Origin of the sequence: Streptomyces angustmyceticus, from assembly GCF_040701845.1 — a bacterium.
Taxonomy (GTDB): domain Bacteria; phylum Actinomycetota; class Actinomycetes; order Streptomycetales; family Streptomycetaceae; genus Streptomyces; species Streptomyces angustmyceticus_A.
In genome coordinates, this window is the sequence record NZ_JBFBHQ010000012.1 from 115,344 (window position 1) to 171,329 (window position 55,986).

Here is a 55,986-nt window from a genome sequence, read left to right on the forward strand (position 1 = left end):
TTGTTTTGCCGCAGGTAGCGCCGTACGGTCCGTGGCTGATGCGTGCCCCGACGGCGATGGAGAGGAGCAGTCGTGCCCGAGAGCAGCCCCGAGACGCATGTCATCGACTTCCGCGCCGCGGAGCAGCTGTTGGCGGCCCGTGACCCACGCGGCGCGATCCGGCTGCTGGACTCGGTCATCAGTGCGCACCCCGAGAACACCGCGGCCCGACTGCTGCGGGCGCGTGCCTTCTTCCTCTCCGCTCAACTGCGGCCCGCGGAACTCGAGTTTCAGATCGTGCTGGAACGTGAGCCGGACAATGCCTTCGCGCACTTCGCCCTCGGCCGCACTCTCGAACGCGCCGACCGTGCGGAGGAGGCGATGCGCCACTTCCGACTGGCAGCGGCGCTCGAACCGCGCCCGGAGTTCATCGAAGCCGCCCGTTTCGCACCCGGCACGGGCAACGGCCACCAGGACCGCGATCGTCCGGACGGCGAGCGGGAGTAGCCGCGCCGCGCCTTCTGCGTCACCTGCGCCTTCCGCAGCGCCCGTACCTTCGGCTTCGGCGACGCCCGTGCGTCGCCGGTGCCCTCGGCCTCGGCCTCCGCCTCGGCCTCGGGTGCGGTCTCAGCGGCACCCGTAGCCTCTGCTTCGACGACACCCTGCGCGTCGCCCAGGTCCTGCACACCGGCCGCGCTCTCTGTGCTCTCCGCTGTGCCTGTGCCTTCCGAGTCGATCGCGGAGAGGTGTCACCCTCTCGTGGCCACGGTGGCGCCTCGATCTGTTGCCTGTCGCGATGCGCAGGACCTTCGTGCCGCTGCCGCAGGGCTTACGGTCTGGTGTTCCGTCTCCGGCCGGGGCCGCTGCGTATGCCGAACGTCTCGTTGTGGCCCCGGTCGGGGGCGTAGGGCGGTATGTCTTTTCCCGGCTGGTAGTGCGGTCCCTGGCGGATGTGGCGGATCACCATGGCCAGGTCGGTGAGGGCCACCATGGCCAGTGCGGCACATGCCGCCGCCCATTCCGGCCGCCCGGCATTGATGAAGGCCACGGCTCCGGCGATCGCCCACAGCAACCCCCACAGCGCCAGTCCGCAGCGGATTTTCAGCGGGCTGCGTGCCTGAAGGGGCTCATTTCCCGTACGCATCGGCACCCATCTCCCACCTCCAGGATCCTCCCGTTCGGTGCGCCGGTCACCTGTCCTCGGCACTTCTTTCCCTAGCTTTTCCTGATGCCTGCTGGTCTGTGTGTCGGCTCTTCCGGGGGTGTCCTTTCGGTGGGGTCGATGGGGCGGGGGTCGGAGAGCGGTGGGTCGCCGGAGGGGTGGCTGTTGATCCAGGACAGCCCACCGATGTCGAGGAGGGAGCGGGCACGGGTCACGGCGACATAGGCCAGGCGCGCTTCGTCGAGGTCGATCGGGCCGGGCATCGGGGTCCCGTCCTCGCCGGGCTCGTCGAGGTCGTCGGGGCCCGTGAAATCGTCCGCGATGCGCACGCTTGCCCACTCCCTGCCCTTGGCCCGGTGCGCCGTGGACACCGTCACTTCGGCGGAGTCCTCGTGCGAGAGCCGATCCAGGGCGTGCAGCAGTGCCTCCGTGCCGTGCTCGTCGACGAGCTCCACCAGGGGCAACAGGTCTCGTCCGGCCGGATCGAATTCCGCGTACTCGCGCAGCTCGGCCCAGGTCTCGAAGAGCATCAGTTCCGGGTGCACGGTGCGGCGGCCGGCTTCGAGGTCGTATGCGGCGCGTGCCAGGGCGCCGAGAGCCTCGCCGCCACCCGCGAGGGCGACCCGGTGCCCCATCTCCAGCTGCCGTATCACCTCCACCATCGCTCCCACATTCGTCCGGCACAGGATCGCCTCCGGCGTGCGGACCGTGCGTAACTCCGTGGCCAGGCAGGGTGATCCGGTGAGCCGGATCGGGGCGTCGACGATGGTGAGCCAGCGATTGGCCTCGGCCGCGAGCGCCGGTCCGAAGCGGAACGAGCGGGAGAGGCTGAGCTGTTTGCCGTCGAAACCGCTCATGACGTCGCGCGCACCGCGCCAGCCGTAGATGGCCTGGGCCGAGTCTCCGACCAGCACCAGTTGGGCATGGTCGCGCTGCGCGGTGAAGACCTGCTCGACCACGGGATTGGTGTCCTGCGCCTCGTCCAGCAGCAGGAAGTCCGCCCGGATGACGGGGGCACGCAGCGCCCACATTTTGAGGTAGTGGTCGTGCTCGAAGCGGACGACGCCGCGGTCCGGATGGTGCAGGTCGGCCCAGGCTTTGCGGGCGTAGGGCAGGACGAGGTCGGCGAGGTCCGCGTGCAGCGGCGCGGATTCGGCTCCACGCAGGGGCGGGACGTGATGCGGCGCGATCTCTTCGTCCGCCGACTGGCAGAAACGGGTGACGGTGCGCAGGACCGTGTGCGAGAGGGCCTTGTGGGTCATCTTGCGTGCGCCGATGCGCACGGTCATGGCCTCGTCGATGCCCAGGGCGGCGCCCGTGCGCCATCCTGCCTGCCGAGGGGCGTTCATTCGTGCCTGGTAGCGCCTGCCCACGGCGGTGTAGGCGAGGGCGTGGGCGGTCCCGCAGGACACTTCGGCGGGGAACGACCGCGCGGCATGGCGCGCGACGGCTCTGTTGAAGGCGATGTACCGGCCTGTCCGGCCCTGCCGGCGTGCGGTGCGGGCGAGCATCGCGAGAGTCGTCGTCTTGCCGGTCCCTGCGCCGGCCTGGATCACCAGATGCGAGCCGGTCGGAAAGGCCTCCGCTGCGGCGGACTGTTCGGGCGTGGGGGTGTGCATGACGTGCTCCTCACCGATTCCAGTCGATTACTGAGAGTGATGATGTCACTTACCGTAGCGGATTCGAGCGGAGGAAAGAGAAGATTTCTGCGGGCTGTGGATAACCCCGGCGGGGGCGCAGAAGGCCTGGTCGGGATGCGTTGGCGCTGCGTTGTCAGTGCTGTCTGCTTCCATCGATGGCGATGCCGAGGCCGAAGTCCATATCGATGCCGACCGACGCCGACGCCGATGCCGGCGCCGATGGCGGGGCGCGGTCCGAGCACGCGCGGCCGACAAGCGCGGATTCGGTCCGGGCAGGTGTCCGGTGCTTCATGGCCCGGCACCGGTGCACCGAGGGAGGTGGGAACGCTGGGGAGGGACGCGGGAGGCGTGGTGCGTACGACCGTAGACTCGCAGGTCGGGGCGCAGGGCCGGGCTGGGTGCGGCAGGTTCTGCGGGTGCCGCGGCCGGAGCGGTGCGGCGACGCGGTGGACGCTCGTGCAGCGGACGCCCGCGCCGCGAACGGCCGTGCAGTGGACGTCGACGCCGCGAGCCCCCACGCGGCGATGGCCTACGCGGCGGACGACAGTGCCGTGCCCGGCCGAGTAGCGAACGACCAGGCAAGAACGCCCACCCAGTGAACGACCTGAACGACCGAGCAGTCCTGAACGACCAAGCAGTAAGGAACGAGATGACGAGGCGGTGGGACGCGAAGACGGCAGCGGAGGCCCGGCCGGTGCCCGCGTCGCCCACGCCCCGCACCGGGGGCGTGGGGGAGAGCGGCGACCACAGCGCTGCGGCGCTGCGCTGCGCTGCCGTCTTCCTGCCCGCCCAGCCGCCGCGCGCCGGGAAGATCGCCCTGTGGCGGCCCGATGGCGGCCCGCTCCCGGACGCCGGATGTGCAGGGAGCGGCGAAGCAACGGCGGGCAGTGGTGGGGCCGTCGAGACGGGGGAGCTCGTGGTCGCCCGGCGCCATGGGAACGGCGCCCGTGGTCGTACGGTCCCTGCCGTGCTGCTGCCGCTGGTCGACGCCGTTCCGCTGCTGGTCCGCGCGCGGCACGACCCGGCCGCGCACCCGGCCGCCGCCTGCTGGGGTGCGGCCACCCTGCATGCGCTGCATCTCGCCGCCCGCGGCAGGCTGCTCCCCGGGCTGACCGCCGAGGACACCGACGCCTGGCGCGCCGGGCCGCTGGACCCCGAGGACATCGCGCATCTCCGGGCCGTCGCCGCCGCCATGCCCGCCGAGGCCCACGCCGTGCCGATCGCCGGCAGCCGCCCGCTCCAGGTGCACGACCCGGCGGCCCTGGTGCGGCTCTATGTGGATGCGGTCGCCGATGCGCTGCCGCGTACCCCGGCCGCCGGGCTGGTGGCCGGCGGCCCGTTCGCCGCGACCGAGCCCCAGCACCTTCCCGGCGCCCGGGAGTGGGCCGCCGAGGTCGCGGCCGGGGTCGACGCCGGGGTGCGGCTCTCGCTGCGCCTCGATCTGGCCCCGCACAAGGTCTTCGACAGGGGGGAGGACGGCGGGACGGGCGGTGCCGAGGAGCGCAGTGCGGCCGCCGCGGTCCTCCAGGTGCACAGCCTCACCGACCCCACCCTGGTCGCGGACGCCCGTGGCCTGTGGGAAGGCGAAGGGCCCGACCACTTCGGGCCGCGTTCCCGTGTCGACACCCTCCTCGCCCTGCGCCGCGCCGCCCGTATCTGGCCCCCGCTCACCCGCCTTCTGGAGCAGCCGGTCCCCGACGTACTGCCGCTCGCCGAGGACGAGTTGTACGACCTGTTGGGGGAGGCCGCGCCGCGTCTGGGCGCCGCGGGAGTGGGCGTCCACTGGCCCAGGGAACTGGCCCGTGGCCTGACCGCGACGGCGGTGCTGCGCCCGGCACCGGGCTCGGCCGCGGACGGCTTCGGCTTCTTCGACACCCGTGAACTGCTGCAGTTCCGCTGGCAGGTGGCCATGGACGGGGTGCCGCTGAGCGAGGTGGAAATGGACGCCCTCGCCGAGGCGCACCGCCCCGTTGTCCGGCTGCGCGACCAGTGGGTCCTGGTCGATCCGGGGCTCGTCCGCAAGGCCCGGAAACGCGAACTGGGCTACCTGGAGCCTGCCGAGGCTCTCGCCGCGACGCTCCACGGCACCGCGGAGGTGGACGGCGAGGAGGTCGAGGTGGTGCCCCAGGGCGCCCTCGCCGCGCTGCGCGCCCGCCTTGCCGCCGAAGCACGGCCGCTGCCCCAGCCGCCCGGACTGCGGGCCACCCTCCGCGACTACCAACTACGGGGCATGGCCTGGCTCGACACCATGACCTCCCTCGGCCTCGGCGGCTGCCTCGCCGACGACATGGGCCTGGGCAAGACCATCACCGTCATCGCGCTCCACCTGCACCGCGGGCCCACCGCACCCGTCCTCGTCGTCTGCCCGGCCTCCCTCCTCGGCAACTGGCAGCGCGAGATCGAACGCTTCGCCCCCGGCACCCCCGTACGCCGCTTCCACGGCGCGGGCCGCAGCCTCGACGGCCTGGACGGCGGCTTCGTCCTGACGACCTACGGGACGATGCGCAGCAGCGCCCCCGAGCTCGCCGGACGCCCGTGGGCCTGGATCGTCGCCGATGAGGCCCAGCACGTGAAGAATCCGCGCTCCTCGACGGCCCGGGCGCTGCGCAGCATCACGGCCCCGGCCCGGATCGCCCTCACCGGCACGCCCGTCGAGAACAACCTCTCCGAGCTGTGGGCCCTCCTCGACTGGACGACCCCCGGGCTGCTCGGGTCCCTCAAGACGTTCCGTGCGCTGCACGCCCGCGAGGTCGAGGGCGGTGAGGACCCGCGGGCGGCCGAGCGGCTGGCCCGGATGGTGCGCCCGTTCGTCCTGCGCCGCAAGAAGTCCGACCCCGGTATCGCCCCCGAACTGCCGCCCAAGACCGAAACGGACCACCCGGTGGCGCTGGGCCGCGAACAGGCCGCGCTCTACCAGGCCGTCGTCCGCGAGACCCTCGCCCGGATCGAGACCGCCGAGGGCATCGCGCGCCGCGGCCTGGTCATGAAGCTGCTCACCGCCCTGAAGCAGATCTGCAACCACCCCGCGCAGTACCTCAAGGAGGCCGCGCCCGGCCTCGCCGCGCGCTCCGGGAAGCTCGAACTCCTCGACGAACTCCTGGACACCATCCTCGCCGAGGGCGGTGCCACCCTGGTCTTCACCCAGTACGTCGGCATGGCGCAGCTGCTCGAACACCATCTGACCCACCGGGGCATCCCGGTGCAGCTCCTGCACGGTGGCACCCCGGTCGCCGAACGGGAGAAGATGGTCGACCGCTTCCAGTCGGGCCACGCCCCGGTCTTCCTGCTGTCCCTGAAGGCGGCGGGCACCGGCCTGAACCTCACGCGCGCCGGCCACGTGATCCACTACGACCGCTGGTGGAATCCGGCAGTGGAGGAGCAGGCCACCGACCGTGCGTACCGCATCGGGCAGACCCAGCCCGTCCAGGTCCACCGGCTGATCACCGAAGGCACGGTCGAGGACAACATCGCCCGGCTCCTCGGCGCCAAAAGGGCTCTCGCCGACGCGGTGCTCTCCGGCGGCGACAGCGCGCTCACCGAACTCTCCGATGCCGAACTCGCCGACCTCGTCTCCCTCAGGAGGCCCGGATGACCCCCCGCCCCGCCTCCGGGCGTGCCGCCGCCGCGGACCGCCTGGCCCGTGCGGACCGCTCGCGCACCTTCCCGCCGCTGCCGCTCCGGACCGGCGCCCGCGGGCTGTTCGCCGAATCCTGGTGGGGCAGTGCCTGGCTGGACGCCCTGGAGACCACGGCCCTCGACAGCGCCCGGCTCGCCCGCGGCCGGACCTACGCCCGGGACGGCCACGTCGACACCATCAACGTCACGCCGGGCCGCATCGTCGCCACCGTACGCGGCAGCAGACCCCGCCCCTACAGCGCCGAGATCCGCCTCAGGACCCTCACCGACCAGGAGTGGGACGGCCTCCTGGACGCCATCGCCGCGGAGCCCGGACAGCTCACGGCACTGCTGTCCAAGAAGCTGCCCCGGGCCCTGGCCGAGGGCGAGGTGCGCCTCCTCCCGGGACCCGGCGACCTCGTGCCCCGATGCTCGTGCCCCGACCAGGGCAGGCCCTGCAAACACGCCGCCGCGCTCTGCTTCCAGACCGCCCGCCTCCTGGACACGGACCCGTTCGTCCTGCTGCTGATGCGCGGCCGCGGCGAACGCGAACTCCTCGACGCGCTCGCCCGCCGCAACACCGCCCTCACCGCCCGCGAGGCCCGCGCCCGGACGCCCGCCACTCCCCAGGCGCCCCCGCACGGCCGCACCCCCGGTCCCGCCACACCACGCGCCGCCTCCGTGCCAGGCGCCCCGGCGGCCCCGGACGCGGGCCCCGGAGAGCCTGCGGACAAGGCCGCACCGCCGGCCCGCGGCGTCCTCGCCCGGGAGGCGCTCGCCGACCGGCCCCGTCCGCCGCTCCCCCCACCGCTGCCGGTCCCGCCCCGGCCCGGCCACCCCCCGGCCCTGCCGGACGCCGACCACCTCCCTTTCGACCCCGAGACCCTCGCCTTCCTCGCCGCCGACGCCGCGGCCCGCGCCCACGCCTGCGTGTCCGCCGCCGGCGCCCCGGTCTCCGGCGGCGGTCGGCCGCCCGTCCCCGGCCCCTTCCCGGCGCTGCCCGTATGGGAGGACGCCATCCGGCTGGCGGCCACCGCCCACCCCACCGCCGGCCTGACCTCCGCCACCCGGGCCCTCTACCGCGACCTCGCCGCGGCGACCGGCCGGACGACCACGGACGTGGCCCGCTCGGTCGCCGCCTGGCGGCAGGGCGGCCCCGAAGGCCTCGCCCTCCTCGAAGCCGCCTGGAACCCCCCGGCCGGCGACTTCGACCGGGCCCGCAGCGCCCTCCTCGCCGCCGACCTCCCGGCCCTGCGCCCGCGCCACAACCACCTCACCGACGCCGAGCGCGGCATCCAGCTCCGCTTCGGTCACGACAACCGCTGGTATCCCTACGAATCCGAGCCAGGCACCGACGACTGGTGGCCCACCGGCCCCGCGGACCCCGACCCCGTGGGCGCCCTCACCGCTCTGCTCGCGCGATGACTAACCTCGACGCCGTGGAAGGTCTCGACGCAGTCACCCGGTCCCTCGCCCGGCGCACCCCCGAGCAGCTCGCCGCGCTCCTCGCCCGCCATGCCGAACCGCTCGCCCGCCGGCCCGCGCCCACCGAACTGCGCGGCCTGGCCCAGGCGTTGTGGTCCTACGAAACCCTCCACCATCTGGTGCTGCATCTCGACCACCCCCGGCTCCAGGTGCTCGCCACTACCGCCCGCATCAGCCAGGAACGCGCCGCGCGCGCCGCCCCCGGGCCCGCCGCCCCCGCACCGGGTGCCGACTACCAGTCCCTGATGGCCCACCGGCTGTCCTTCGCGCACCTGGCCACCGAACCCGTCCCGCCCGAGGACGTGTACGCCGCCCTCGGCGCCGCCTCGCCCGGCCCCCCGCGCACCGCCGCCGAGACCGCACTGCAGCGGCTCTACGACGACGCACTCGCCGCGCCGGCCGGGGACGGCGCGATCGTCGTGCCGCCGCGCGTCCCACAACTCCTGGCCGCCCACGACCTCGGCCCGTTCCTCGCCGACGCCCCTCGGCCCGCATCGGATGACACAGCCGCCCCCGCCGCAACGGTTGCCCCGACCGCGCCGCACGACGAATCCCGGGCCGCCGCGGCGACCCTCGCCGCCACCGCCGACCGCCTGCTGGCCGCCCTGGCCACGCAGCCCGCCGCCCTGCGCAAGTCGGGCGGCCTGGCCGTACGCGAGATCAAACGGCTCGCCAAGGCGGCCGGCGCCACCGAACCGCACACCCGCCTCCTCCTCGACCTCGCGCTCGCCGCCGACCTGATCGCGCTGACCCGGAGCCCGTCCGGCATCACCGCCCTGCCCACCGGCGCCTACGACGACTGGCTCGGCCGCCCGCCCGGAGCACGCCTCGCGCCCCTCCTGGCCGCCTGGTCGGGACTGTGGGACATCCCCACCCACACCCCGTTCGGCGAGACCCCGACCGCGCTGGTCCGCGGCCACGACCGGCACGCCCCCGCCCTCCGGCACGCACTCCTCGCCGCCCTGGCCGCCGTCCCCCTCGGCGCGGGAACACCCCTCCCGCCGCTGCCGCTCCCCGATCCCCCGGAGCAGGCGGCGGGCACCCGCACCCCGTGGGACGACCTCCTGCGCGCCGCGGACTGGCACCGCCCCCTCGCCGTCGGGCACCAGCCGATGGCCCAGGACCGCGCCGCCCACACCCTCCACGAGGCCGCCTTCCTGGGCCTGGTCGCCCACGGCACCCTCACCCCCCTCGGCCGGGCGCTGCTCGACGACCCGCGCGCCCTCGACGAACCGCTCGCCGACCTGCTCCCGCCGCTCCTCGAACAGGCCCATTTCCAGGCCGATCTGACCGCCGTCGTGCCCGGCCGACCCGCTGCCGCGCTCGCCGGACTCCTCGCCGCCGCGGCCGACCGCGAATCCGAAGGCCACGCCGTGACCTGGCGCTTCACCCCGCGGTCCGTACGCCGCGCGCTGGACGCCGGCCACCACGCCGACACCCTCCTGGAGGACCTCACCCGCGCCTCGTCGACCGGCACCCTGCCGCAGCCGCTGTGCTACCTCGTCCAGGACGCCGCCCGCTCCCACGGCCGGATGCGGGTCCTGCCCGCCGCCTGCTGCATCCGCTCCGACGACGAAACGCTCGTCGAAGAGCTGGCCGCCCACCGCGCACTGCGCGACCTCCAACTGCGCGCCATCGCCCCGACCGTCCTGGTCAGCAGCCGCCCGCCGACCGCCACGCTCGACGCGCTGCGCGCCGTCGGCTACGCCCCGGCCCTGGAATCCGACACCGGCACCACCACCGTCGAACGCCTCCCCGCGCACCGCACCAAGGCTCCCGCCCCGTCCCGCAATCCGCACGCACCGCTCGCCCTCGCCCACCGGCTCCTGGGCCTCCCGGCGCAACCCCAGGAGGCCGCAACGACCGGCGACAGCTGACCGGTTGCTGCCCCGCGCCGCCCCGCCCGGACCGCTGCGCGGGGGCCGGCTTCTCGTACTCCGCACCGCCCGTGCGCGTCGGACACGCGTCGCCGGCCATCTTCGCGATGGTCCGCCCACTCGGCTCCGCGCCGCAGCGGTCCCGGAGCGGACGCTAGACCGCACCCTCCCGGACGTGCACCGCACGCCCGACAGCGTCGCGGGGCCGTCGGCCTGCTCCCGCACCCGCCGTGGGGCGTACGGGCGGTGGATCTCCCTTGCGGCGCCCTGCTCCGGGTGGTGCAAGGAGCCGTGACGGCGCCCCAGCTCGGGGCGGCCGGCCCCGGGGCGCGCCGCTTCAGCCGTCGGCCGGCTTCCTCCGGCCCGCCCCGCCGATACGGCGCAGTGCCGTCGGCCCGAAGCAGAGGCGGGGGAGGCGCTTGGCGGCGGCCTCGGAGTCGGGGCGGTGGGGCGGCGGGGCCGCGGGCGCTCCCGGCGCGGGTGGTGCGGCGGAGAGCGTGGCGGCGGGTGTCGGGGCGAGGGCGGAGCCGGGAGCGGGCGTTGCCGGGGGACGCGGGGCGGGGGGCGATGCGGGGCCGGTCGTCGTCGGCCGCGGGGCGGGGGCCGCCTTCGGCGAGGCCGGCCCGTTCGGGGCGCCGTCGGCCGCCGGACCGGTGCGTGCCGTGTCCCGGAACAGGCCGAGGGCGGCGGAGAGGCGCAGGGCCGGGGGCGTCGGGGCGGCGGTCGTGAGGACGTCCAGGTAGGCGCGGCCGACGGCGGGGCGGTCGGCGGCGGGGGAGGGCAGGGCCGTGCCGGTGGCCAGGGTCCAGGGGGTCCGGACGAGGCGTCCGAGGGTCCGCTGCACCTTCCGGGCGAGCGCAGGGTCGTCCATGCCGTGCCGCCGTAGTGCCCCGCGCAGCGCGGCGGCGCCATGCGCGGCGAGGGACAGTCCCTGGCCGTAGTCGGGGGTGAGCGAGACCAGGGCGCCACCGAGGACGAGGAACCCCGAGGGCCAGGACGGCAGTTGTTCGTAGCGCCGCCGCCGGCTGGTGGTGTCGCGGGAGAGCCGTACCTCGCTCAGCGGCTCGGCGTCCGCGATGAGGTCGCCGATGACGGCGTTGCCCGTGCGGCGGGCGAACGGCACGAACCTGCCCGCGTGTTCGCTGGGCCGGTCGTCGCCGGTGCCGGTCAGGGTGACCAGCCAGCGCCCGCCCTCGATCGGGACCAGCGTCGCCGTCCTGGCGGGAACCGGGCGGCGTGATGCCGCAGGACCCGAGAACGGGCCGGTGAACGCCGAACGGGTGGTGAGCACCGGGCAGTCCTCCCTGCCGGCGGGGGCATGGAAGATGCGGGTCGCCGAGACGGTGTTGCCGTCCACGACGTCTTCGCGGGCGGCGGGCAGGCCCAGCGCGGCCAGCCGGTTCTGGGTGGTGGAGTGCCGGCCGGTGGCGTCGACGACGAGGTCGGCGTCCAGGCGGTAGGCGGCGCCGGTCGTGGTGTCCCGGACGCGCACCCCGGTGACGTGTTCCGCGGTGCCGGTGAGCCCGGCGGCTTCGGTTCCGTCGAGCACCGTCACCCCGGGGAGGGCCGGCACCTGTTCCCGTAGGACCCGGTCGAGCAGGTCGCGGGAGCAGGCGATCAACTGCTCCGCGCGGGCCCGTCGGCGTAACCGGGCGGCAGGGTGCCGGCCCGCGAACTCCGCCGGTTTCGGCACTGTGCGGGCACCCCCGGCCAGCCAGCGTTCGAGGCTGCCGGGCAGCAGGGCGTCGACCAGCCGGGCGCCGTCCGCCGTCAGCAGATGGGCGTGCCGGGCCTGCGGAAGGTCCGTGGGCAGCGCGGGGGTGCGGGGCAGCCGCTCCCGCTCGACGATGACGACGTCGGCGTGCTGGGACAGTGCCGCGGCGGCGAGCATGCCGGTGAAGCCGCCGCCGAGCACCACGGCGAGGTGGGGATGGGTGAACTGGAGCCCGTTGCTGCTCGTCGTGCTCGACCCGTTCATGGGCAGTCCCTTTCTCGGCGGCGGAGCACGGATTCCCGGCGGGTGCGGGACACGTCCAGAAAGGGCGGTTCCGCATACGGTCGGGAACGCCGGCGCGCGGCGGCGATGACGGCGTCGGTGGCGGCCGTGAACGAGGCCGGCAACGAGAACGGCAGGGACGCGGATGCGGTCCGCAGAAGGCGCAGAGGTGCCGGTGGAAGCAGTTGCGCCCGTTGTGGGATCCGGCAGGCCGGCGCGAACGCCGGCCTGCCGCCCCCCGATTTCCCCATCATGATTCCCCCTCAGGCCGTGCCCGCCCCGCGCCGCGCACCGCCGCGTCCTCCTCCGCCGCCCGCCCGTATCTCCGGGTGGGGCGGGCGAGCACCACTGCCGTGCACCATGCGTGCTGCCCCGGGGGACGCGGCCGTCGCCTCCGGCCAACGGCGGACACCCTTCCGGATCGTAGGCGGCGGCGATCACAACCGACAGCCAGGTTTGAGCGAGAGACGCGTGGTGGCCACCCCCGGGATACCGATGGGTAGATCTGCAGCAAAACGGCGCAATGGGCGGAAACCACAGCGGGGTTTTCTCGTGACGCGAGAAAGCGGACGGGAAAATTTCGCGAGAAGAGGGGTGGTGACGCGCGAAGTCCCGCAGGGTTGGCGCGAAATGATCGGACGAGGACGCCCGGACGGCCGGCCTGCCTACCCTGTGCGGGCACCGCACAGGAGAACCAGAGGGAGAGTCGTGCGCGCGATTGTGATGCGAGAATTCGGCGGCCCGGACGTGCTGCGGCTCGAAGACGTCCCCGAGCCCGCACCCCGCGCCGGCCACTCGCTCGTCGAAGTGTCCCTGGCCGGTGTCAACTACGCCGATGTGCATGTACGGGGGGACTCCTACCTCGCGCCCGTCGAGCTGCCGTACGTCCCCGGGAACGAGGTCGTGGGGACGGTGGACGGCGGCCGGCGCGTCGTCGGGCTGTGCCGCGGCGGCGGATACGCGGAACGGACCCTGCTGCACCGCCGCGTGACCTGGGACGTCCCCGACGCCATCAGTGACGAACAGGCCGTCGCGCTGGCCCTGCAGGGCAACAGCGCCTGGCATCTGCTGTTCACCTCGCTGCGCCTCACCGCGGGGGAGACCGTCGTCGTACCGGCCGCGGCGGGCGGCGTCGGGTCGCTGGCCGTCCAGCTCGCCGCGCACGCCGGCGCCAAGGTCATCGGCCTCGCGGGCTCCCCGGAAAAGCGAAAGCTGGCCGAGGAGCTGGGCGCCCACGCGGTCGTCGACTCGACCGCCGAGGATCTGACCGAGCGCATCCTGGACGCGGCCGGCGGCCCCGTCGCGGCGGCGCTGGAGATGACGGGCGGGGTCACCTTCGAGCGGACCCTCGCCGCCGTCGCACCGCGCGGCCGGCTCGCCGTCTACGGGTTCGCCGGCGGCGACCTGGCGAGCGTGCCGACCCGGGAGCTGATGGCGCGCAGCATCACCGTCTCGGGCTTCTGGCTGCCGCAGCTCTACGCGGACCGCACGGCGCTGCCGACGTCCATGCGGGCGCTGTTCGACGCGGTCGCCGACGGCACCCTCGAGCCGCGGACCGGCGCGGCGTACGCACTCGGCGAGGCGGCCCGGGCGCACCACGACCTGGCCGCCCGCACCCCGACCGGGAAACTGGCCCTCGACGCCGCCCGATAATGGCGGTGGCCCGGGGCGCCGCACGGCCACCACGGCTGCGGGAGCGCACCCGGGGACCGGCCGCCGGGAACCACGGGCCGCGGGGGTGCCGGCCCGCAGCGCACCTGCCCCGCGCCTCAGGGCGCCCACCACTGCCAGGGGAGAGAGCACACGATGGGCAACAGCACCACGGCCACGGGATCGCCGGCCTCCGCCGACGCGACCGCCACCGGCGTGACGCCGCGTACCGCGGGCCGCTCGAAGAAGACGCGTCAGGAGCCCAAGGCCACGGCGTCCGCGGGCTCCCGGCCATCGGGATCCGGCCATGCCGAGCGGGTCTTCCTCGTCCAGACGGCGTTCGCCGAGCTGGGCGGTTCCGCCCACGGGCCCGGTGAGATCGCGGAGTTCACCGGCCTGGACGACTCCGTCGTCTACCGCATCCTGCAGTCCGGCATCTACCAGCGCATCTTCGAGCGGGTGGACCGCGGCCTCTACCGGCTGCGGACCTCCGCCGCCCAACTCGCCTTCACCGCCCTCGACCACCGCCTCGACGGCGCCGCCTCGCAGACGGTGCTGCGCGACCTGCGGCAGGCCACCGACGGCGGGCTGGCGTTCCTCTACATGGTGGCGCCCTTCTCCGGCGCGCAACGGCAGTGCATCGACATGGCCGTCGGCGACTCCGACCTCGCGGAGCTGGGGATGACGCCGCGTGATGTGCTGTCCGTGACGCGTTCGCTGCGCACCGGTGCCTCCGGGCGGACGATCCTCGCCTACCTGCCGGAGGTGCTCCAGCAGCGGGTGCTGGCCGAGCCCGTCCCCGAACAGGCGGGGCCCGGCGTCTACCGGGACAACGACGCGCTCGTGGCGTCCCTGGCCGAAGTGCGCGACCTCGGACACGCGCTCGGCTACGAGGAGTGCATGGCCGGCTGGAACTCCTGCGCGGCGCCGATCATGTGGGACGGCTCCATCATGGGAGCGGTGCTGCTCCTCAAGCTCAAGTCCGTGATGCCGGTGGCCCCCGACGGCGTGATCGAGGCGACGAAGGAGGCGGCGGCCGAACTCAGCCGCTACGGAGCCGCCCGGCCGTCCGCTGACCAGGCCTGAACCACGGCCGCCGGCCGCCGGCCCGCTCCGCCTCTCCCGCGGGGCAGCAGCGGCCGCACCGGGCCGTAACCCCTCAGCTGCCACGGGAGCCGCCTGCTCGCGGACCGGTGCGGGACGTCCCGCACCGGCCCGGCCGGGCAGAATGGCGGGGTGCGGCTCGAAGCGATCACCTGGGAACGGCTCACCGACGCGCTCGCCGAACGCATCGCCACGATGCCGGCGAAGGACGGGGGCCCCTGGCTGCGCGTGGCCCTCGACGGGGCGCCCGCAGCCGCCCCCGGCGCGCTCGCCGGCCGGCTCGCCGAGGCGCTGCGGCTCCGGGGGCGGGCGGTGCACCGGGCCGGCGCCTTCGGTTTCCTGCGCCCCGCATCGCTGCGGCTCGAATACGGCCGGGAGGACCCCGACGCCTTCCACGACGAATGGTTCGACCGGCAGGCCCTGTGGCGCGAGGTGTTCCAGCCGCTGGACCCGGGCGGCAGCGGCCGCGTACTGCCGGACCTCTGGGACCCGGTGGCGGACCGGGCCACGCGCAGCGCGTACACGGAGCTGCCGCCCGGCGGCGTCCTGCTGCTGCACGGCCCTCTGCTGCTCGGCCACTGGTTCCCCTTCGATCTGTCCGTGCACCTGAAGCTGTCGCCGGCCGCCCTCGCCCGCCGCACCCCGCAGGGCGAGCGCTGGACCCTGTCCGCCTTCGCGCGCTACGAGGCCGAGACCCGGCCCGAGGAGGCGGCGGATGTGGTCGTACGGGCCGACGATCCCCGCAGGCCGGCCTGGAGCGGTCTGCCCTGACGACGGGGCGGCCCGCCCGTCCGGCCTTGAGGGACGAACTGCCGGATCTCGCCGCGTATGCGGGGGAACCTGCCTGCGGCCACCGGCAGTTCATCGGCGGCCGACCGCGCGAGAAGACCCGAGTCCCGCACCGTCATCTCGGGTAACCGGTCGGCACCGCCGCCCTCTTGACGCGGCCTCAGGTATCTCGTGCTTCCGGCCATGGCGACCCCTCCCCGGGCGGCCCCCGCGGCCGTCCCCCGCTGGAAAAACCGTACGGCCGACCACTGACAACCGGTCCCGGACCGCCTGGCGAGACCGCTGATCGCCGTGCCGGCGGCGGAGGTTAGCGTGGGCCCGTGAGCACTTCATTCCCTGCATCCGACGAGCCCGAAGCGCTGCCCGGCAGCCAGGGGCCCACCGCGACCGTCGAGGCCCGGCCGCGGTCCGTCGGCACCGTGACGATGTCCTACGCGCCCGACCCCGACGGCGACCCGGATCCCGGCGAGATCGTATGGACCTGGGTGCCCTACGAGGAGAACGACGGCCGGGGCAAGGACCGCCCCGTGCTGGTCGTCGCCCGGGAGACCGGCGGGACGCTGCTGGCCGTGCAGCTGTCCAGCAAGCGGCACAACAACGACCGGGAGTGGGTCCCCCTCGGGACGGGCCCGTGGGACCGCGCGGGGCGCGACTCGTGGGTGGCCGTGGACCGGGTGCTGCGGGTGCACCCGGCCGGGATGCGGCGCGAGGCCTGCGCGCTGGACCGGGGCCGCTTCAACCTCGTCGTCAACCGGCTGCGCGAGCGCTACGGCTGGCGCTGACCGCCCCAGTCCCGGGCCTCAGGCGTCGGCCAGGGCCAGGAGCTTGGTGACGGTGTTCCAGTTGCGGGCGGTGGCCGTCACCCCGAGACGGGCACGGCCCACCGCCTCGGCGAGCCTGGAGCGGCCGATGCCGCCCGGGCACCACAGATACAGTTCGCGCCCGATCAGCCGGTACTGGTCGGGCGCGAACGCGGCCGGGTCGAGCGCATCCAGCCGGGAGGTGTCGGCCGGCTCCGCCGACAGGAACGTGACGTGCAGGCTCTTGGGCTCCGGCGCGGCCAGGGGAAACGGGTTCGCGGCGACGACGGCGGCCAGCTCGTCGCGGGTCCGGACGACGACCGGCACCGTCAGGCCCAGGTCGACGGTGATCCGCTCGTGGATCACCCGGGCGGTCTCGGACGGCGGCGTACCGGGGTCGGCGAAGACGATGTTGCCGGTCTGCAGGAGGACCGAGACGTCCTGGTACCCCAGGGACTGGGCCAGCTCCAGCTGCTTCGCCTTGGGGAAGGAGTTGTGGCCGCCGACATTGATGCCGCGGAGCAGAGCGATCTGACGGGACATGGTGCTGCCGTTCGTAGGGGCCGGCCTCGGTGAGGGCGGACGACGGTCGGGATCAGAAGAGCGGAGCGGGCAGTACCCCTTCGAGGGCCAGCAGGGCACGTTTGGTCTCCAGCCCGCCGCCGAAGCCGCCGATGCCGCCGTCACTGGCCACGACGCGGTGGCACGGGACGACGACCGGGAGCGGATTGGAGCCCATGGCGGCGCCCACCGCGCGGGCCGCGCCCGGCTCCCCGACCCGGTCGGCGAGGTCCTGATAGCCCACGACGCTGCCGTAGGGGACCCCGGCGGCCAGCGCCTGCAGGACCCGTGCGGAGAAGCCGGAGGACAGCGACCAGTCCAGCGGGACGGTGAAGGACCGCAGCTCTCCGGCGAAATAGGCGGTGAGCTCGGCCGCGGCCGTCGCCAGAGGGGGGAGCGCGGCCCGCGGCGGCCCGCCGAAGTACTGCTCCAGACGGGTCAGCTCACGGCGGGCGGTCCGCTCGTCGGCATGGAAGACGACCCGGACCAGGCCCTCCTCGGTCGCGGCGAGCAGCAGCGGGCCGATCGGGGTATCCAGTCGCGCCCGGGCCCAGTCGCGCCGGGCCGCCGCCGCTGCCGCGGGTGCGGCGTCCGGCGCCGCCGCCGGGCGGGAATCCTGCTCGGAATGCATCACCTGATCAGGGTAGGAGGCACCACTGACAATGCGGCGGGGAACGGACCGGCCGCCCCCGTCCCCCCGCCGGCCGCGGGCTCAGTCGTCGTTGCCGCCCAGCGCGTCGCGCACCACGTCCGGCTTGTTGGTGATGATGCCGTCGACGCCCAGAGCGGCGACCTTGACCGCGGTGGCCGGGTCGTCGACGGTCCAGGTGTACAGGTCCAGCGGCCGGCGGTGCGGGCCCTTCAGACCGTGCACGGCGGCGACGTACTCCGGGGTGACCGCCGTGTGGACGGGGTTGATCTGGTCGCAGTACTTGGCGAACTTCGGGAGGTCGGCGACGGACGGATTGCCGAGGAAGCCCGTCTTGACGTCCGGCCGCAGGCGGTGCACCGTCTTGATGGCGTCGGCGTTGAAGCTCTGGATGATCAGATGGCGCTTGACGTGGGTCCGGTCCAGCCAGCCCGCGCGGCGCAGCTCGGCGAGGGTCTGCCGCTCGATCCCCGGGTAGAGCTCCGGCGATTTCAGCTCCATCAGCAGGCTCTGGTCGTTGTTCTCGACCTCGTCCATGTAGTCCTCGAGGGTCGGCACCCGCTCCCCGCGGAACTTCGGTCCGAACCAGCCGCCCGCGTCCAGCTTCTCGATCTCCTTCAGCGTGAAGTCCGCTACGTTCCACGGGGAGCGTCCGGGAAAGACCTGCTCCACGTTGGTCGTCCGGGCGAGCGAGTTGTCATGGAGGATGACCAGCTCGCCGTCCTTGGTGCGCTGGACGTCGTTCTCGACCCACTCGAAGCCCAGCCGCTCGGCCGCGTCGATCGAGGCGAGAGTGTTCTCGGGTGCGTACGACGAGGCGCCGCGGTGGGCGACCGTCACCGGAGAGCGTCCGGACGGAGCCGCCTGGGCGACGGGCGTGGAGAGGGCGAGCGTGGACAGACCCATGAGCGCACCGGCGACAACGGTGGCGACGGGGCGGATACGCATACGGACTCCTCGTGACGTCGTGGACGTGAGCTGACGTGAAGTGACGTGAACCGGGTCGGACGGACAGAGGCTCGCAGCCGGGCCGTAGCGGGAGGCGGTCGTGTGGTTTCCGGGCGCTGAACGAGAGGTGGCCGGTTTCCGTTGTGGAGCGACGCGCAGTTGCAGGATGCCCGGATCAGCCGTGCTACAGACGTACGCTCCGACGCCGTCCAACTTGCCGGAGCCACGGCATCCGCGCATCTTGGCCGATGATGCGTCACCCCTCGTGCGTCTGAACGGTTTTGATGGGCCAGCAGAAGGGCACGCCACCTGGCCGGGTCCTCGTCCGGCCGGTCGGCCGACTCCTCGCCCGGCGCGTCGCAGCACGGGCCCCGTCCGGATCCGGAGGGGGAGACCGACGGCGCTCCCGTGCGGTCCCTGCACGTGCGGGCACCGCTCCCCGTGGCGTCCCGGCCTCGGCGCCGCCCGCTGCCCGAGGAGCGCGCCCGCCGTCGGGTCCACCGCCCACCGCGTCCACCGCCGGCTGCCCCGCCGGCCCGCCGTTCCCTGTTCCCGTGCCGCCCGTGCCCCGGGCCGCCGGCCGACCGGCACTCCCTGCCCCCGCCGTCCGGCGCCCGTGGTCCGGCGCCCGTGGTCCGGCAACCCGCCGGCCACCGCGGCCGCCCGCCCGCAGCTACGGGCTCACCAACCGAAACCGCAGCTCAGAGTGCTTGCGGCGTCGATTGTCAGTGCCGAGTCGTACGGTGGATCCCATGCGGCCCGTATCAAGCATCGAACGCACGGTGGCGCCTTTCGAGGTCGTCAGCCCCTTCCAGCCCAGCGGCGACCAGCCCACGGCCATCGCCGAACTCGAGCGGCGTATCCGCGGGGGTGAAAAGGACGTCGTCCTGCTCGGCGCGACCGGCACCGGCAAGTCGGCGACCACCGCGTGGATGATCGAGAAGCTGCAGCGCCCGACGCTCGTCCTGGCGCCCAACAAGACGCTCGCGGCCCAGCTCGCCAACGAATTCCGCGAGCTGCTGCCCAACAACGCCGTCGAGTACTTCGTCTCCTACTACGACTACTACCAGCCCGAGGCGTACGTCCCGCAGTCCGATACGTACATCGAGAAGGACTCCTCCATCAACGAGGAGGTCGAGCGGCTGCGGCACTCCGCGACGAATTCGCTGCTCACCCGGCGTGATGTCGTGGTGGTCGCCTCGGTGTCCTGCATCTACGGCCTCGGTACGCCGCAGGAGTACGTCGACCGGATGGTGCCGCTGAAGGTCGGCGACGAGTTCGACCGGGACGCCCTGCTGCGCCGCTTCGTCGACATCCAGTACACGCGCAACGACGTGGCCTTCACCCGCGGCACCTTCCGGGTGCGCGGCGACACCATCGAGATCTTCCCGGTGTACGAAGAGCTGGCCGTGCGGATCGAGATGTTCGGCGACGAGATCGAGGCGCTGTCCACTCTCCATCCGCTCACCGGCGAGGTCATCAGCGACGACCAGGAGCTGTACATCTTCCCGGCCAGCCACTACATCGCGGGCCCCGAGCGCATGGAGCGGGCCATCGCCGGGATCGAGGCCGAGCTCGCGGACAGCCTCGCCACGATGGAGAAGCAGGGCAAGCACCTGGAGGCCCAGCGGCTGCGGATGCGCACCACCTACGACATCGAGATGATGCGTCAGATCGGCTCCTGCTCCGGCATCGAGAACTATTCGATGCACATGGACGGCCGCGAGCCCGGCTCCGCGCCCAACACCCTCCTCGACTACTTCCCGGACGACTTCGTCCTGGTCATCGACGAGTCGCATGTCACGGTCCCGCAGATCGGTGCCATGTACGAGGGCGACGCCTCCCGCAAGCGCACCCTCGTCGAGCACGGCTTCCGGCTGCCGTCCGCCATGGACAACCGGCCGCTGAAGTGGGAAGAGTTCCTGGGGCGCATCGGCCAGACCGTCTATCTGTCCGCGACCCCGGGGCCGTACGAGCTCGCCAGGGGCGACGGGTTCGTGGAGCAGATCATCCGGCCGACCGGTCTGGTCGACCCGGAAGTGGTGGTCAAGCCCACCGACGGGCAGATCGACGACCTGGTGCACGAGATCCGTACGCGCACGGACAAGGACGAGCGCATCCTGGTCACCACCCTCACCAAGAAGATGGCCGAGGACCTCACCGACTACTTCCTGGAGCTCGGCATCCAGGTCCGCTATCTGCACAGCGACGTGGACACCCTGCGCCGGGTGGAGCTGCTGCGCGAGCTGCGATCGGGTGAGTACGACGTCCTGGTGGGCATCAACCTGCTGCGTGAGGGCCTGGACCTGCCCGAGGTCTCCCTGGTGGCCATCCTGGACGCCGACAAGGAAGGGTTCCTGCGGTCCGGTTCGGCGCTCATCCAGACCATCGGACGTGCGGCGCGCAACGTCTCCGGCCAGGTGCACATGTACGCCGACAAGGTCACCCCGGCGATGGCGAAGGCCATCGACGAGACCAACCGCCGCCGGGACAAGCAGCTGGCGTACAACAAGGAGAACGGCATCGACCCGCAGCCGCTCCGCAAGAAGATCGGCGACATCGTCGCCACCATCGCCCGCGAGGAGATCGACACCCAGGAGCTGCTGGGCACGGGGTACCGCAAGGGCACCGAGAAGGAGACCCAGGGCAAGGCGCCGGTCCCGGCGCTCGGCGGCAAGGCCGCGAAGGGCAAGGGCGGCAAGGCGGAGGTGCTGACGGACCGTCCCGCCGCCGAACTGGCCGAGCTCATCGAGGAGATGACGGAGCGGATGCGGGCCGCCGCGGCCGAGCTGCAGTTCGAGGTCGCCGCCCGACTGCGCGACGAGGTGGGCGAACTGAAGAAGGAGCTGCGGCAAATGAGGGAGGCCGGGGTGAAGTAGGGGGGAACGGCAGCGGCCGAGGGGCCGGGGCGGCGCGCGACGGTCCGCCGGGGCGGACCGCCCTCGCCCCGGTGCGGTATCGCCGCACGTGGGCGGGGTGTGTCCGGCGGTGCCCGGTGTGTTGCAGAAGCGCCACAAAACGCGGGTCCGATGCCTCCCCGGCCCGGCGTCGTGCATAGGGTCGAAGGGGCCGCCGGAGAGCTGGGCGGGGACAGTACAGAGAGGGGACGGCGCGTGACGGTCAACTTGTCCAAGGGACAGGGCATCAGCCTGCAGAAGTCCGACGGAGGAAACCTGACCGCGGTGCGGATGGGGCTGGGGTGGCGCTCGGCGCCGCGCCGCGGCCTGTTCGGCAGGCGGACCAGCGAGATCGACCTCGACGCCTCGGCGGTGCTGTTCGCCGACAAGAAGCCGATAGACGTCGTCTTCTTCCAGCACCTGGTCAGCGACGACGGCGCGGTCCGGCACACCGGCGACAACCTGGTCGGCGGCGCGGGCCAGGGCGGCGACGACGAGGCGATCCTGGTCGACCTGGCGCGGGTGCCGGTGCACATCGACCAGATCGTGTTCACCGTCAACTCCTTCACCGGCCAGACGTTCGCCGAGGTGCAGGACGCCTTCTGCCGCCTGGTGGACGAGACCACGGGCCAGGAGCTGGCCCGCTACACCCTCACCGGCGGCGGCAACTACACCGCGCAGGTCATGTCCAAGGTGCACCGCGTCGGCAACGGCTGGCAGATGACCGCCATCGGCGAACCCTCCGTCGGCCGCACGTTCCAGGACCTGGTGCCGGCGATCCTGCCGCACCTGTAACCACCGCCGTCGCACCACCACCGTCGCGGCAGCGCGCACCGGGCCGCGCCGCCGGACCCCGGGGCCCGTGCCCGGGTAGGGCCCGGGCACGCCACCACCACAGGGGGAACAACGATGACGGCCGAGCTGGTCCGGGGGCAGAACCATCCACTGGACCGGAGCCGGGTGGAGATCCGGGTGACGGCGGGCTCCGCCGTCATGGCCGGGGTCGCCCTCGGCGACGAGCAGGGCAGGCTCGCCGGCGCCGAGGCGGTGGCCCACCCGGGCGCGCCCCGGCGCACCGGCATCGAGGTTCCCCGCCAGGCGGCCGCCGAGCACCGCCTCGCGGTGGATCTCGACGCGCTGCCCGCGGCCGTCCACCGGGTGAGCGTGCTGCTGGCGCTGCCCAGCGGCATCGGCGCCGTGACCGCCTTCGGGGCGTGCGCCGCGCCCTCCGTCACGGTCACCGCCCTCGACGGCACCGGCATCGCCCACTACACCGTCACCGGTCTGGGCGGCGAGTCCGCGGTCGTCGCCGTGGAGCTCTACCGCCGGCAGGGCGCCTGGAAGGTGCGCGCCGTGGGCCAGGGCTACGCCGGTGGCCTCACGGCGATGCTGCACGACCAGGGCCTGCCGCAGGCGGCGGAGCTGGCCGCGGAGATCGAGGACGCGGTCGGCCGGGGACAGGCCCGCGCGGTGCCCTCGCCCGCCCCCGTGGCGGCGAGCCGGTCCGAACGACCCGCGGCGGACCGGCCGGCTCCCGCACACCCTCCCGCATCCGACGCCCCGGCACCCTCCGCAACCGGCACCGGCACCGGCACCGGCACCGGCACCGGCACCGGCACCGGCACCGGCACCGGCACCGGCACCGACGCGTCACCCCCCGCCTCCGGCGCCCGCATCGACTACCAGCACCCCAAGCGCCGCAGCACCCCCGTCTCCGCCCCGGCCCCGGCCGTCTCCGCCCCGGCCGTCTCCGCCCCGGCCGACGCCGCCCCGGCACCGACCGCGTCCGCTTCCGCGCCCCACGGCAGCACCGGGGCGCCCGGCGGCCCCCCGGCGCCCGTGGCCGGTGACGCCGCCGGCTGGACCATGGAGGAGCGGCTCTACAACCAGGTCTGGGGGATGTTCGAGGACCTCGCCCGCTCGGTCGCGGCCTACCGCAGCGCGTCCGGCTTCGCCGAGTCCCGTATGGAGCAGGAGCTCGACCAGGCCCTGTCCGACCCGCGCCACCGCCTCGGCACGGCCGCCGACGCCGCCCGCGCCACCGCGCGCGACAAGCACGCCGCCCTCGTGGCCCAGGCCCGCGCCGCCCTCGACCGTGACCTCGCCCAGCTCGCGGCCGAGTCGGCGGTCGTCGAGCCCGCCCTGCCGCCCGCCTTCGCCCGCTGGGACAACCCCGTCTGGCAGGGCTACCACGTCCCGCTGGAGCGTCCGATGGCGCTGCGCCTGGGCGATCTGCACCTCCCGGAAGTCCTGGACCTGCGCATTCCCATGCTCGTCCGCCTCCCCCTGGAGCGCGGGCTGTGGATCGACAGCGGGACCGACGCCCACCCCGGGAGCCCCGCCCCCGGGCGCGACGTCACCCGGCGGGAGCTGGGCAGCGCGCTCACGGACGGGGCTCCCGACGAGCCCGATGTGCGCCGGCTGGCCATGGAGGCGGCCGTGGCGATCGCCGCCCGGCTGCTCGCCGTGCACCCCGCGGGGGACTTCGCGGTCCAGGTCATCGACCCGGGCGGTACCGCGGCGCCCGCCCTCGCGCCGCTGGTGGAGAGCGGTGCGCTGGCCGCCGCACCGATGCCCGGCGCCCAGGGCGTGGCCGCGGTGCTGGAGATGCTGACCCGCCGGGTGGAACTCGTCCAGATGGCGGTGCGCCACCGTGCGGCGGACTCCCTCCCGCCGGATCTCGACACCGCCGACCAGCTGCTGATCGTGCACGACTTCCCGCACGGCTTCGACGACCGGGCCCTCACCCGGCTCCGCTACCTCGCCGACGAGGGGCCGGCCGTCGGCGTGCATCTGCTGATGGTCGCCGACCGCGCCCGGACCCTGGAGTACGGCCCGGTCCTGGACCCGCTGTGGCGCTCGCTGCTGCGGATCACCCCGGTCCCCGACGCGCATCTCGCCGACCCCTGGGTCGGTCATGCCTGGACGTACGAGCCCTCGCTCGTCCCGGAGGGGAGCCAGGTGGTGCGTCAGGTGCTGGGCCGGGTCGCGGCTGCCCGCCGGGCATCCTGACCAGGTGTTTTGCCTATTTCTTTACTATTCATTGTCCTTCCTTTACGCTTCTTGGTGCGGAGGGGAGTATTCCCGCTGCGACGTACCCGTCATCACGGATTGCGAGTGTGACGAGATCCCGGGGCGTCGGTCCCGTTCCCCCATCCGGCGGAACGGGGCGGAAGAGACCTCCGGCAGCGACGACGCTGTAAGTGCCGTACGACTCTGCCGGAGGAGCAGTGGACGTTTCCCCGACCCTGTGGGCCCTGACCATCCTTGGTCTGTGCGCCCTGATCGCCGCCGATTTCTTCATCGGCGGCCGCAAACCGCACGAGGTCTCCCTCAAGGAGGCCGGAATCTGGACCGGTGTCTGGATCACGCTGGCCGCGCTCTTCGGCCTCGGGCTGCTGCTGTTCGGCGGCGCCGCACCGGCCGGTGAGTTCTTCGCGGGCTTCATCACCGAGAAGTCCCTGAGCGTCGACAACCTCTTCGTCTTCGTCCTGATCATGGCGAAGTTCGCGGTCCCGACGATCTACCAGCAGCGGGTGCTGATGGTGGGTGTGCTGATCGCGCTGGTGCTGCGGGCCGGCTTCATCGGCGCGGGCGCCGCGATCATCGCCAACTTCTCCTGGGTGTTCTACCTGTTCGGTGCGTTCCTCATCTGGACCGCATGGAAGCTGATCAAGGAGGCCCGGGCCGAGGAGGAGGACGAGGAGTTCGAGGAGAACCGCTTCCTCAAGATGGTCGAGAAGCGCTTCCCGTCGACCGACAAGTACCACGGCACCAAGCTGTTCGTGGTCGAGAACGGCAAGCGGCTGATGACGCCGATGCTGATCGTGATGCTGGCGATCGGCACCACCGACGTCCTCTTCGCCCTGGACTCCATCCCGGCGATCTTCGGCCTGACCCAGGACCCGTACATCGTCTTCACCGCCAACGCCTTCGCCCTGATGGGTCTGCGGCAGCTGTACTTCCTGATCGGCGGACTGCTCAAGAAGCTGGTCCACCTCTCGTACGGCCTGTCGGTGATCCTCGGGTTCATCGGTGTGAAGTTGGTGCTGCACGCCCTGCACGAGTCCGGGGTGCCCGTTCCGGAGATCAGCATTCCGGTGTCGCTGGGCGTCATCTGTGCCGTCCTGATCGTCACGACGCTCACCAGCCTGCGCGCCTCGAAGAAGCAGGCCGCCGCCGAAGCGGCGGCCAAGGAGCGCATCGACGTCTGAGGCCGGACGTACGACACGGCGCCCGGTTCCCACTCCCTTCAGGGGCGGGAACCGGGCGCCGCCGTTCGTACGGGCCCGCCCCCGAAAGGCGTTGGCGGGCCGCCGCGTCCGTCCTTCCCCGCGCTACCAGCCGCGCCCGCGCCACTCGGCGAGGTGCGGCCGCTCGGCGCCGAGGGTGGTGTCGTTGCCGTGGCCCGGGTAGACCCAGGTCTCGTCGGGCAGTTGGCCGAAGAGCTTGTGCTCCACGTCGTCGATCAGGCGGACGAAGTTCTCGGCGCTGCCGAAGGTGTTGCCGACGCCCCCGGGGAACAGGCAGTCCCCGGTGAACAGATGAGGGGCGCCGTGCGGGTCGTCGTAGACCAGCGCGATGCTGCCCGGGGTGTGGCCGACGAGGTGGCGCGCCGTCAGCTCGACCCGTCCGACGGTGAGGGTGTCGCCGTCGTCGAGCAGCACGTCCGTGGGGACGGGGATGCCCTCGGCGTCGTACCGCCCCGCGCAGGTCCGCGCACCCGTCGCGTCGACCACCTCGCGCAGCGCGCCCCAGTGGTCGCCGTGCCGGTGCGTGGTGACCACGGACCCGATGCCGCTGTCGCCGATCAGCGAGAGGAGGGTGTGCGGTTCGGCGGCCGCGTCGATCAGCAACTGCTCATCGGTCGCCCGGCACCTCAGCACATAGGCGTTGTTGTCCATCGGACCGACCGCGACCTTCGAGATCATCAGGTCGGTCAGCTCGTGCACGTCGGCCGGTCCGCCGACCTTCACTGCTCCGCTGTAGCCCATGGGACCACTCTAGAGCGGCGGCACCACGGGCAGGACGGAGCCGTGACTGTCGAGTTTGCCGCCCTCGTCGCGCCCGGTGAGCCAGCCCACCAGCGCCGTCGCGGAGCCCGTCACCACCACGGGGCCGTCCCCGGCGCCCGGGCCGGTGGCGAGTGCGCCGGTGCGCCAGCGGCGGCCGTCGTCGGTCCGCAGCTCCAACGGGGGCAGATCCGGGTGGCCGGCGAACTTGATGGTGGCCAGGAAGGCCAGTTCGCTGTCGACGAAGGCGGGCGAGAGCTGCTCGACGGTGTGGCCCACGCCGAGGTCGACATGGTGGAGTTCGAGCTCGGCCAGCCGGCGCAGGGGCAGCCGGTCGGCCCGCTCGACGACGTTGTTGCGCATCTCGACCTGGTAGGTCCGGCGGTCCCGCGGCAGGGCGTCCATCGCCTTGTCGAACCGCGCCGCGGACTCCCTGAGGTCCTCCAGATGCGCCGCCAGCGGGCGGTCCGCCCCCCGCTCGATATCGGCGTCGCGGGCCTCGGGACCGGCGTACATCGGCGTCCGCACATCGGTCCGCGCCCAGGTCAGGAGGTTGCCCAGGGCGTCGGCGTTGCGGGCCAGATGGGACAGGACGTGGCCGCGGGTCCAGCCGGGCAGCAGCGACGGCTCGCCGATCGCCGCGTCGTCGAGTGTGCCGACCGCGGTAAGGAGCCGGTCGGTGGCCTCGCGGACGGCGGCCACGTCGTGCGGGAAGTCAGGCGCGGTGGGGGTCATGGTCCGACGCTAGCGCCGTAGGGGCGGGCGCGGGAGTGGGCCGGCGCCGATCGGGGTGCACACGGGCGGAGCGTGGTGCACGCGGGCGGAGCGGGCGGCGCACGACGACGGCGGACAACCGCCGGTCCGCGCCGCCCGCGAGGGGGCGAGGCGTCAGAGCGCCGCCGCGGCGGGCGTCCCGAACCAGCGCCGGAGCGCGGCGTCCAGCTCGTCCGGGGTGCCCGGGCCGCCGGGGGAGTCCGCCGCCCAGGCGGTGCAGCCGTCGGGACGCACCAGCAGGCCGGCCAGCGCGGGCCGCCCCGGGCAGCGCGCCGGGAGCACCCGTATCCGGTCCTCGTATCCGGTGGCGCGCCCGCCCACCCCGGCGTCCCCGGTGAGATCGAGCAACAGCCCCTGCCCGCCGTGCAGATGGTCCGCGAGCCGGGTGCCGTCGGCGAACTCCAGGTCGGGTGCGCTGCGGCCGGTCAGCGGATGGGTGCCGGGCAGGTCGTAGTGCTGCCAGACCCCGGAGATCTTCTTGGCGAAGAAGGTGGTGGCGGCGACCGTCCCGGTCAGTTCGGCGATCACCCCGCGCAGCGCCCGGGCGTGCGACTCCGGCCGCATCAGCGCCACTTGGGCCCGGGTCCACTCCAGCACCCAGGCGCCCAGCGGATGCCGCTCGGCGGTGTACGTGTCGAGCAGCCCCTCCGGTGCCCAGCCGCGGACCGTGGCGGCGAGTTTCCAGCCGAGGTTCATGGCGTCGCCGAGGCCGAGATTCAGCCCCTGGCCGCCGAACGGCGAGTGGACGTGCGCCGCGTCCCCGGCGAGCAGCACCCGCCCGGACCGGTAGTCGGGCACCTGCCGTGCGTGGTCCGTGAACCGGGTCGCCGAGAGCACCGTGTCGACGGTGACGTCCGCGACCCCCGACACCTTCCGCAAGGCGGTCTGCAACTCCTCGGCGGTGACGGGTGCTTCGCGGTCGGCGGGCGGCCCGTCGAACTCCACGGTGAGGATCCGGCCGGGCAGCGGGCCGTGGGCGTACGTCCCGGTCTCCGTCCAGTTCCAGCCGGCGCCCAGGGCGTCGGCGCCGGTCAGCTCCACGAGGGCCTGATGGCCGGTGATCTCCGGGTCCGTACCGGGGAAGGGGAAGCCGGCGAGGCGGCGGACGGTGCTGCGGCCGCCGTCGCAGCCGGCCAGCCAGCCGGTGCGCAGCGACCCGTGGGAGGTGTGGACGTGCACCCCGTCCTCGTCGGCGTCGAAGCCGGTCAGGGTCACCCCGCGGCGCAGCTCGACGCCCAGCTCGGCGGCGCGGGCACCGAGCAGCCGCTCCAGCGCCTCCTGCGGTACGAGGCCGACCTCGGCGGCGGGCCCGAGGTCCTCGAAGTCCGGGTCGGACTCGTCCAGCAGGTCGCCGCGCAGCATGATGCCCGCGAAGTGCCCGGCGAACCTCGGTGGTCGCTCCACCGCGGTGGCGCCGGCCGCCTGGCGCTGCCGCAGGAACGCGCCGAACCTCTCGAACGCGTCGCGCTGTGCCGCCGCCAGGGCGGGCAGCATCCCGCGCCGGTGAAAAGCCTCGGAAGAGGGGTGGTTGATCGCCCCTGCCTTGATCTTCGTATCCACTTCGGTCAGTCGCTCCAGGACGACGACCGACACGTCCGCCAAAGCGAGCTCGCAGGCGAGCATCAGCCCCACCGGGCCGCCCCCTGCCACTACTACGTCTGCGTCATGCTTCATGGACGTAAGTGTAGTCACTATAAATTTGTTCTGACTAAAAACAGGGCTAACATTCCGGCCATGGTGGAGGGCGTGACGGACGGTGTGAGGGGCGGCATGGCGGAGGGCGGGCGGCGCGGCGCCGGCGCGGCGGCGGACGGCGCGGCAGGCGGCCGGTGGGAGGAGACCGGTTTCACCGAGGACGAGGGGCGGCTGACGCTGCGCGAGCGCAAGAAGCTGCGCACCCGGCAGCGGATCTCCGGCGAGGCCACGCTGCTGTTCATCCGCCGCGGCTTCGACAACGTCACCGTCGCCGAGGTGGCCCGCGCCGCCGAGGTGTCCACGATGACGGTCTTCAACTACTTCCCGCGCAAGGAGGACCTCTTCCTCGACCGGATCCCCGAGGCGAGGGAGCTGCTCACCCGCGCCGTCCGGGAGCGCGGCGCGGACGAGACGCCGCTCGCCGCGCTGCGCCGGCTCACCCTCGGCCTGCTGGCCGAGCGGCATCCGCTGGCCGCGGTGGGGGAGGGGTTCGAGCACTTCTGGCGCACGGTGCTGGACTCGCCGGCGCTGTGCGCCCGGGGGCGCGAGGCGGTCGAGGAGATGGAGCACACGCTCGCCGGGCTGCTGGCCGAGGCGGCGGGCGGCGACGTGGAGCGTCCGGACCGGGCGGCCCGGCTGGCCGCGGCGCTGATCATCGCGGGGATCCGGGCGGCCTTCGTCGAAGCGGTGACCCGGCGGCTCGGGGGTGACCCGGTGGAGGAGGTGGCCGTTGAGCAGGCCGAGGTGCTGCGGCGCACGTTCGATGCGCTGGAGCGGGCACTGGCCCGCGACGTCTGACGGGAGAGTTTCCGCAGCGTACGGGCGTGTGGCGGGGCGGGAAGATTGTGGCGCCGCCACACGTTCGGGTGAAGAGGACTTGCGAGCCCGCTAAATCGAATGCGCGTGCTATAGGCTCGTGTGTGGCATCGCAAAGAAAGTGCCGCGGCGGGCCCCATACCCTGGGGCGGGGGCTCCGCTCCGCTCCGTCGCCTCTGCTCACCCACCGCGCGGCGGACGCAGAGCCGCGGCCCTCCGCCCCCCTCCAAGAAAGGTGCCGACCGGCGTGGCCGACCGTCTCATCGTCCGTGGCGCTCGCGAGCACAACCTCAAGAACGTCTCGCTCGACCTCCCCCGCGACTCCCTCATCGTCTTCACGGGGCTCTCCGGGTCGGGCAAGTCCTCGCTCGCCTTCGACACGATCTTCGCCGAGGGGCAGCGGCGCTATGTCGAGTCGCTCTCCTCCTATGCCCGGCAGTTCCTCGGGCAGATGGACAAGCCCGATGTGGACTTCATCGAGGGCCTGTCCCCCGCGGTATCCATCGACCAGAAGTCGACGTCGCGCAACCCGCGCTCCACGGTCGGCACGATCACCGAGGTCTACGACTACCTCCGCCTGCTCTTCGCCCGTATCGGCAAGCCGCACTGTCCCGAGTGCGGGCGGCCGATCGCCCGGCAGTCGCCGCAGGCCATCGTGGACAAGGTGCTCGAACTCCCCGAGGGCAGCCGTTTCCAGGTGCTCTCGCCGCTGGTGCGTGAGCGCAAGGGCGAGTTCGTCGATCTCTTCTCCGACCTCCAGACCAAGGGCTACAGCCGGGCCCGGGTCGACGGGGAGACCATCCAGCTCTCCGAGCCGCCGAAGCTGAAGAAGCAGGAGAAGCACACCATCGAGGTGGTCGTCGACCGCCTCACGGTCAAGGAGTCCGCCAAGCGGCGGCTCACCGACTCCGTCGAGACCGCTCTCGGGCTCTCCGGCGGCATGGTGATCCTCGACTTCGTCGATCTGGACGCCGACGACCCGCAGCGCGAGCGGATGTACTCGGAGCATCTGTACTGCGCCTACGACGACCTCTCCTTCGAGGAGCTGGAGCCCCGCTCCTTCTCCTTCAACTCCCCCTTCGGCGCCTGCCCGGACTGCACCGGCATCGGCACGCGCATGGAGGTCGACCCCGAGCTGATCGTCCCCGACGAGGACCGCTCCCTCGACGAGGGCGCCATCCACCCCTGGTCGCACGGCCACACCAAGGAGTACTTCGGCCGCCTGGTCGGTGCGCTGGCGGACGCCCTCGGCTTCCGTACGGACATCCCCTGGGCCGGGCTGCCCAGCCGCGCCAAGAAGGCCCTGCTGAACGGCCACAAGACCCAGATCGAGGTGCGCTACCGCAACCGGTACGGCCGCCAGCGGGCCTACACCACCCCCTTCGAGGGTGCCGTCCCGTTCGTCAAGCGGCGGCACTCCGAGGCGGAGAGCGACAGCAGCCGGGAGCGCTTCGAGGGCTATATGCGCGAGGTGCCCTGCCCGACCTGTGAGGGCACCCGGCTGAAGCCGATCGTGCTCGCCGTCACGGTCCAGGAGCGCTCGATCGCCGAGGTCGCGGCCATGTCGATCAGCGACTGCGCCGACTTCCTGCGGGACATGAAGCTCACCGCCCGCGAGAAGAAGATCGCCGAGCGGGTCCTCAAGGAGGTCAACGAGCGGCTGAAGTTCCTGGTCGACGTCGGCCTGGACTACCTCTCGCTGAACCGCGCGGCCGGCACCCTCTCCGGCGGCGAGGCCCAGCGCATCCGCCTCGCCACCCAGATCGGCTCCGGTCTGGTGGGCGTGCTCTACGTCCTCGACGAGCCCTCGATCGGTCTGCACCAGCGCGACAACCACCGCCTGATCGAGACCCTGGTGCGGCTGCGCGACATGGGCAACACCCTGATCGTCGTCGAGCACGACGAGGACACCATCAAGGTCGCGGACTGGGTCGTGGACATCGGCCCCGGCGCGGGCGAGCACGGCGGCAAGGTCGTGCACAGCGGCCCGATGAAGCAGCTGCTGGCCACCAAGGAGTCGATCACCGGCCAGTACCTGTCCGGCAAGAAGTCCATCGCGACCCCCGACGTCCGGCGGCCCGCCGACCCGTCGCGGCAGCTGACGGTCCACGGCGCGAAGGAGAACAACCTCCGCGACATCGACGTCTCCTTCCCCCTCGGGGTGTTCACCGCCGTCACCGGCGTCTCGGGATCCGGCAAGTCGACGCTGGTCAACGACATCCTCTACACCCACCTGGCGCGCGAGCTGAACGGCGCCAAGTCGGTGCCGGGCCGGCACACCCGGGTGGCCGGCGACGACCTGGTGGACAAGGTCGTGCACGTCGACCAGTCGCCGATCGGCCGCACCCCGCGCTCCAACCCGGCCACCTACACCGGCGTCTTCGACCACGTCCGCAAGCTCTTCGCGGAGACGATGGAGGCCAAGGTCCGCGGCTACCTGCCGGGGCGCTTCTCCTTCAACGTCAAGGGCGGCCGCTGCGAGAACTGCTCCGGCGACGGCACGATCAAGATCGAGATGAACTTCCTGCCGGATGTGTATGTGCCGTGCGAGGTCTGCCACGGCGCGCGCTACAACCGGGAGACCTTGGAGGTCCACTACAAGGGCAAGTCCATCGCCGAGGTGCTGGACATGCCCATCGAGGAGGCGCTGAGCTTCTTCGAGGCGGTGCCCACCATCGCCCGGCACCTCAAGACGCTCAACGAGGTCGGTCTCGGGTACGTCCGGCTCGGCCAGTCCGCGCCGACGCTCTCCGGCGGTGAGGCACAGCGCGTCAAGCTGGCCAGCGAGCTCCAGAAGCGCTCGACGGGCAGCACCGTCTACGTCCTCGACGAGCCGACCACCGGTCTGCACTTCGACGACATCAGCAAGCTGATCAATGTGCTGTCCGGCCTGGTGGACAAGGGCAACACGGTGATCGTCATCGAGCACAACCTCGATGTGATCAAGACGGCGGACTGGGTCGTCGACATGGGCCCCGAAGGCGGCAACGGCGGTGGCCTGGTCGTCGCCGAGGGCACTCCCGAGGGCGTCGCGTCGATCCCGGCCAGCCACACCGGCAAGTTCCTGCGGGAGATCCTCGGCGACCGCGTCAGCGATGCCGCGCCGGTGGGGGCCACCGCGAAGAAGACGGCGGCCAAGAAGACCGCGGCGAAGAAGACGGCCGCCAAGAAGACCGCGGCCAAGAAGACGACGGCGCGGGCCCGCAAGGCCTGACACCGCCGGACGGCTCCGGCCGGGCCGTCACCGCTCTCCGTGCGAGGGAGCGGTGGCGGCCCGCTGCTTTCCGCGGGGAGGCGTTCCCCGGCCGCCCGTCCTGGCCCCGCCCCGCTGCCACTTCGCCTTGGTCGCCTCAGCCGCCTCCGCCGCGGGCACCGTCACAGCGGCCTACGCCGCCAACTCCGTGGCGAACGGCGGTTCCGCGCCCGCGCGGGAGCAGGTGACGGCCGCCGCGCGGGCGGCGAAGCGCAGGATGTCGCGCCAGTCGTCGGTGCCGAGAGCGGCCACGGCGGCGTACGAGAGGGCGTCGTGGGCGTCCAGACGGTGCAGCAGCGCGGCGTTGACGGTGTCGCCGGCCCCGATGGTGTCGACGACGGTGACCCGCTCACCGGGGACCGTCACCTCCCCGCCGCCCCGTGTCAGCACCGTCAGACCGTCGCCCCCACGGGTGAGGACGATCGCCGCGGGCCCCGCGTCCAGCCAGTCCTTCGCCGCCGCGGTGACCGACTCCCCGGTGCCACCCGGCGCGGCGTCCGGCCCGGCCAGCCACAGGGCGTCCTCCTCCGACAGCTTCAGCAGGGCGACGTCGGGGAGCCAGGAACGGAAACGGGCCCGGTAGGCGTCCGGGTCCGGGATCAGACCGGACCGGATGTTGGGGTCGAGGGCCGTGAAGACACCGCGCCGGGCCTCGCGGCGCAGCAGGGACTCGTACGCGCTCGCGCCGGGCTCCAGGACGAGCGAGCAGGTGCCCAGGGAGAGCGCGCGGGCCGCGGCGGGCAGCGCCGGCGGCAGGGTGAAGAGCCGGTCGGCGGTGCCGTCCGCGTAGAAGCCGTAGCCCGCCGAGCCGTCCGCGCTGATGTCCGCCACGGCGAGGGTGGTCGGCTCGCTGCCGCGCTGCACCAAGGAGGTGTCGACACCGCCGTCGTGCAGCCCCTGGAGCAGCGCCTCACCGAAGCTGTCGGTCGAGATCCGGGAGCAGAACGCGGCGGGCGAGCCCAGCCGCCCCAGCGCGACCGCGGTGTTGTACGGGCCGCCGCCGCGCCGCGGCAGCAGCGCCGGCAACCGGCCGTCGGCGGTGGGGGCCCCGGTGCCCCCGTCGGAGGGGGAGGTGTCCTGCGGGCTGGGGACAAGGTCGATCAGTGCCTCGCCGGCGACGACGATCACGGGGTGGGGTTCCTTTCCTGGGCGGCCGGGGGCGCGGCCGCGGCGGGTTCGGCGCAGCCGCACGACGTACGGTGCACAAAGGTGCAGGGGAGACGGACGGTGCGCGGGGGGCGGTCCGGCTCCGCCAGGCGCTCCAGCAGCAGCCGGACCGCCGCCGCCCCGATGTCCTTGCTGGGCTGGGCGATCGCGGTCAGCCGCGGGGTGAACAGATCGGCCCACGAGAAGTCGTCGAAGCAGGCCAGCGCGATGTCGCGGGGCACCTCCAGGCCGAGGTCGCGCAGCGCCCGGAGGGTGCCGATGGTCATCGCGTTGTTGGCGGTGATGATCGCGGTGGGCGGTTCGGGGGCGGCCAGGAGATGGCGGGTGGCGTCCTGGGCGCCCGCCGCCTCGGAGTTGCCGCCGGCGAGGAGTTCGGGAGCGAAGGGCAGGCCCGCGGCGCGCAGTCCCTCGCGGTAGCCCTGGACCCGCTCGGTGGTCGTGCTCAGGCCGGGCAGACCGGCCACCAGGCCGATCCGGGTGTGCCCCGACTCCGTCAGATGCCCGACCAGTTGGCGCACCGGGCCGGTGTTCTCGGCGCACACCTGGTCGTGGTCGTCGCCGACCAGCCGGTCCAGGAAGACGGTGGGCACCTCGCGGCGGGTCAGGTACTCCACCAGCCCGGCGGGCTCCGCGGACGGCGCCACGATCATGCCGTCCACCCGGCGCTCGTGCAGCAGCTGGACGACCTTGCGCTCGTGCTGCGGGTCGTCGTGCGGATCGGTAATCAGCAGGCTGTAGCCGGCCTCCAGGGCGCCGGCCTCGACGCCCTGGAGGATCTCGGTGAAGTACGGGTTGCTGATCGCGGAGACCGCCAGGCCGATCGAGCGGGTGCGGGAGGTGACCAGGGAGCGGGCCAGGGTGTTGTGGGTGTAGCCGAGCTCCTCGATGGCGCCGAGGACCGCGGCGCGGGTGCCGGGGCGGACCGGACGGGTGTCGTTCAGCACATGCGACACCGTGGCGACGGAGACTCCCGCGCGCCGTGCCACATCCGTCATCGTCGTCATCCGGTTCTTCCTCCCCGAGCGTGCGGCACCCCGTCGGTGCCGCGGCCTCCCACGGCCGCGTCCCGCGAAGTCCACCACATTACGAGCACCCACCCCGAAGCGTAAACGCTTGCGTAAGCGTTTACGCCCAAGCTACCTTCCCGACATCGCAATCCCGCACGACGTCGTGAGGAGGCGCCGATGCGCGCTCTCGTGGTCACCGCACCGGGCAAGGGGGGCAGCGCAGCTGTCACCGAGCTGCCCGACCCCCGCCCGGAGCCCGATGAGGTGGTCGTGCGCGTCACGTCCTGCGGGCTGTGCGGCACCGATATGCACCTGCTCGGCGGTGAGCTGCCGGCCGCGGTCTATCCGCTGGTGCCCGGGCACGAGCTGACCGGCGAGATCGTGGCGGTGGGCGCCGCGGTGACCGGCCGGGCGGTCGGGGAACGGGTCGCCGTCGACCCCAACATGCCGTGCGGCGCCTGCCACTACTGCCGGATCGGCCGCGGCAATCTCTGCGAGGACTACACCGCGGTCGGCGTCACCCGCGCCGGCGGCTTCGCCGAGCTGGTCGCCGTGCCCGCACGCTGCTGCTACGTGCTGCCCGACGGCCTCTCGGAGGCCGCCGCGGGACTCGTCGAGCCGCTGTCCTGCGCGGTGCACGGCCTCAACCGGCTGCCGCGCCGGCCCGGTGAGCACTATCTGATCTACGGCGCCGGCACCATGGGCCTGATGATGGCCGCCCTCGTACGGACCGCGGGGGCCGCCTCGGTGTCCGTCGTGGACCTCAACGAGGACCGGCTGGCGTTCGCGGAGTCCTTCGGGGTCGACGCGGCGGTGACTAGCGCCGACCGGCTCGGGCGCACGCCCGGCTTCGAGGTCGTGGTCGATGCGACCGGCGCCGTCGCGGCCATCGAGGACGGGCTGGGCCGGGTCCGCCGCGGCGGCACCTTCCTGCAGTTCGGCGTCGCCGACCCGGCGGGCACGGCGTCCTTCTCGCCGTACCGCGTCTACCACCACGAGATCGACATCATCGGTTCGATGGCGGTCCACCACAGCTTCCAGCCCGCCATCGACCTGCTCGCCGCGGGCGGCGGCACCGTCGCCCTCGACTCGCTGGTCAGCGACGTCTATGGTCTCGACGCATTCGACGAGGCGGTGGCCCGGTTCCGGGCGGGCACCGGCCAAAAGATCCACATCGCCCCGCAGAAGGGCTGAGCGCGGTGCCCACACGCATCAAGAACGCACTGATCTGGGTCTTCGGGGCCCTCGGCGGCATCCTGTGGGGCTATGACACCGGAGTCATCTCGGGCGCCATGCTCTTCATCAAGAACGACATCGCCCTCACCCCGCTCCTGGAGGGACTGGTCGTCTCGGGCCTCCTGGTGGGCGCCATGCTCGGCGCGGGTCTCTCGGGACGGCTGGGCGACTCCTGGGGGCGCCGCCGGCTGATCCTCGCGGCCTCCGGGGTCTTCATCCTCGGCACCCTGGGCGCCTCCTTCGCCTTGGGCCCCGCCTCGCTGATCGCCTCCCGGTTCGTGATCGGCATCGGCGTCGGCATCGCCTCCGTCGTCGTCCCGCTCTACCTCACCGAACTCGCCCCCAAGCAGCTGCGCGGCGGGCTGACGTCCCTGATGCAGCTGCTGGTCACGGTCGGCATCTTCGTCGCGTACGGCACCGACTATCTGCTGGCCGGCGCCGGGGCCTGGCGCTGGATGATCGGCCTCGGCGTGATCCCGGCCGCCGTTTTGGCGCTGGGCATCCTCACCCAGCCCGAGAGCCCGCGCTGGCTGGTGGGCAAGGGCCGCACCGACGAGGCCCGTACGGTGCTGACCCGGCTGCGCGGGGACGCCGACGCGGCCGGGGAGGAGCTGGCGGAGATCGAGCGGGCCGAGCGCACCGAGCGGGCGCAGAGCGAGCCGCTGACCCTGCGGCGGCTGCTGTCGCCGCAGCTGCGTCCGGTGTTCGTGGTGGGGATGCTGCTGGTCCTCTTCCAGAACTTCGTCGGCATCAACACGATCATCTACTACGCGCCGACCCTGCTCACCGACATCGGTTTCGGCTCGGACGGCGCGATCCTCGCCAACGTCGGCATCGGTCTCCTCAACATGCTGATGACGCTCCCGGCGATGCGGCTCATCGACCGCAAGGGGCGCAAGCCGCTGCTGCTGTGGGGCGCGCTGGGCATGTGTGCGGCGATGGTGCTGCTGGCCGTCACCAACCTCTCCGGGCTCGGCTACGGCGCGCTGCTGTCCGTGCTCACCCTCCTGGGGATCGCGCTCTACATCGCGTCGTTCGCCATCTCCTGGGGGCCGGTGCAGTGGGTGATGCTGCCCGAGCTGTTCCCGATGCGGATCCGGGCGGCCGCGGTCGGCCTGTGCGTGCTCTTCAACTGGCTGTTCAACATGATCGTGGCGCTGGTGTTCCCCTCGCTGCTGCAGGCCTGGGGTGCCGGGATCAACTTCCTGTTCTTCGCCGGGACGACCCTGCTGGCGTTCCTCTTCGTGCAGCGGCTGCTGCCGGAGACCAAGGGCCGCAGCCTGGAGGAGATCGAGCAGGACCTGCTGCGCGGGCGCCCGGCCCGGCCGGAAGCGGAACGGTCTGTGCCGGTATCGTCGGGAGCCGCCCACCACTGACGCCATGACCTCTGGAGCAGCCATGAGCCAGCCCCCCGCCCGACGGACCGTGCTGCGGGGGGCCGCGCTCGCCGGGGCCGCGGGCTTCGGCCTGGCGGCCTGCTCACCGGGGGACTCGGGCGCGAACGCCTCCGCGGTGCCCGCCGAACCGGTCGACCTCGGATCCGCCGCCGCGGTGCCGGTCGGCGGCGCCAAGCTCTACCGCGAGGACCGCCTCGTCGTCTCGCAGCCCGCCAAGGGCACCTACAAGTGCTTCAGCGCCAAGTGCACCCACGCCGGCTGCATCCTGGCCGAGGTCGAGAAGAAGGAGGGCAGCTGCCCCTGCCACGGCAGCCGCTTCGACGTCACCACCGGCAAGGTCGTCCAGGGCCCGGCGTCCGAGCCGCTGCCCGAGGTCCCGGTCAAGGCCGAGAACGGCAAGCTGATCGCGGGCTGAGGCGCGGGCCGCCGGCGCCGCCCCGGGCCTGTTTCCGGTCCCAGGTGACCCCGGACTACCCCCAGTCCCAGGCGATCCCCAGTATCCCGGGCCGCACCTCCTGCTCCACGAGGTGCACGGCGCGGTGCCGCCCGCTGAGCGCCAGTTCCTGCCGGCCGCTGCGCGGGGCGCCCGCCGAGGCCTGCGCGAAGCGGGTGCAGCGCACCGGCAGCGCCGCCGCGTCGAAGCGCACCTGCAGGACATACTGACCGCCGGCGCAGCTGAAGCCGCGCAGGTACTCCGTGCTCGGGCCGCCGCTGCCGTCCTCGAAGGCGTAGCCGAAGACATGGGTGTCACCGGCCCGCAGCCGGGCGTCGAAGAGCAGCTCGGCGACCACCACCCCGGCCTCGGCGTTCCCGCGCACCCGCCCCAGCCGGCAGTTCTCCGCCGCCCGCACCCGCACCCGGGACGGATCACAGCCCGCGTCGCCCCGGTGGACGGCGACAAAGCGGTCCACGCCGTCCCGGTGCGCACGGACCACCTGGAGCGATTCGCGGGCGAGGAGCCGGCGCTCGGGGCCGATGCGGACCCGTTCGTGATGGCCCACGGTGTGCAGTCCGCCGTCCACGGGGGCCGCCGGCCCGGCGAACAGCCGCTGCAGTGCGGTGTCGGGGGCCACCTGCGACCGGGCGGGCGGCCGCCCGGTCTCCGCGCGGGCGCCGCCCTCCGGCACCAGCAGCCGGTGCAGCGAGCGCGCCGGCAGGTCGAGGACCTCCTCCAGGGCGCGCACCGCCCGCAGCGACTCGGGGCGCTGCGGCCGCCGGGCGCCCTGCTGCCAGTAACTGAGGCTGGTCACCCCGATGGTGATGCCGCGCTGGGCGAGCTTGTGCTGAACGCGGGTGAGGGCGAGCCCCCGTTCGGTGAGCGCGGAGCGCAGTGCGAGATGGAACGGCCCGGTCCGCAGCAATTGGGCCAGCTCCGCCGACCGGGGGGTGTCCTGTGCCATTGCCTCGATCCTCCGGCGCGCGGGGTGAACGTTCACAACCGGATCGCACGCTGTACGCGCTGCCTGCCTGTTCGCTGCAGTACGCCGGGCACCGGCCGCTCACATGCGGGGCGGACCGTCCACACCCCTCATGCCACCCCGCATTGAAGCGTGTTGCCCTGCCTGCGACAACACCTGATGCTCCGCCGCAGCATCCGGATGTGCTCCGCTCGCCCCTCCCAGTCCGGGAGGAACGCCGCACTGTGCGGCACGCCTTCGACCGGATGGGCACCGACTCGGGTGCGTATGTGACCGGTTGCCTCCGCTACGGCACCGGCCGAGCGCGATCGACGCCGGCCGGCCCGTCGGGACCCGGATGCCATGGGCCGCCGGCGATGGCCAGATGCATGTGATCTACGGATATGACACGGACCGCCACGGGGCGTACTGGGGTGATCCATGGTCGACCAACAACCGCTACAACTGGGGCGATTTCGGCTACTACGCGAACGGCAGCGCCTTCTCCTGGACACACTCCCCGTACCGGAGGGGAGCCTGGGGCCATGAGGAAGCGCACCGCCGTCCGCACCGCCCTTCGTGCCGTCGCCACCGGCACGTCCGCCACGGCCCTCCTCGGCCTCACCCCGCACCTCGCCCTGGCCGCGCCCGCCCCCGTGCCACGGACCCCCGCAGCGGCGAGCCTCACCGCCGCCCATGCGGCGGCCACCGCCCCCGCGACCCTCGACACCGTCGCCCGGTTCTTCGCGGCCGGGCGGAAGCGCGGCGGCGCGCACACCGGCGCTCCCGGCGCCGCGCAGGCCGCGCCGCGCATCGAGGGCGCCGCCGTGCCCGTCTACGTCCTGTCGCCGGACTTCGTCCGCGGCCGCGACGGTGCCCCGGTCGCCCGCCTGGAGTTCCTCGCCAGCAGGGCCGTGGCGGGCGACGGCCGCACGGCCTCGGTGTGGACCGCGCGGCGGGGCGCCGCCTGGAAGGTCGTCAACATCGCCGCCGGGGACGACGAGGCCCGCTACAGCGCGGCCGGTGCCGCCCGGGCGAAGGGCGGCACGGTCTTCCGCGAGCCGCGGATCGACGCCTGGTACGTGCAGCACGGCGACCGCGTCGAGCCGCTGGACACGGACGCCCGCCAGGCCGTCGGCGCGCACGGCACCACGGTCGCCGCCTACCGGGACCGGGTGGCGCGGGCCTACGGGGACAAGCTCCCCGGCTCCGCGTACGACCGGCGCGGCGGGTCCGGCGGCTACGGGCCGGGGGCCGGAGTCGGGACCGGGGCCGGGGCCCGGGGGCCGCACACCCCGCGGCCCGTCACGACGGCCGGGCTCGCGGACGACAGTCTGCCGGTGACCGCCGCCACGACCCTCGCGGGCGCCGCCGCCCTGCTCGCCCTGGCCCTCTCCGCCTCGGCGCCACTACGGCGGAGGCGCAGCGGCTGAGGGGGTGGCTTCCAGGCGGGGAGCAGCCGCCGCGGCGTACGCGCCTCACGATGCCCGCCCGCCCGGCTCCGCGGCCGGGCGGGCGGGGGCGAAGCAGGCCAGCACGTCCCGGAACCGCCCCACCGCCTCCACGAGGTCCGCGAAGCGGGTCGACAGCGGCCCGGGGGAGAGGCGCACCCGGTCCGGGGGGAGGTGGTCCACGAACAGCTCCGCCGCGGCGAGCGCCGGTACCAGCTTCCCGGCCCGCGGATGCCGGTAGGTGACATGGGGGCCGCGCCGCTCCGGGGCGGCGGGACCGGCCGGCCGCAGCCCGTACGGCTCCAGTACGGCCCCGGCGAGTTCCGTCAGGAACCCGGTCAGCGCCAGGCTCTTGGCGCGCACCGCGGCCATCCCCGCCTCGGCCAGCAGGTCCAGCGCGGGCTCCGCGGCGGCCAGCGACAGCGCGGGCGGGGTGCCGGTCAGGAAGCGCCGGATGGTCGGATCGGGGTCGTAGCGGGGGCGTGCGGCGAACGGCTCGCGATGCCCGTACCACCCGTGCACCGGCTGTGCGGCGCACGCCTGCAGATCCCGTCGTACGTACAACAGCGCCGGGCACCCGGGCCCCGCCATCAGGTGTTTGTACGTCGCGGCGACCGCCATGTCGGCCCCGGTGGCCGCCAGTTGGAGGTCCACCGCGCCCACCGCGTGGCTGAGGTCCCACAGCACCAGCGCCCCCTGTGCATGCACGACCTCGTGCACCTGCGCCATGTCGAGCAGCGCGCCGGAGCGGGGCGAGACCAGCGGCAGCACCACCACCGCGGTGTCCTCGTCCACCGCCGACCGCAGTGTCGCCATGTCGAGTCCGGTGTCGGGGTGTGTGTGCACGGTGCGCAGGGCGCGCTCGCGCTCGGCCGCGACCCCGGCGACGACATGACGATCGGTGGGGGAGTTGTCGTCGTCCACCACCACGGTCCGCCGGCCGGGGCGCGCCTCCAGGGCGGCCGCCGTCAGCTTGTAGAGGTTGACGCTGGTGCAGTCGCCGGCCACCACCTCGCCCGGCCGGGCGCCGAGCACGGCCTCGGCCATCCGGTCGCCGATCCGCTGCGGCAGGTCCCGCCACTGCGTACCGGCCCGCGCGAACCGGCTGCCCCACTCGTCGCGCACCACCCGGTCCAGCAGTGCCGGGGTGGCGGCGGGCAGCCGGCCCAGCGAGGCGCCGTCGAGGAGGAGCCGGCCGTCCGGCACCGGCGCGAACCGGCCTGGGAACGGTGCCAGCGGATCGCGGGCGTCCAGCCGCCGGGCCCGCCGGGCGGCCTTGCGCAGGGCGGCCGGCCCACCCTCCGGGGCCGTCACCGCGGCCCCCGGCAGGTCCCCGCCCCCTGGCAGGCCCCCGGCCCGCGGCGGGGGAGCGGCGCGCGGGAGACCGGCGCGGCCGGCCCGTCCCCGGGGCGCCGCCGCGGCACGGCGGGCCGTCCGGGGGCCGTGCGCCGGGCGCGTGCGGGGGCAGCCGGTGCGGGGACGCGTTCTGCAGTCACGCGGACAGAGTCGCCGACGCCCCGCCGCCCGCGGCACTCACTTCCGCGTCATTCCGCCGGTCGCCCACGAGATCGACTACCGGAATTGACGGCATTTGCCCCCGTGGCGCGCAGGGGTGGGGCCACGGATCCCGTTGATCCGCACGGTCGTTGACGGGCCGTCGCCTTCCTGCTCCGCCGCCCCGGCAGGGCGCTGGCCGGAAGCTCCCCTTCTCCGCGATCGCGCCGGTCTGCTACGTCGTGCGCCGTCGCGCGGCCGCTCTGCCCGTCAGGGGCGGAAGCGAGCCCCCGACCTGGAGGGCGGGCCGGCAGCACCCGGCTCCGGCCTCGTCCCGCTCCGCCCCGGGCGCCGTCCCCCGCGTCCCGGCCGCCGGAACGGCCGCTCACGGGCGAGTTGAGGCCACACACCCCCAGCAGATGACCCGGTCGGCATCGGCAGGACACGCCGTGCGGTGGTTGCAGCGGGAGCAGGTGTGTTCGGTCTCGCGCTTGAGAACGTCAGCGAGGCCGATCCGGGAGGGGGCGCGGCAGGAGCCGCACCTCACGGTCATAGGCATGGTCCAGTCGACATGTTGATGATCAAGGGTGAGGCGGTAGTTGGCGGAGTCCGGTTCCCCGATCAGACCGCAAGCGGTGCACTTGAAGTATGGGCGGCGTTCCTCACGGGGCACCTCAGTCATGGGGCAGTCTCCAACATGGCCAACGGGCCCACAGTCGTATCGCTCAACTGGCCAAACGCGGCGCTCAGTCACAATGGCAGTCCCATCATCACTGCTGCCTCTGGGACGCTGTGTGCAGACCCATGGGCCTGCGGGCCTTCTCCGGTAAATCCGGAATTTACAGATCCATACCCCATGATCGCTCGCCGAAGTTCCTCTTTTCAGGCGCGTTAGCCAGAGGGGGTCCACATCGCGCCAAATTCGGAGAACTCTGTTGCACTTACCGGGCGGGCACTGCTACTAATGATCAAAATTCATGAAAGACGGGGGGAATTGCAATGCTCAAGGCCACACAGGCAACCCTACTCGCAGGGGTCATTGCAGCAGGCACATTGGGAACGGCCGTCCCAGCCAACGCAGGGCCGCACGTGGCCGCCAAGCCGGTGACCGCGACCGCAAGCAGGCCCATCCATCCCTACAAGTACAAGCACGTCAAGTACATCGGGAAGAAGTGCGGCAAGAAGTTGGCCTCGGAGGCCCGGGGGAGGGGACCGATTACCTTGACCCTCACCCATTCTGCCAGCGTCAGCAACACCTACTCCGCGACGATCGGTGTCGACATCGAAGGGATTTCGGCGGCTGTCGGATTCGACGTCACCAAGACGCACACGAAGATGATGTCCGGCGCTTACGTCGTGCCGCGTGGGAAGTACGGGAAGCTCAAGGCGTACCCTCTTTACTCGATGAAGTCCTTCGACACGTACCTCAAGATGGGCGGCTACTTGGGGAAGGGGAAAGCCTACAAGGTCATCGGCTTCTGCTATACGCATTCAGCGAAGTGAATGCGCTTCGGTCCTCCGAAATGGCTAACTAAAGCGCCTCGTCCCCGGCATTCGTGCTGCCGGGGACGAGGCGGTTCGCATCCTACGGCCGGCCAACTGGCCGATGGCGGGCCTCCAACTTCTTGACCTGGTCAAGCCAGAAAACGTACTTCTCTTGCTTGGACGCTTTCCACGGCAGAAGACCGTCGCCCTTGGCCAGTTGGTAGAACCCTGGCCCGGGATCGTTGGCGCCGCAGTACCCCACGAGGGCGGAGAGCATCAACGCCATTCGATCAGGTGCAGCTGGCGGGAGAAGTTTTTGGTCCAGCCTGACACCGCTTGAGCAGGTATCCCATCGCGGCCCTGCCGCCCGGTTGGTCGAAGTCGAACCCCCTCAGAGCAGTGTCCTGGACCAAGGCTGCGTGCAGATCGCTGTACGAGATCGGCTTGACCGAGGCCGCGACCTCGGTCAAGAACGGCCGTCCCCACTCCGTCAGTTGAATCCACTCAGCTTCGTCGCGGCCGTACATGGATACCCCTCTCAACATGGCCCCGCTCCTCCCCTCAGGGCTTGGTGCCCCGTCACAACATCCTGGCAGCGCTGACCACCCCGCGTACCCACGCGCCGACAGAAAGTGGATGGATGCAGACCTCCCCCGAACCCCGGTCAGGGCCTCGCGCGTGACGGCTGCGAGGCCCTGGCGGGTCCCGTGGGGGACGTGTTCCTCTTCAACGAGCGGAGCCTCCCCGGGGCACCCAAGAGCCCGGCGCCGGAGATCGCCGCCGCGCGCCGGGCCGCACAGGCCGGCCTCTGTCCACAGGTCCGGGCTGAGGCCCTGTTCACATGCCGATGACAAGCAGCAGCGGATGCCGAAGCGCCGGCCGTCCCCGCCGCCCGCCGAGCCCGCATCAGCCGTCCCGCAAGCCGCCCCGCCACCGGCGGAGCCGCCACGGCAGGCAAGGGAGCCGGGCCGGACGCCACGGCTCCCGCGGGCCGCCGCCCGCCGATGCCGGACGACGGCGGTCCGGGAACGGTGATTGTCGGTCCCGGTCAGTAGGGTGGTGTGCATGGCAGACCCCAGCAGCTACCGACCCAAGCCGGGACAGATCCCCGACTCGCCGGGGGTCTATAAGTTCCGCGACGAACACGGCCGTGTCATCTACGTCGGCAAGGCCAAGAGCCTGCGCCAGCGCCTGGCCAACTACTTCCAGGACCTGGCCGGCCTCCATCCGCGGACGCGCACGATGGTCACCACCGCGGCCGCCGTGGAGTGGACCGTCGTCACCACCGAGGTCGAGGCGCTCCAGCTCGAATACACCTGGATCAAGGAGTTCGACCCGCGCTTCAACGTCAAGTACCGCGACGACAAGAGCTATCCGTACCTCGCGGTGACCCTCAACGAGGAGTTCCCGCGCGTCCAGGTCATGCGCGGCGCCAAGAAGAAGGGCGTGCGCTACTTCGGTCCGTACGGCCATGCCTGGGCCATCCGCGAGACCGTCGACCTGATGCTGCGCGTCTTCCCGGTGCGGACGTGCTCCGCGGGCGTCTTCAAGCGCTCCGCACAGATCGGCCGCCCCTGCCTGCTCGGCTACATCGGCAAGTGCTCGGCCCCCTGCGTCGGCCGGATCTCCCCGGAGGACCACCACGAACTCGCCGAGGAATTCTGCGACTTCATGGCCGGCCGCACCGGCGCCTACCTCCGCCGCCTGGAGCGTCGGATGCAGGACGCCGCCGAGGAGATGGAGTACGAACGCGCCGCCCGGATCCGCGACGACATAGGCGCCCTCAAGCGGGCCATGGAGAAGAGCGCCGTCGTCCTCGCCGACGCCACCGACGCCGACCTGATCGCCGTCGCCGAGGACGAACTCGAAGCCGCCGTCCAGATCTTCCATGTCCGCGGCGGCCGGGTGCGCGGCCAGCGCGGCTGGGTGACGGACAAGGTCGAGGCCGTCACCACCGGCGGCCTCGTCGAGCACGCCCTCCAGCAGCTGTACGGCGAGGAGCGGGGCGACGCCGTCCCCAAGGAGGTCCTGGTCCCGGCGCTCCCCGAGCCGGTCGAACCGGTCGCGCAGTGGCTCTCCGAGCGCCGCGGCTCGCAGGTCTCGCTGCGCATCCCGCAGCGCGGCGACAAGAAGGACCTGATGGCCACGGTCGGCCGCAACGCCCAGCAGGCCCTGGCCCTCCACAAGACCAAGCGCGCCTCCGACCTCACCACCCGCTCCCGCGCCCTGGAGGAGATCGCCGAGGCGCTCGGCCTGGACGCGGTGCCGCTGCGCATCGAGTGTTTCGACATCTCCCACCTCCAGGGCGACGACGTCGTCGCCTCGATGGTGGTCTTCGAGGACGGTCTCGCCCGGAAGAGCGAATACCGCCGCTTCCAGATCAAGACCTTCCAGGGCCAGGACGATGTCCGGTCCATGCACGAGGTCATCGGCCGCCGCTTCAAGCGCTACCTCCAGGAGAAGCAGAAGTCCGGCGAGTGGACGGAGGAGCCGGCCGGCGCCTCCCCGGAGGACGGCAACGGCCTCACCGATGGCGGCGACCCGGTCACGGCCCGCGACGGCGAGCCGGAGCCGGACCCCCTGGCCGGCCGCCCGACCGACGAGGACGGCCGCCCCAAGCGGTTCGCCTACCCGCCCCAGCTCGTGGTCGTCGACGGCGGCGCCCCGCAGGTCGCGGCCGCCCGCCGGGCCCTGGACGAGCTCGGCATCGACGACGTCGCCGTGTGCGGCCTGGCCAAGCGCCTCGAAGAGGTCTGGCTGCCCGAGGAGGACGACCCGGTGGTGCTGCCGCGCAGCAGCGAGGGCCTCTACCTCCTCCAGCGCGTCCGCGACGAGGCACACCGCTTCGCGATCACCTACCAGCGCAGCAAGCGCGGCAAGCGGCTGAAGTCCTCCCCCCTCGACGCCGTCGCCGGACTCGGCGACACCCGCCGCCAGGCGCTGCTCAAGCACTTCGGCTCGGTGAAGAAGCTGCGGGCGGCGACGGTCGACGAGATCTGCGAGGTCCCGGGCGTCGGTCGCAAGACCGCGGAGACGGTCGCCGCGGCGCTGGCCGGGGCGGCGCCGTCCGCCCCCGCGGTGAACACCGCCACAGGAGAGATCATTGAGGATGACGGGGCCCCACCGGCCGCGTTGTCGGCAGAACGGGGGCAGGAACGATGAGCACACCGCACGAAGCGCAGGAATCCGAGAGAGACGGTGCACAGGTGAGTACGGGCACGACCGACCAGGGCGAGAGCGCCGCGATCCCCGAGTTGGTGATCATCTCCGGGATGTCCGGTGCCGGCCGGAGCACGGCCGCGAAGTGTCTGGAGGACCTCGGCTGGTTCGTCGTCGACAACATCCCGCCCGAGCTGATCGCGCCGATGGTCGAGCTCGGCGCCCGCTCGCAGGGCAACGTCGCCCGGATCGCGGTCGTCGTCGACGTCCGCGGCCGCCGCTTCTTCGCCAACCTCAAGGAGTCGCTGGCCACCCTCGACGCGCAGAACGTCAAGCGCCGCATCGTCTTCCTGGAGTCCTCCGACGAGGCCCTGGTGCGCCGCTTCGAGTCGGTGCGCCGCCCGCACCCCCTCCAGGGCGACGGCCGGATCGTCGACGGCATCCTCGCCGAGCGCGACCTGCTGCGCGAGCTGCGCGGCGACGCCGACCTGGTCATCGACACCTCCAGCCTCAACGTCCATGAACTCCGCGCCAAGATGGACGCCCAGTTCGCCGGCGAAGAGGTCCCCGAGCTGCGCGCCACGGTCATGTCCTTCGGCTTCAAGTACGGCCTGCCGGTCGACGCCGACATGGTCATCGACTGCCGCTTCATCCCCAACCCGCACTGGGTGCCCGAGCTGCGCCCCTTCACCGGTCTCAACGACGAGGTCTCCAGCTACGTCTTCAGCCAGCCGGGCTCCAAGGAGTTCCTGGACGGCTACGCCGAGCTGCTGCGGATCGTGGCCGAGGGCTACCGCCGTGAGGGCAAGCGCTATGTGACCATCGCCGTGGGCTGCACGGGCGGCAAGCACCGCAGTGTCGCGATGTCCGAGAAGCTCGCCCGCCGCCTGGTCTCCGAAGGGGTGGAAACCGTCGTTGTCCACCGGGACATGGGGCGCGAGTGAGCGGGCGGGCACCACGGCTGCGCAGGGTCCGGCGATTCGTCCCCAGCGGCCGTATGACGAAGGGGGCCACCCCCAAGGTGGTGGCACTGGGCGGCGGCATGGGCCTGTCCGCCTCGCTCACGGCGCTGCGCCGGATCACCGGTGACCTGACCGCGGTCGTCACGGTCGCCGACGACGGCGGCTCCAGCGGCCGCCTCCGCGACGAGCTGGGCGTCCTGCCGCCCGGCGATCTGCGCAAGGCGCTGGCCGCGCTGTGCGGCGACGACGACTGGGGCCAGACCTGGTCGAGGGTGATCCAGCACCGCTTCACCAGCGAGGGCGAGCTGCACGACCACGCGGTCGGCAACCTGCTGATCGTCGCGCTGTGGGAGCAGCTCGGCGACCATGTCCAGGCGCTCGACCTGGTCGGCAGGCTGCTCGGCGCGCACGGCCGGGTGCTGCCCATGTCGGCGGTGCCCCTGGAACTCCAGGCCCAGGTCAAGGGCCATGAAGAAGGCCGTCCGGACGCGATCACCACGGTCCGCGGCCAGGCCACCGTCGCGCTCACCCGTGGGGAGGTGCAGTCCGTCCATGTGGTCCCCGAGGACCCGCCGGCCGTTCCCGAGGCGGTCGCCGCGGTGCGTGACGCCGATTGGGTGGTGCTCGGACCGGGCTCCTGGTTCTCCTCCGTGATCCCGCATCTGCTGGTGCCGGAACTGCGCGAGGCGCTGGAGGAGACCCAGGCGCGAAAGGTCCTTTCGCTCAACCTTGCGCCCCAACCGGGAGAAACCGATGGCTTCTCCCCGCAGCGTCATTTGGAGGTTTTGGCCCGACACGCCCCTAAACTCGCCTTCGACGTGGTGCTGGCCGACAAGGCCGCCGTGCCCGACATCGACGGTCTGACGGTTGCCGCGAAGCAGCTGGTCGGCAGCGAGGTCGAGCTGGCGGCGGTCGCCGCACAAGGAGACGACGCCCGGTCGAGTGCCGGGGGAGCCCCCGACCGGCACGACCCGGAGCTGCTGGCAGCCGCGTACGACCGTATTTTTCGGATGCATGGAAGGATCGGCCCATGGCGATGACGGCAGCGGTGAAGGATGAAATCTCCCGGCTCCCCGTCACCCGGACCTGCTGCCGGAAGTCGGAGGTCTCGTCGATCCTGCGGTTTGCGGGCGGTCTGCACCTGGTCAGCGGGCGCATCGTGATCGAGGCGGAGCTGGACACGGGCATCGCCGCCCGGCGGCTGCGCAAGGACATCCTGGAAATCTTCGGGCACAGCTCCGACCTGGTGGTGATGGCCCCCGGCGGCCTGCGGCGCGGCAGCCGCTACGTCGTACGGGTCGTCGCCGGCGGGGATCAGCTGGCGCGCCAGACCGGTCTGGTGGACGGCCGCGGCCGCCCCATCCGCGGGCTGCCGCCCCAGGTGGTGTCCGGCGCGACCTGCGACGCCGAGGCGGCCTGGCGCGGCGCCTTCCTGGCCCACGGCTCGCTGACCGAGCCCGGCCGCTCCTCGTCGCTGGAGGTCACCTGCCCCGGACCCGAGGCGGCGCTCGCCCTCGTCGGCGCCGCCCGCCGGCTCGGCATCGGCGCCAAGGCCCGGGAGGTACGCGGGGTGGACCGCGTCGTCGTCCGTGACGGTGATGCGATCGGCGCGCTGCTGACGCGGCTCGGCGCCCACGAGTCGGTGCTGGCGTGGGAGGAGCGGCGGATGCGCCGCGAGGTGCGTGCCACCGCCAACCGCCTCGCCAACTTCGACGACGCCAACCTCCGCCGCTCGGCGCGCGCCGCGGTCGCCGCCGGTGCCAGGGTGCAGCGGGCGCTGGAGATCCTGGGCGAGGAGGTGCCCGAGCACCTCGCGGCGGCCGGCCGGCTGCGCATGGAGCACAAGCAGGCCTCCCTGGAGGAGCTGGGCGCCCTCGCCGACCCGCCGCTGACCAAGGACGCGGTCGCCGGCCGGATCCGCCGGCTGCTGGCGATGGCCGACAAGCGTGCCCAGGACCTCGGCATCCCCGGCACGGAGTCCAACCTCACCGAGGAGCTCGCGGAGGGCATGGTCGGCTGAACCCCGCCGGCCGTTCTCCCGTATGCGCCCCCGGCGCCCGCACTGGGCACCGGGGGCGCCGCGCTTCGCGGAGGCGATGACGGGGCGCGTCCGGGTGCACGTCAGAGGGGCTGAAGGGCGCTCACTTGAGCACCTTTCGCCGCCGATGTCAATGTCACGTACGTCTCTTGCAGGGGGTAGGGTCGGAGACGGTCGGGGACAGCCCATACAGCTCGCCGATAACCCATCGGCGTACCTAACGAGGAGATCGGTTCGTGACGATCCGCGTAGGCATCAACGGATTCGGCCGCATTGGTCGCAACTACTTCCGCGCGCTCCTGGAGCAGGGCGCGGACATCGAGATCGTCGGTGTCAACGACCTGACCGACAACGCCACCCTGGTTCACCTGCTGAAGTACGACACCATCCTGGGTCGCCTCAAGCAGGACGTCAGCCACACCGACGACACCATCACGGTCGGCAACCAGACCTTCAAGACGATGGCCGAGCGCGACCCGGCGAACCTCCCCTGGGGTGAGCTCGGCGCCGACATCGTCATCGAGTCGACCGGCATCTTCACCAAGAAGGCCGACGCCGAGAAGCACATCGCGGCCGGCGCCAAGAAGGTCCTGATCTCCGCGCCCGCCAAGGACGAGGACATCACGATCGTGATGGGCGTCAACAACGACAAGTACGACGCCGCCAAGCACCACGTCATCTCCAACGCCTCCTGCACCACCAACTGTGTGGCGCCCATGGCGAAGGTGCTCGACGAGAACTTCGGCATCGTCAAGGGCCTGATGACCACGGTCCACGCGTACACCAACGACCAGCGCATCCTGGACTTCCCGCACAGCGACCTGCGCCGCGCCCGGGCCGCCGCGGAGAACATCATCCCGACCTCGACCGGTGCCGCGAAGGCCACCGCCCTGGTCCTCCCGCAGCTCAAGGGCAAGCTGGACGGCATCGCCATGCGCGTCCCGGTCCCCACCGGCTCGGTCACCGACCTGGTGCTGGAGCTCGACCGCGAGGTCAGCAAGGACGAGATCAACGCTGCGTTCCAGAAGGCCGCCGAGGGCCAGCTCAAGGGCATTCTCGAGTACACCGAGGACCCGATCGTCTCCTCGGACATCGTGAACTTCCCGGCCTCCTGCACCTTCGACTCCTCCCTGACGATGTCGCAGGGCAAGCAGGTCAAGGTCGTCGGCTGGTACGACAACGAGTGGGGCTACTCCAACCGCCTGGTGGATCTGACCACCTTTGTCGGCGGCCAGCTCTGACCGCTGGTTGACACCTGAGGCACCGAGATGTGAGGACGGGGCTCGTATGACGCGAAGATGCGTCGTACGGGCCCCGTCCCGTGACCGACCTACGCAAACGGAGTCACTTCCTCATGAAGACGATCGACGACCTCCAGGTCGCCGGACAGCGCGTCTTTGTCCGCGCTGATCTCAACGTGCCGCTGGACGGCACCACCATCACCGACGACGGCCGGATCCGCGCCGTCGCCCCGACGATCGCCAAGCTCGTCGAGCGCGGCGCCAAGGTGATCGTCGCCTCGCACCTGGGCCGTCCCAAGGGTGCTGTGGACCCCGCCTTCTCGCTGGCCCCCGCGGCCCGGCGGCTGGGCGAGATCCTCGGGCAGGACGTGGCGTTCGCGACCGACACGGTGGGTGACTCCGCCCGCTCCGTGACCGGGGGCCTCGCCGACGGCCAGGTGGCCGTCCTGGAGAACCTCCGCTTCAACGCGGGCGAGACCAGCAAGGACGACGCCGAGCGCGGCGCCTTCGCCGACCAGCTCGCCGCCCTCGCCGACCTGTACGTGGGCGACGGCTTCGGCGCGGTGCACCGCAAGCACGCCTCCGTCTACGACCTGCCCCGGCGCCTGCCGCACGCCGCCGGTGACCTGATCGCCGCCGAGGTCACCGTCCTGAAGAAGCTCACCGAGGACGTCAAGCGCCCCTACGTCGTCGCGCTGGGCGGCGCCAAGGTCTCCGACAAGCTCGCCGTCATCGACCAGCTCATCGAGAAGGCCGACCGCATCCTGGTCGGCGGCGGCATGGCGTACACCTTCCTCAAGGCCAAGGGCCACGAGGTCGGCATCTCGCTGCTGCAGGAGGACCAGGTCCCGGCCTGCCTGGAGTACCTGGCACGGGCCGAGAAGCGCGGCGTGGAGTTCGTCCTCCCCGTCGACGTGCTGGTCTCCGGCGAGTTCCCGGACCTGAAGACCAAGGCTCCGGCCCACCCCGACATCGTCGCCGCGGACGCCATCCCGGCCGACAAGGAGGGCCTGGACATCGGCCCGAAGACCCGCGAGCTCTACGCCGCGAAGCTCGCCGACGCGGGCACCGTCTTCTGGAACGGTCCGATGGGCGTCTTCGAGCACCCCGACTACGCCGGCGGCACCAAGGCCGTCGCGCAGGGCCTGCTGGACTCGGACGCCTTCACCGTCGTCGGCGGCGGTGACTCGGCCGCCGCCGTGCGCCTGCTGGGCTTCGACGAGAATGCATTCGGCCATATTTCGACCGGCGGCGGCGCCAGCCTCGAATACCTCGAAGGCAAGACGCTGCCCGGCCTCGCCGCTCTGGAGGACTGAACAACGTGACTGACCGTACCCCGCTGATGGCGGGCAACTGGAAGATGAACCTCAACCACCTCGAGGCCATCGCCCACGTCCAGAAGCTCGCCTTCGCGCTCGCCGACAAGGACTTCGACGCCGTGGAGGTCGCCGTCCTGCCGCCCTTCACCGACCTGCGGTCGGTGCAGACGCTGGTCGACGGCGACAAGCTCAAGATCAAGTACGGCGCCCAGGACATCTCGGCGCACGACGCCGGCGCCTTCACCGGCGAGATCTCCGGCGCGATGCTGTCCAAGCTCAAGTGCGCCTACGTGGCCGTCGGGCACAGTGAGCGCCGCCAGTACCACGGCGAGAACGAAGAGATCTGCAACGCCAAGGTCAAGGCCGCGTTCAAGCACGGCCTGACCCCGATCCTGTGCGTCGGCGAGGGCCTGGAGGTCCGCAAGGCCGGCAACCAGGTCGCGCACACCCTCGCCCAGGTCGACGGCGGTCTGCTGGACGTCCCGGCCGAGCAGGCCGAGACCATCGTGATCGCCTACGAGCCGGTGTGGGCCATCGGCACCGGCGAGGTCGCCACCCCCGAGGACGCGCAGGAGGTCTGCGGTGCCATCCGCGGCCGCCTCGCCGAGCTCTACAGCCAGGAGCTGGCCGACAAGGTCCGCATCCAGTACGGCGGCTCGGTCAAGTCCGGCAATGTCGCCGCGATCATGGCGCAGCCCGACGTCGACGGCGCGCTGATCGGCGGTGCGGCGCTGGACGCGGAGGAGTTCGTGAAGATCGTCCGCTTCCGCGACCAGTAGCAGCTATGACGAGGGGGAACCCTCGTCGTACCCTGTCGGGGCCGGGACCGGTGCAGCAGCGCCGCCCCCGGCCCCGCACCGTCCGGTGCGGATATCGTGATCCATACGTCCGTCCGTCAGTCCTAGAGAGTTGGTCCAGCCGTGGTCATCGGGTTCTCGATCGCCCTCATCGTCTTCAGCCTGCTGCTGATGATGCTGGTGCTCATGCACAAGGGGAAGGGCGGCGGCCTGTCCGACATGTTCGGCGGCGGTATGCAGTCCTCGGTCGGTGGCTCCTCGGTCGCCGAGCGCAACCTCGACCGCATCACCATCGTGGTGGGTCTGCTGTGGTTCGCCTGCATCGTCGTGCTCGGCATCCTGATGAAGCTCAGCAACTGACGCTGCGTCGGAGGTGCGGCCTATCATTGAGGGAGGCGTCCTCGGACGGGTAACTCCAGCCACTGGACGCGCGTTGGGCCTTACGTAGACTGGGGCGTTCCGCAGCGCAGCTGCTGCGAGAGGCTGTGCAGCACCATTACGCAGGGAGTTACGACCGTGGCAAGTGGCAACGCGATCCGAGGAAGTCGGGTCGGGGCGGGGCCGATGGGGGAGGCCGAGCGCGGCGAGTCCGCGCCGCGCATCCGCATCTCCTTCTGGTGCTCCAACGGGCACGAGACGCAGCCCAGCTTCGCCGGCGATGCGCAGGTTCCGGACACCTGGGACTGCCCGCGCTGTGGTTTCCCGGCAGGCAAGGACCGGGACAGCCCGCCGGACCCGCCGCGCACCGAGCCGTACAAGACCCACCTCGCCTACGTCCGGGAGCGGCGCAGCGACGCCGACGGCGAGGCGATCCTCGCGGAGGCGCTCGCCAAGCTCCGCGGCGAGATCTGACGGACCCGCACACACACCGGCCGGCCCGGCCGGGGGGAGACACCACCCTCCGGCCGGGCCGTTCGCGTCCCCGCCGCCCTGCGCGGCGTCCCGCCGGCCGCCCGTCCTGTCAGGCACCTCCGGCAGGAAAGCGCCGCCGGGCCATGGCCGTTGCGGCGCGACCGGGCGCTGTGCGCGTGCTGCCCGCGACGGCCCCGGGGCCCTCGTGCCGATACCTGTTCTTCAGGTGCCCGACAGCGGCCCGTCCGGCAGTGGACAGATACCTCCCCCCGCTCTCGGCTTGGCTCGAGTGGGAGGTGCCGCCATCGCGCGCTGATCAATTAGGTTGGGGGATGGCGGGGCCGGTACGAGATGAAGAAGGCTGATGTCCGAGATGAACGCAGAAGGCCGCAGCAGGCTCGATCAGTTGCCTGAGTGGACCGCGCTGGGCAAGCACCGCGAGCAGATGGCGCAGGTGCATCTGCGCGAGCTGTTCGAGCGGGATCCGGGGCGCGCCGAGCGCTACACCCTCCAGGTCGGCGATCTGCACCTGGACTTCTCCAAGCAGCTGGTCACCGACGAGACGCTGCGGCTGCTGCGCGACCTGGCCGCGGCGACCGGTGTGGCCGAGCTGCGGGACGCGATGTTCCGCGGGGAGAAGATCAACATCACCGAGCAGCGCTCCGTGCTGCACGTCGCGCTGCGCGCCCCCGCCTCCGAGGCCATCATGAGCGACGGCGAGAACGTCGTCCCCGGAGTGCACCACGTCCTGACGAGGATGGGCACCTTCAGCGACCGGATCCGCTCCGGCGACTGGAAGGGCCACACGGGCCGGCGCATCAAGACCGTCGTGAACATCGGCATCGGCGGCTCGGACCTGGGTCCGGCGATGGCGTACGAGGCACTGCGCGCCTACAGCCACCGGGACATGCAGTTCCGCTTCGTCTCCAATGTGGACGGCGCCGATCTGCACGAGGCGGTCCGCGACCTGGACCCGGCCGAGACGCTGTTCATCGTCGCCTCGAAGACCTTCACCACCATCGAGACCATCACCAACGCCACCTCGGCGCGCGACTGGCTGCTGACCGGTCTGGGGGCCGGCCAGGAGGCCGTCGCCAAGCACTTCGTGGCGGTGTCGACCAACGCCGAGAAGGTGGCGGAGTTCGGCATCGACACGGACAACATGTTCGAGTTCTGGGACTGGGTCGGCGGCCGCTACTCCTACGACTCCGCCATCGGCCTGTCGCTGATGGTGGCGATCGGCCCGGAGCGCTTCCGCGAGATGCTGGCCGGCTTCCACCTCGTCGACGAGCACTTCCGCAGCGCCCCGCCGGAGGAGAACGCCCCGCTGCTGCTGGGGCTGCTGGGCATCTGGTACGGCAACTTCTGGGACGCCCAGGCGCATGCCGTGCTGCCCTACAGCCACTACCTCTCCAAGTTCACCGCCTATCTGCAGCAGCTGGACATGGAGTCCGACGGCAAGTCCGTGGACCGCGAGGGCCACCGGGTCACCTGGCAGACCGGCCCCGTCGTCTGGGGCACGCCCGGCACGAACGGCCAGCACGCCTACTACCAGCTGCTCCACCAGGGCACGAAGCTGATCCCGGCCGACTTCATCGGCTTCGCCCGGCCGGTCGACGATCTGCAGCCGGGCCTGGTCGCCCAGCACGACCTGCTGATGGCCAACCTGTTCGCCCAGGGCCAGGCGCTGGCGTTCGGCAAGACGCCCGAGGAGGTGCGGGCCGAGGGCGTGGCCGAGGAGCTGGTGCCGCACAAGACGTTCCCGGGCAACCGCCCCACCACCACCATCCTGGCCGGCGAACTCAGCCCGTCGGTGCTGGGCCAGCTGGTCGCGCTCTACGAGCACAAGGTGTTCGTCCAGGGCGCGGTCTGGAACATCGACTCCTTCGACCAGTGGGGCGTGGAGCTGGGCAAGGTCCTCGCCAAGCGCGTCGAGCCGGCCCTGACGGAGGGCGCCGAGGTGCCGGGCCTGGATGCCTCCACGGCCGCTCTGGTCACCAAGTACCGGGCGCTGCGCGGGCGTTGATCCGGGGGATCGCCGCCCGGTGACCGCGGCGACGCCGAAGGCCCCGCCCCATTCGGCGGATTCCAGGGGTCGTTGCAACACGTGGTTGGTTGGTCAGGCCGCGAGCAGTTTATGCAGGCGCTCGGTTGGGGTTTCCCAGCCGAGCGTTTTGCGTGGGCGGTCGTTTAGTTCGGTGGCGACCGCGTCGAGGTGCTCACGGGGGTGGACTGCGAGGTCGGTGCCCTTGGGGAAGTACTGCCGCAGCAGACCGTTGGTG

The 55,986-nt window shown here is 72.4% G+C and carries 43 protein-coding genes; 29 read left to right on the plus strand and 14 right to left on the minus strand.

The genetic code is table 11. The features are described from left to right. The first annotated feature begins 72 nt into the window (after positions 1–72). Positions 73–486 (plus strand): tetratricopeptide repeat protein, encoded by a 414-nt coding sequence (locus AB0411_RS24090; protein ID WP_366419356.1) that lies wholly within the window; start codon positions 73–75, stop codon positions 484–486. Positions 487–808: 322 nt separating this feature from the next. Here AB0411_RS24090 and AB0411_RS24095 read toward each other — a convergent pair whose 3' ends face one another. Both AB0411_RS24095 and AB0411_RS24100 read right to left on the minus strand, forming a co-directional pair. Beyond that, positions 809–1,123 (minus strand): DUF6343 family protein, encoded by a 315-nt coding sequence (locus AB0411_RS24095; protein WP_366419357.1) that lies wholly within the window; start codon positions 1,121–1,123, stop codon positions 809–811. 71 nt (positions 1,124–1,194) lie between these two features. Next, positions 1,195–2,760, minus strand: coding sequence for a UvrD-helicase domain-containing protein (locus tag AB0411_RS24100; protein ID WP_366419358.1), 1,566 nt, complete (start codon positions 2,758–2,760; stop codon positions 1,195–1,197). Between the two features lie 670 nt (positions 2,761–3,430). Here AB0411_RS24100 and AB0411_RS24105 point away from each other — a divergent pair. Genes AB0411_RS24105 through AB0411_RS24115 form a run of 3 tightly spaced genes read left to right on the plus strand, consistent with a single transcriptional unit; the run spans position 3,431 to position 9,758 of the window. After that, the gene (locus AB0411_RS24105) at positions 3,431–6,373 is read left to right on the plus strand and encodes a DEAD/DEAH box helicase (RefSeq protein ID WP_366419359.1); all 2,943 of its coding nucleotides are present in this window, start codon (positions 3,431–3,433) and stop codon (positions 6,371–6,373) included. After that, positions 6,370–7,821: an SWIM zinc finger family protein gene (locus AB0411_RS24110; RefSeq protein WP_366419360.1), complete on the plus strand. Its 1,452-nt coding sequence runs from the start codon at positions 6,370–6,372 to the stop codon at positions 7,819–7,821. Before AB0411_RS24105 ends, AB0411_RS24110 begins: the two co-directional genes overlap by 4 nt. Next, positions 7,818–9,758: a helicase-associated domain-containing protein gene (locus AB0411_RS24115; protein WP_366419361.1), complete on the plus strand. Its 1,941-nt coding sequence runs from the start codon at positions 7,818–7,820 to the stop codon at positions 9,756–9,758. Before AB0411_RS24110 ends, AB0411_RS24115 begins: the two co-directional genes overlap by 4 nt. A gap of 337 nt (positions 9,759–10,095) precedes the next feature. Here AB0411_RS24115 and AB0411_RS24120 read toward each other — a convergent pair whose 3' ends face one another. Beyond that, entirely contained in the window at positions 10,096–11,736 is a 1,641-nt protein-coding gene (locus AB0411_RS24120; RefSeq protein WP_366419362.1) for an FAD-dependent oxidoreductase, read from the minus strand. A 726-nt stretch (positions 11,737–12,462) separates the two neighbouring features. Here AB0411_RS24120 and AB0411_RS24125 point away from each other — a divergent pair. From AB0411_RS24125 to AB0411_RS24140, 4 genes are all read left to right on the plus strand, one after another. Beyond that, positions 12,463–13,407: a quinone oxidoreductase family protein gene (locus AB0411_RS24125; protein ID WP_366419363.1), complete on the plus strand. Its 945-nt coding sequence runs from the start codon at positions 12,463–12,465 to the stop codon at positions 13,405–13,407. A 153-nt stretch (positions 13,408–13,560) separates the two neighbouring features. Further along, a complete protein-coding gene (locus AB0411_RS24130) occupies positions 13,561–14,490 on the plus strand; it encodes an IclR family transcriptional regulator domain-containing protein (RefSeq protein ID WP_366419364.1) in 930 nt (309 codons plus the stop codon). Positions 14,491–14,640: 150 nt separating this feature from the next. Then, a complete protein-coding gene (locus AB0411_RS24135) occupies positions 14,641–15,279 on the plus strand; it encodes a uridine kinase (protein ID WP_366419365.1) in 639 nt (212 codons plus the stop codon). Positions 15,280–15,617: 338 nt separating this feature from the next. Then, entirely contained in the window at positions 15,618–16,079 is a 462-nt protein-coding gene (locus tag AB0411_RS24140) for a type II toxin-antitoxin system PemK/MazF family toxin (RefSeq protein WP_366419366.1), read from the plus strand. Between the two features lie 18 nt (positions 16,080–16,097). Here the strand turns inward: AB0411_RS24140 and AB0411_RS24145 are convergent, their stop codons facing one another. The 3 genes from AB0411_RS24145 to AB0411_RS24155 form a co-directional block, all read right to left on the minus strand. Then, positions 16,098–16,640 (minus strand): DUF1697 domain-containing protein, encoded by a 543-nt coding sequence (locus AB0411_RS24145; protein ID WP_366419367.1) that lies wholly within the window; start codon positions 16,638–16,640, stop codon positions 16,098–16,100. A 52-nt stretch (positions 16,641–16,692) separates the two neighbouring features. Continuing rightward, a complete protein-coding gene (locus tag AB0411_RS24150; protein WP_366419398.1) occupies positions 16,693–17,289 on the minus strand; it encodes a methylated-DNA--[protein]-cysteine S-methyltransferase in 597 nt (198 codons plus the stop codon). 81 nt (positions 17,290–17,370) lie between these two features. Further along, the gene (locus AB0411_RS24155; RefSeq protein ID WP_366419368.1) at positions 17,371–18,255 is read right to left on the minus strand and encodes a glycerophosphodiester phosphodiesterase; all 885 of its coding nucleotides are present in this window, start codon (positions 18,253–18,255) and stop codon (positions 17,371–17,373) included. Positions 18,256–19,007: 752 nt separating this feature from the next. Between AB0411_RS24155 and uvrB the strand changes: the two genes are divergently transcribed. The 4 genes from uvrB (at position 19,008) to AB0411_RS24175 (ending at position 25,366) form a co-directional block, all read left to right on the plus strand. After that, positions 19,008–21,134, plus strand: coding sequence for an excinuclease ABC subunit UvrB (uvrB, locus tag AB0411_RS24160; protein ID WP_366419369.1), 2,127 nt, complete (start codon positions 19,008–19,010; stop codon positions 21,132–21,134). 234 nt (positions 21,135–21,368) lie between these two features. Beyond that, entirely contained in the window at positions 21,369–21,947 is a 579-nt protein-coding gene (locus tag AB0411_RS24165) for a TerD family protein (protein ID WP_260638248.1), read from the plus strand. Positions 21,948–22,061: 114 nt separating this feature from the next. Then, positions 22,062–24,164 (plus strand): TerD family protein, encoded by a 2,103-nt coding sequence (locus tag AB0411_RS24170; RefSeq protein WP_366419370.1) that lies wholly within the window; start codon positions 22,062–22,064, stop codon positions 24,162–24,164. Positions 24,165–24,382: 218 nt separating this feature from the next. Then, positions 24,383–25,366: a TerC family protein gene (locus tag AB0411_RS24175; protein WP_366419371.1), complete on the plus strand. Its 984-nt coding sequence runs from the start codon at positions 24,383–24,385 to the stop codon at positions 25,364–25,366. Between the two features lie 123 nt (positions 25,367–25,489). On the opposite strand, the gene AB0411_RS24180 is transcribed toward AB0411_RS24175, so the two are convergent. From AB0411_RS24180 to AB0411_RS24190, 3 genes are all read right to left on the minus strand, one after another. Further along, positions 25,490–26,146 (minus strand): MBL fold metallo-hydrolase, encoded by a 657-nt coding sequence (locus AB0411_RS24180; protein ID WP_366419372.1) that lies wholly within the window; start codon positions 26,144–26,146, stop codon positions 25,490–25,492. A 9-nt stretch (positions 26,147–26,155) separates the two neighbouring features. Continuing rightward, positions 26,156–26,899 carry a maleylpyruvate isomerase family mycothiol-dependent enzyme gene (locus tag AB0411_RS24185; protein WP_366419373.1) on the minus strand — a complete coding sequence of 248 codons (744 nt, stop codon included), beginning with the start codon at positions 26,897–26,899 and terminating at the stop codon, positions 26,156–26,158. Positions 26,900–27,052: 153 nt separating this feature from the next. Continuing rightward, positions 27,053–28,612, minus strand: a complete 1,560-nt coding sequence (locus AB0411_RS24190; protein ID WP_366419374.1) for an FAD-dependent monooxygenase — start codon at positions 28,610–28,612, stop codon at positions 27,053–27,055. Between the two features lie 60 nt (positions 28,613–28,672). Between AB0411_RS24190 and AB0411_RS24195 the strand changes: the two genes are divergently transcribed. After that, the gene (locus AB0411_RS24195; protein ID WP_366419375.1) at positions 28,673–29,431 is read left to right on the plus strand and encodes a TetR/AcrR family transcriptional regulator; all 759 of its coding nucleotides are present in this window, start codon (positions 28,673–28,675) and stop codon (positions 29,429–29,431) included. A gap of 265 nt (positions 29,432–29,696) precedes the next feature. After that, positions 29,697–32,663, plus strand: a complete 2,967-nt coding sequence (gene uvrA / locus AB0411_RS24200; protein ID WP_366419376.1) for an excinuclease ABC subunit UvrA — start codon at positions 29,697–29,699, stop codon at positions 32,661–32,663. A gap of 171 nt (positions 32,664–32,834) precedes the next feature. Here uvrA and AB0411_RS24205 read toward each other — a convergent pair whose 3' ends face one another. Further along, positions 32,835–33,830: a carbohydrate kinase family protein gene (locus AB0411_RS24205; RefSeq protein WP_366419377.1), complete on the minus strand. Its 996-nt coding sequence runs from the start codon at positions 33,828–33,830 to the stop codon at positions 32,835–32,837. Next, a complete protein-coding gene (locus AB0411_RS24210; protein ID WP_366419378.1) occupies positions 33,827–34,873 on the minus strand; it encodes a LacI family DNA-binding transcriptional regulator in 1,047 nt (348 codons plus the stop codon). Before AB0411_RS24210 ends, AB0411_RS24205 begins: the two co-directional genes overlap by 4 nt. Before the next feature lie 180 nt (positions 34,874–35,053). On the opposite strand from AB0411_RS24210, the gene AB0411_RS24215 reads away from it, so the two are divergent. Genes AB0411_RS24215 through AB0411_RS24225 form a run of 3 tightly spaced genes read left to right on the plus strand, consistent with a single transcriptional unit; the run spans position 35,054 to position 37,924 of the window. Next, the gene (locus tag AB0411_RS24215; protein ID WP_366419379.1) at positions 35,054–36,070 is read left to right on the plus strand and encodes a zinc-dependent alcohol dehydrogenase family protein; all 1,017 of its coding nucleotides are present in this window, start codon (positions 35,054–35,056) and stop codon (positions 36,068–36,070) included. Between the two features lie 5 nt (positions 36,071–36,075). Then, positions 36,076–37,488 carry a sugar porter family MFS transporter gene (locus AB0411_RS24220; protein ID WP_366419380.1) on the plus strand — a complete coding sequence of 471 codons (1,413 nt, stop codon included), beginning with the start codon at positions 36,076–36,078 and terminating at the stop codon, positions 37,486–37,488. A 22-nt stretch (positions 37,489–37,510) separates the two neighbouring features. Beyond that, entirely contained in the window at positions 37,511–37,924 is a 414-nt protein-coding gene (locus AB0411_RS24225) for a Rieske (2Fe-2S) protein (protein WP_366419381.1), read from the plus strand. Between the two features lie 55 nt (positions 37,925–37,979). On the opposite strand, the gene AB0411_RS24230 is transcribed toward AB0411_RS24225, so the two are convergent. Next, a complete protein-coding gene (locus AB0411_RS24230; protein WP_366419382.1) occupies positions 37,980–38,909 on the minus strand; it encodes a hypothetical protein in 930 nt (309 codons plus the stop codon). 542 nt (positions 38,910–39,451) lie between these two features. Here AB0411_RS24230 and AB0411_RS24235 point away from each other — a divergent pair. Next, the gene (locus AB0411_RS24235; protein WP_366419383.1) at positions 39,452–40,339 is read left to right on the plus strand and encodes a hypothetical protein; all 888 of its coding nucleotides are present in this window, start codon (positions 39,452–39,454) and stop codon (positions 40,337–40,339) included. 45 nt (positions 40,340–40,384) lie between these two features. Here AB0411_RS24235 and AB0411_RS24240 read toward each other — a convergent pair whose 3' ends face one another. Continuing rightward, positions 40,385–41,671, minus strand: coding sequence for an aminotransferase class V-fold PLP-dependent enzyme (locus AB0411_RS24240; protein WP_366419384.1), 1,287 nt, complete (start codon positions 41,669–41,671; stop codon positions 40,385–40,387). Between the two features lie 1,179 nt (positions 41,672–42,850). Here AB0411_RS24240 and AB0411_RS24245 point away from each other — a divergent pair. From AB0411_RS24245 to pgi, 11 genes are all read left to right on the plus strand, one after another. Next, positions 42,851–43,354, plus strand: coding sequence for a hypothetical protein (locus AB0411_RS24245; RefSeq protein ID WP_366419385.1), 504 nt, complete (start codon positions 42,851–42,853; stop codon positions 43,352–43,354). Between the two features lie 1,047 nt (positions 43,355–44,401). Beyond that, positions 44,402–46,498, plus strand: a complete 2,097-nt coding sequence (uvrC, locus tag AB0411_RS24250; protein WP_366419386.1) for an excinuclease ABC subunit UvrC — start codon at positions 44,402–44,404, stop codon at positions 46,496–46,498. Further along, positions 46,495–47,439: an RNase adapter RapZ gene (gene rapZ, locus AB0411_RS24255; RefSeq protein WP_366419387.1), complete on the plus strand. Its 945-nt coding sequence runs from the start codon at positions 46,495–46,497 to the stop codon at positions 47,437–47,439. Before uvrC ends, rapZ begins: the two co-directional genes overlap by 4 nt. Then, positions 47,436–48,497 carry a gluconeogenesis factor YvcK family protein gene (locus AB0411_RS24260; protein WP_366419388.1) on the plus strand — a complete coding sequence of 354 codons (1,062 nt, stop codon included), beginning with the start codon at positions 47,436–47,438 and terminating at the stop codon, positions 48,495–48,497. Before rapZ ends, AB0411_RS24260 begins: the two co-directional genes overlap by 4 nt. Next, complete coding sequence (whiA, locus tag AB0411_RS24265) at positions 48,488–49,477, plus strand: DNA-binding protein WhiA (protein WP_018091880.1); 990 nt, start codon at positions 48,488–48,490, stop codon at positions 49,475–49,477. The genes AB0411_RS24260 and whiA overlap by 10 nt, the downstream gene beginning before the upstream one ends. Positions 49,478–49,731: 254 nt before the next feature. After that, positions 49,732–50,736 (plus strand): type I glyceraldehyde-3-phosphate dehydrogenase, encoded by a 1,005-nt coding sequence (gene gap / locus AB0411_RS24270; RefSeq protein WP_159747301.1) that lies wholly within the window; start codon positions 49,732–49,734, stop codon positions 50,734–50,736. A gap of 113 nt (positions 50,737–50,849) precedes the next feature. Then, complete coding sequence (locus AB0411_RS24275) at positions 50,850–52,052, plus strand: phosphoglycerate kinase (RefSeq protein ID WP_366419389.1); 1,203 nt, start codon at positions 50,850–50,852, stop codon at positions 52,050–52,052. A 5-nt stretch (positions 52,053–52,057) separates the two neighbouring features. Beyond that, positions 52,058–52,834: a triose-phosphate isomerase gene (gene tpiA / locus AB0411_RS24280; protein WP_366419390.1), complete on the plus strand. Its 777-nt coding sequence runs from the start codon at positions 52,058–52,060 to the stop codon at positions 52,832–52,834. A gap of 141 nt (positions 52,835–52,975) precedes the next feature. Then, a complete protein-coding gene (secG, locus tag AB0411_RS24285; protein WP_086719581.1) occupies positions 52,976–53,212 on the plus strand; it encodes a preprotein translocase subunit SecG in 237 nt (78 codons plus the stop codon). A 156-nt stretch (positions 53,213–53,368) separates the two neighbouring features. Then, a complete protein-coding gene (locus tag AB0411_RS24290) occupies positions 53,369–53,704 on the plus strand; it encodes an RNA polymerase-binding protein RbpA (protein WP_016578660.1) in 336 nt (111 codons plus the stop codon). Between the two features lie 373 nt (positions 53,705–54,077). Then, positions 54,078–55,730: a glucose-6-phosphate isomerase gene (pgi, locus tag AB0411_RS24295; protein ID WP_366419399.1), complete on the plus strand. Its 1,653-nt coding sequence runs from the start codon at positions 54,078–54,080 to the stop codon at positions 55,728–55,730. A 93-nt stretch (positions 55,731–55,823) separates the two neighbouring features. Here the strand turns inward: pgi and AB0411_RS24300 are convergent. Further along, the coding region (locus AB0411_RS24300; RefSeq protein ID WP_437043169.1) for a transposase at positions 55,824–55,986 on the minus strand (163 nt) is incomplete at its 5' end.

Coding starts and splice junctions, on each gene's coding strand:
- AB0411_RS24095 (WP_366419357.1), bottom strand. CDS start 1,123: ATGCGTACGGGAAATGAGCCCCTTCAGGCACGCAGCCCGCTGAAAATC.
- AB0411_RS24100 (WP_366419358.1), bottom strand. CDS start 2,760: ATGCACACCCCCACGCCCGAACAGTCCGCCGCAGCGGAGGCCTTTCCG.
- AB0411_RS24105 (WP_366419359.1), top strand. CDS start 3,431: ATGACGAGGCGGTGGGACGCGAAGACGGCAGCGGAGGCCCGGCCGGTG.
- AB0411_RS24110 (WP_366419360.1), top strand. CDS start 6,370: ATGACCCCCCGCCCCGCCTCCGGGCGTGCCGCCGCCGCGGACCGCCTG.
- AB0411_RS24115 (WP_366419361.1), top strand. CDS start 7,818: ATGACTAACCTCGACGCCGTGGAAGGTCTCGACGCAGTCACCCGGTCC.
- AB0411_RS24120 (WP_366419362.1), bottom strand. CDS start 11,736: ATGAACGGGTCGAGCACGACGAGCAGCAACGGGCTCCAGTTCACCCAT.
- AB0411_RS24130 (WP_366419364.1), top strand. CDS start 13,561: ATGGGCAACAGCACCACGGCCACGGGATCGCCGGCCTCCGCCGACGCG.
- AB0411_RS24145 (WP_366419367.1), bottom strand. CDS start 16,640: ATGTCCCGTCAGATCGCTCTGCTCCGCGGCATCAATGTCGGCGGCCAC.
- AB0411_RS24150 (WP_366419398.1), bottom strand. CDS start 17,289: ATGCATTCCGAGCAGGATTCCCGCCCGGCGGCGGCGCCGGACGCCGCA.
- AB0411_RS24155 (WP_366419368.1), bottom strand. CDS start 18,255: ATGCGTATCCGCCCCGTCGCCACCGTTGTCGCCGGTGCGCTCATGGGT.
- uvrB (WP_366419369.1), top strand. CDS start 19,008: ATGCGGCCCGTATCAAGCATCGAACGCACGGTGGCGCCTTTCGAGGTC.
- AB0411_RS24170 (WP_366419370.1), top strand. CDS start 22,062: ATGACGGCCGAGCTGGTCCGGGGGCAGAACCATCCACTGGACCGGAGC.
- AB0411_RS24180 (WP_366419372.1), bottom strand. CDS start 26,146: ATGGGCTACAGCGGAGCAGTGAAGGTCGGCGGACCGGCCGACGTGCAC.
- AB0411_RS24185 (WP_366419373.1), bottom strand. CDS start 26,899: ATGACCCCCACCGCGCCTGACTTCCCGCACGACGTGGCCGCCGTCCGC.
- AB0411_RS24190 (WP_366419374.1), bottom strand. CDS start 28,612: ATGAAGCATGACGCAGACGTAGTAGTGGCAGGGGGCGGCCCGGTGGGG.
- AB0411_RS24195 (WP_366419375.1), top strand. CDS start 28,673: ATGGTGGAGGGCGTGACGGACGGTGTGAGGGGCGGCATGGCGGAGGGC.
- AB0411_RS24210 (WP_366419378.1), bottom strand. CDS start 34,873: ATGACGACGATGACGGATGTGGCACGGCGCGCGGGAGTCTCCGTCGCC.
- AB0411_RS24215 (WP_366419379.1), top strand. CDS start 35,054: ATGCGCGCTCTCGTGGTCACCGCACCGGGCAAGGGGGGCAGCGCAGCT.
- AB0411_RS24225 (WP_366419381.1), top strand. CDS start 37,511: ATGAGCCAGCCCCCCGCCCGACGGACCGTGCTGCGGGGGGCCGCGCTC.
- AB0411_RS24230 (WP_366419382.1), bottom strand. CDS start 38,909: ATGGCACAGGACACCCCCCGGTCGGCGGAGCTGGCCCAATTGCTGCGG.
- AB0411_RS24235 (WP_366419383.1), top strand. CDS start 39,452: ATGAGGAAGCGCACCGCCGTCCGCACCGCCCTTCGTGCCGTCGCCACC.
- AB0411_RS24245 (WP_366419385.1), top strand. CDS start 42,851: ATGCTCAAGGCCACACAGGCAACCCTACTCGCAGGGGTCATTGCAGCA.
- uvrC (WP_366419386.1), top strand. CDS start 44,402: ATGGCAGACCCCAGCAGCTACCGACCCAAGCCGGGACAGATCCCCGAC.
- rapZ (WP_366419387.1), top strand. CDS start 46,495: ATGAGCACACCGCACGAAGCGCAGGAATCCGAGAGAGACGGTGCACAG.
- whiA (WP_018091880.1), top strand. CDS start 48,488: ATGGCGATGACGGCAGCGGTGAAGGATGAAATCTCCCGGCTCCCCGTC.
- AB0411_RS24275 (WP_366419389.1), top strand. CDS start 50,850: ATGAAGACGATCGACGACCTCCAGGTCGCCGGACAGCGCGTCTTTGTC.
- pgi (WP_366419399.1), top strand. CDS start 54,078: ATGAACGCAGAAGGCCGCAGCAGGCTCGATCAGTTGCCTGAGTGGACC.